Raw genomic sequence first — 53771 nt, 5'->3', positions numbered from 1 at the left:
AGCCCAGTGGTGGCCGTGTTCATCTGGCTGACGTTGACCGCGTCGGTCGCGGCCACGCCGTTTGCCACATTGGTGATGACGTTGCCGCCCATGTTGACCGTGGTGCCCCCAACCACATTCAGGGTGCTCGTGGCGCCGCCGATGGTGGTGTTGCCGCTGAGCACCGTCGGGCCGGTGGCCGTCAGGCCGCCGGTCGTCACGCTGGTGAAGGTCGGCGTCATGCTGGTGGCGATCTGCACATTCGCGCCGGCCTGCGTGATGGCGATGTTGTTCCCCGCCGTGTAGGTGGCTGTGCCGCCCGGTGCAATGTTCTGCGTCGTGGTGCCAGTGACCGTGCCAGTGCCCGTCGCCGCCGTCGTCACGAAGATGCCCTTGTTGGCGGTGACGTTCACCGCATCGATGGCGCTGTTGGTGGCGAACAGCTGGCTGCCGTTGATGGCGTCCGTGCTGGTGCCGCTGATGCGGCCTGCCGCCACGTTGGTGATGGTGCGCTCGGCGCCCACGCTGCCCACGCTCACTGTGCTCGCCGGGTTCGTCCCTTGAAAGACATAGGGCACACCCGCAATGGTCACGCCGGACGTGCCCACGGGCGCTGCCGCCACGGAGCCCGAGCCCAGTGCCACGGCGCCCGCGTTGTTGGCGGTGTCCGCCTTCGTACCGATGGCCAGGCTGTTCAATCCCCAGGCAGTGGCGTCATTTCCGATGGCCGTCGATCCAGCGCTGATCGAATCGCTATCGGTTCCAATCGCGATGCTGTTTGCCCCCGTAGCGATGGAACCCGACCCCATGGCGGTGGAGCTATCGCCATAGGCGTGCGTATTGAATCCGTACGCGGTTGCGCGAAAGTTTTCGGCGGTGGATGAATCGCCGACGGCGGTGCTGACAAAGCCGGAAGCAGTCGAATTCGTGCCGATTGCCACCGCGTTGGGCCCTGAGGACTCGCTCAGCAGGCCCAACGCTACCGAATTGTCGCCGCTAGCGGTGGAGTTGAGGCCGATCGCCACCGCGGCTGGACGTGTCGCCGAGGCCACGGCGCCGATCGCGATCGCTCCGGCTCCTCCGGTCGCGCCGTCATTGTTGTAGTTGGCGCTCGGTGGCGTTCCGGCTGGATCGGTGATGTGGACGTAATGCGTCTTGGACCCGGCCACGGTGTTGTTGAGCTGGGTCAAGTTGACCGCGTCCGTGCCTGCCACGCCCGTCCCCACGTTGGTAATGACGTTGCCGCCCATGTTCACCGTGGTGGCCGGGTTCAGCGTCAGGCTGCCGCCAATGGTGGTGCCGCCAGTCAGCGTGGTGCCGCCGCTCAGCGTGGTCGTGCCGGTGGCAGTCAGGTTGCCCGTCGTCACGCTGGTGAAGGTGGGCGTCATGCTGGTGGCAATCTGCACATTCGCGCCGGCCTGCGTGATGGCGATGTTGTTGCCCGCCGTGTAGGTGGCCGTGCCGCCAGGTGCAATGTTCTGCGTCGTGGTGCCAGTGACCGTGCCCGTGCCCGTCGCCGCCGTCGTCACGAAGATGCCTTTGCTGGCGGTGGCGTTCACCGCATCGATGGCGCTGTTGGTGGCGAACAGTTGGCTGCCGTTGATGGCGTCCGTGCTGGTGCCGCTGATACGGCCTGCCGCCACGTTGGTGATGGTGCGCTCGACACCGCCGGCCCCCACGCTCACCGTGCTGAGCGGGTTCGTCCCTTGAAAGACGTAGGGCGTACCCGCAATGGTCACGCCGGTGGTTTTCGCGGTTGCAGCCGTCACCGAACCCGAGCCCAGCGCTACGTCGCCGGCACTCACGATCGCCGTGGCGCCGTTGCCGATCGCCACATTGCCCGGGATGCCGACGGCACCAGCGGTGGAACCGTTGCCCAGCGCCACGCTGCCTTGGCCGATCGCCGTGTTGGTGCTGCCGATCGCGACAGCGCCCTGCCCGGTTGCCGTATTGACGTTGCCCATGCCCACGGCACCTTGGCCAGTTACCGTGTTCTGGAAGCCGATACCAACCGCGCCCTGCGCTGCCGTGCCAGGCGTGCCGACGGCCTGCCCGCCACCGCCCACCAGGTTGTTGTTGCCCAAGGCGACGGTGCCGTCGCCGGTGGCTGTGTTGTCCAGACCGGTGGCGACGGCGCCGTTGCCGGTTGCGGTGTCGGGGTCGCCGATGGCGACCGCACCTGCGCCGGTGGCGACGTTGCCTACGCCGGTGGTGAAGTTGGCGGCACCGATGGAGACGGCTGAACCCACCCCCGCCACGCCGGTGGCGGTTGCGCCCAAGCCTATCGCCACATCTCCGTCCAGGTTCGCCGTTGCCGAATCACCAATCGCGACAGTACTCACGCCCAAAGCCCTTGAAGAAGGCCCCGCCGCAAACGAGCTATCACCCAAGGCGCGGCTATCAAACCCGAAAGCCGATGAAAGGCTCCCAAGGGCTCTTGAAGAAACACCAACCGCAACTCCGTCGTAGCCCCCGGCGACAGAGCCAGATCCCAAAGCAAGCGAGTTCTCGTTTGTGGCTTTGCCGCCTCCAACTGCAGTCGAGTTGTACCCGCTGGCGTGGGATTCAACACCTATGGCCGTAGCCTGCTCGTTAGTAGCGGTAGAGTTATAGCCGATTGCGTTCGCCTGGCGAGCACTTGCCGAGGTACCTGCCCCGGCGGCCAGAGAAAAGTCCCCTGTCGCACCGTCGTTGTCGTAGTTGCCGAGAGTCGTACCACCATCCTTGACGCTGTAGTAGTGCACCGACGAGGCGGCAACGATCGAACTGATCGCCTGATTCGATGCATCGAGCTGCGAGCCATTGATCGCATCGGTCGAAGACGAGCTGATGCGACCAGCCGCGACATTGGTGATGGTGCGCTCTCCGCCCGCAATGCCGGTGCCGATGCTGACCGTGCTGCCCGGGGTTGTGCCGGCAAACTTGTAGGGGGTGCCGTTGATAGTCGTGCCGGTGGTTGCGACAGCTGCGCCCTCCACCGAGCCCCGGCCGAGCGCAACACCGCCTCCGATGTTGGCCACCGCGCCTTGGCCCAAAGCTATCGAGCCTGCAGAACCGGTTGCCACGGCACCGTCTCCCATCGCAATATTTCCAATGCCGTCCGCGGTAGTAGAGATACCCACGGCAATCGCTCCCTTCTGCTGGGAAACAGCTTTCCACCCGAGAGCGACGGAACCCACACCATGTGAATTCGCCTCAAAACCTACTGCAAGGGCGCTAGTGTTATCCGCGACTGCACCGTTGCCAAAGGCTTGCGCATCTAGAGCATGTGCCCGCGCGTAATTGCCGATCGCCGTTGTGTTATTCGCAGTAGCCTCAGCAATATTTCCCACCGCAGTAGCACCCTGGCCAGTCGCAATTGATGCCGTACCAAGGGCGGTGGATTGATGGCCCCATGCATGGGTATTCTGACCGTATGCAGCGGCATTTACACCGTAGGCTAAAGCCTGCCATCCAACTGCGGTGGCGTTGGCTTCGGTAGCTTGGGCGGTCCATCCTATGGCGACATTGGCGCCTGCACCGGCCGCCCCACCCCCTTGCGCAGCTGCCCCGATCACCACGGAGCCACCGCCATATGAGATAGCGCATTCGCCAGCACTCCCGCCGATCACGATGGTTCCGGTGCTGTTGGCTGTCGCGCAACCGGCCGTAAGGTTGGCATACGCTGGCGACGAGAATGAACCAACCAACGCCATGAGCGCCGCGGTTGCAGTCAGCCCGCCCAACCCGCGGGACGAGATCCCAGCTCGCGCCTGCGAACTCTCGCTCTTCGCCACTTCACCACCGGCAGATTTCTTTCCGCATGCCCGCGCAGTTTCCGGCGCCGCGACGAATGCCCCCAGCGCTGCATTCCAGATCGAACGATATGTCTTGTTCATTCCATGCTCCCCTTGCTTAGTTCTTGCCGTTGATCGAAGCGCCGGCAAAGCCGAAAGTGGCTTGCCTCTGGCGTTGTTGCTGCTGCCCATTCGCCGCAAAGGCACGCGTGGTGCCTTTGCTGCCCAAAACTCGGTGCTCTTCTCTTGTCGTCATGCGGTCCTCTTCCCAATCCGTGCGAATCGATAGCTGAAAGGGCTTGAGGCCCCGTGAGGCAGCATCGGCAGCGGCGGCGGGGAACTTTTGGTGGCCCGAAGTGCTCTGCGTTGCGTGCGAAATGGATCGTGCCGATGGACCCCAGTGGCCGTGAGAATCGCGCGAGGTTTTGTCAGAATTGAGTTCACACGGGTACGGAAAAGCGGACTTAATGCGCACCTTTGGCCTAGTCGCCTTGTGAATCTGGGCGTTTGGATTCGCTGGCGAAAGGCTTCACGCGGGGCTCCAAGAACCTTCTCATTGCGCTCTGCCATCGGAGGCGCGCAACGCACCAGGGCGAGCGCGACCAAGAAGGGGAAGGGTTCGATAGCCCTGTTCGGCAAGGCCCTTGGGCGTAGCTACCCAGGCGCAGCCCTCCTCCGGACGAGTTCAGGCAAGACTGGTCCGCTACCGGTTGGCAATCGTCCAGCGTGGAATTTATTTGTCCAGAATTCCGCTCAATGCCTTCACCGCCTTCACGAGGGTTTCCGCATGCGCGTTCTCCTTCAGCTTGGCGAATTTGTCTGGCAAGGGTGTCATGGCCCACCACAGGCCGGTGCCATCGTTGACTTCAGAGCAAGGTATCCAAGCATTTGGGGCTTGCTGGCGGCGGATCTCGACCTTGTAGATCTCGCCATCAAACTTCAAGCCGCAGCACCTGATGAAGCGGGACGGAGAATTGATGTTGGATGGATCATCGGCAGCGGCATTGATGGAAACCAATGTCAACTCGCCGAACATCCTGGCCTGCTCTCTCACCTCTTCAAAAATCTCTTTGCCCCATTTTTTTCGGTACTTGACCTCTACAAGAAACTTCTGGTCTTGCTCTCGGTTCATTACCGTGAAGTCGGGCAGGTGGCTCATGGCGTCGGGGTAGCCGAGCCTGCCGTATTCAATTGAAGACAGGCAAGACAGCTCGCGTATGACCTTTTCAATGCCGGAATCTATGACCCGGTACCCGGCGTCTTCCAGAATCGCCTTCACGATTCCTTCGGTCATTTCTTTTTTTATTCTGCTGGAGAAGTCCATGCAAATCCGGCGTGGTTGGTCATCGATGCAGCCTGAGTTCAGTACCCGTTTTTCTTGGGACCGAAGGTGTGCTGCGGGCTAGCCTGTAGCCTTGCCCGCGAATGTGAATAAGCCGCCATTCACAGCCGCGAGAGACGCCAAGGTTGAGCTTGTCGCGTAGCCGCGCAATACAGGCGTTGAGCCATCGGCCCGATGGGCTGGGCGCGAGTCCGGCGGACATGGCCAGCAGATACTGGCGTGACAGCACCTTGTCGACGTTGTGGAAGAACTCCAGCGCAAGCTCGAATTCGAGCGGTGAAAGTCGGATCTCTTCTTCGTCCACCATGACGGATTTGGTGGACGGCTTGAAGCGGTAGCCGCCCCACTCGAGGCCGGGGCCGGTGGGGGCCAGTGCGTACCGCGCCATGCAGCCTTCTAGGCCAACGTAAACATCAGAGAACGACGAAGGCGCCGCAACCAGCAGGTCGATTTCGTTGCAACCCAGCGACTGGAGCGGCTTCAAAAGATTTTCACGCGTCAGAAAAAGCAGGGGCACGTCGGGCCCGACGGCGTTTCTTGCGCCGCTGATCCACGTAGCCAGATCGGCACGCTTTCGGGGCAGGCCGATGCACATGGCCGAGCAGCGGAGCGAGGCGGTAGGCAGGAACATCAGTTCCTGCAGGTCTTCGAAAATCAAGGGGGCGTGGCCGAACGCCCGGATGGTGCGGCGCATGTGTTCCCTGGTGCGAAACACGGGGTCGAGCACTCCCACGCGTTGGTGTGGCGGCTGCTTGCTGGCTGACATGGTGTGGACTCCTCTGGGCTGGCACCAAGCTCGCCGGTGGGCTTTTTGCAGCGCCACGCAGCGATGTAAGACTTAGTGCTGAAGATGGTGCCCACCGAGGGCGCGCGGCGTGGACGCCTTGCGAGAGTTGGCGAGAATTGAATTCGCGGACGCAGCGGTTCCGCGAATTTGTTCACGTCTGAGGCCGGCCCCGGGGGCACAGGGGCCAGCCTCAGGCCGCGGTAGCCAGGTCGATCGCAACTTCCAGCGCTTGGGGGACGGCCGCGCGACCCTCATGTACGCAAAGCTCCAGGCGATAGCCCTGGCCATAGACGGTATGCAGCCGAAGCCCGTTCTCAACGTTCAGGCGCAGCTTGGTGCGCAGCCGGTAGATCTGGCTGTCGAGCGCGCGGTTCGATGGCTCGCTGTCGCGCCCCACGCGCTCCAGCAGATGGGCGCGCGATACCGCCCTGCCAAGGTTGCGAAACAGCGCCAGCGCCATATGAAACTCGCTGTTGCTCAGCGACACCCATCGCGCGCGCTCGCCGGCCACGACGTGGAACTGCACGCTCGAGACACTGCGGTCGAACACCCAATCGCCGAATCGCTCCTGCGTGCCCTTGCCCGTGGATTGCGCTGGTGCCACAAGGCGGCGAATGCGCGCGGCCAGTTCGAGCGGGCGAAAAGGTTTGACGATGTAGTCGTCGGCGCCGGCGTCGAGCGCGCACACGGCGTCTCGCTCGGAGTTGCGCGCGCTCAGCATCACGACGGGAATGGTGCTTTCGCGCTGCCTGCGCAGCCAGGCCAGCAGTTGCAGACCATCGAGGTCGGGCACGTTCCAGTCGAGCACCAGCAGATCGAAGCTTTCGGTGCGCAGGGCGCTGCGCAAGGCTTCGCCGCTGTGGAACGGCACGCACGACACGGGCTCGTCGAGGTTGTTGAAGAGGCGGTTCTCGAGCATGTCGACCAGATGGTTCATCTGGGCCGGCTCGTCTTCAAGGACAGCAATGCGCATGATGGTGTGGGCCTGAAAGGGTTGGGGAATTGGCTTTTCTGTTCATTGCGCGCTGCGGGGCACGGCTTGCAGCCACGCCTCGAATTCGCGTTTCCAGAACCTGGCTCGCGCGGTGGTGCCGTGGCCCACGGTGTCGGCACTCGCGGGGATCAAGAGGGCGCTGCCCTTCTTGACGCGCTGGATCTCGCGCTGCAGCACGCCAAGGGCCGGCGGGTTGCGCTCGTCGTCGGCCGAGTTGATGGCCAGGAGCGCGGCTTCGATCTTCTCCAGGCCGGGCGAGGGGTTGTAGTCGCGCGAGGCCTCCCACTGGTAGAGGTGGTCGTTGGCGTCGCCGCGAAACGGCGCCTTCAGTCGCTGGTCGAGCACGGCATCGGCCTTTTCGCGCGAGGGCGCGAGCTTGAACAGGCCCTGGTCGCCTCCGTTGGTGCCAATGGCGAAGAAGACGGAGGCAAAGCGCAGGCTGGGCGGCTGCTCTGTGTACTGGCCGTTCTTCCAGGCGGGATCGCTGCGGATGGAATCGATGACCAGGCGGCGCATCATCCAGTTGCGGCCGGACATCTCGGTGGGCAGCGACGCCATGGGTGTGGCCGCATCCATGAAGCCGGGGTACTTCTGGGCCCAGATCCAGGTCTGCATGCCACCCATGGAGTTGCCCAGCACCAGCCGGAGGTGGCGGATGCCAAGGTGCTCGGTCAGCAGCCGGTACTGGGCCGCGACCATGTCGTTGTAGTTGTAGCGCGGAAAGGCGGTGCGCAGCCCATCGGAGGGCTTGGACGAGGCGCCGGTGCCGATGGCGTCGGGCAGGATGATGAAGTGCTTTGCCGCGTCCAGCGGTTGGCCGGGGCCGAAGAGCTCGCCGGCAAATTCAGGCGTCAGCAGGCTTGCGGCGGAACCGGTGGTGCCGTGCAGGATGAGCACGGGCTCACCGCCCGGATCGCCCACGGTGGTGTAGGCCAGGCGCAGCTCGGGCAGCGTCTCGCCGCTTTCGAAGCGGAAGTCCCGCGCCTCCCATTGGCTCTCTCGGGGCTTGGGAAAATCGGCGGCGTTGGCGCCCGGCGCAAGCAGGCATGGGAGCAGTAGGAGGCAGGCGCAACGCGCGAGCCCGGGCAACCAGGAGGTAATGGTTCTTTTCATGGGGGCGTTCTCCTGCTCGGTCAGCGATTGACCAGATTGGCGGGCGTTCTGAGCACCGCGAAGGCGCCGACTACCAACATGCCGGCCAGCACATACATGCCGGTCTGCGTGCTGTGCGTCGTGTCCTTCAGGTAGCCGATGAGATAGGGACTCACGAAGCCGGCGAGGTTGCCCACGGAGTTGATGGCGGCAATGCCCACCGCGGCGGCGGCGCCGGAGAGGAACGACGTGGGCAGCGACCAGAAGAGCGGCGCGCAGGTCAGCACGCCGGCCGCGGCCAGCGAGAGCGCGGCCACGGAGACGATGGTGTTGTGCGAGTAAGAGGCCGCAACGACGAACCCAGCCGCGCCAAACAGGGCCGGCACGATCAGGTGCCAGCGGCGTTCACGACGCGCGTCCGCGCTGCGGCCGACAAGGTTCATGGCCACGATCGCGCAGCCGAACGGAATTGCGCTGAAGAGCCCGATGTTGAGGTTGCCCGTGACGCCGGTGGACTTGATCAGCGTGGGCATCCAGAACGTGAGCCCGTACTGCCCCATCACAAAGCAGAAGTAGATAAGGCACATGAGCCACACGCGCTTGTCGCCAAAGATGGCGCCGATGGCGTGCTTGCTTTGCGTGCCCTTTTGGTCGGTGGCGATTTCGGATTCGAGCAGCTGCTTTTCGCCTTCGCTCAGCCACTTGGCACTGCGAATGCCGTTGTCCAGAAAGGCCAGCACCACAAGGCCCATCACCAGCGCCGGCACGGCCTCGATGATGAACATCCACTGCCAGCCGTGAAAGCCGCTGGCGCCATGGAAGAGATCCATGATCCAGCCGGACAGCGGATTGCCGAAGATGCCGGCCACGGGAATGGCTGACATGAACAGCGCAATGATCTTTGCGCGGCGCTGCGCCGGATACCAATACGTCAGGTAGAGGATGACGCCGGGGTAAAAGCCCGCCTCGGCAATGCCGAGCAAAAAGCGCATCACATAGAAGGTGGTGGGCGTCTGCACCCAGGCGAAGGCGGCCGACATGACACCCCAGGTGATCATGATCCGCGCGATCCAGACGCGCGCGCCAACGCGGTGCAGCAGCACGTTGCTCGGCACCTCGAACAGAAAGTAGCCAATGAAGAACAGGCCCGCGCCCAGGCCGAACACGGTTTCGCTGAAGCCCAGGTCCTGCGACATCTGCAGCTTGGCGAAGCCGACGTTCACGCGGTCGAGGTAGGCGACCACGTAGCAGAGCATGAGCAGCGGAACGATGCGCCAAAACACTTTTGAGTAAGTGCGGTCGGTTTCGGCGACGAGGCCGTCGCCCTCCCCGGCTGGCGTTGTCAATGAGACTGACGAGGTGTTCATGAGGTCTCCTGGTTATCTGGATCTACTTTGCTTTGTTTACGCTAACATCAACTTGTTTGCGCTAACAATCGCCATCTTCGTAGATTGTTTGCGCAAACAATCTAGGGGAAACCCTGCAAATAGACGTCTTTTGGATTACACGGACCGATGAGCCCACCGCTATGCTTGGCTTGCGCGGAGCCAGAGGCGAAAGAACAAGAAAGCAGCAGACAAATGAACGAGCAACCCGAAACCATGCCCTCCATCACCCTGGAGGAAGTTGCGCGCCTGGCGGGCGTCAGTGGCATGACCGTTTCGCGGGTGCTGCACGACCACGCCAACGTCTCCGACCAGACCCGCGCCAAGGTGCAGGCCGCCATTGCCACCCTGGGATATGTGCCTAACCGGCTGGCGGGCGCGCTGGCGACGGCGAAGAGCCGGCTCATTGCGGTAATCGTCCCGTCGCTGAGCAACATCGTTTTTCCGGAGGTGCTGCGGGGCGCCAACGAGCGCTTTGGAGCGGCGGGCTACCAGGCGGTCATCGGTGTCTCGGACTACGACCTTGCCAAGGAAGAAGAGGTCATTGCGGCCATGCAGTCGTGGCGGCCCTCGGGCTGGATCCTTGCGGGCCTCGAACACACGCCGCGCGCGCGGCAGATCCTGCGCGAGGTGCGCAGTCCGGTGGTGGAACTGATGGACATCGACGGAGAGTCGATCGACATGGCGGTGGGCTTTTCGAACCGGGACGCGGGCCGCGAGACGGGGCGGTACCTTGCCGACATGGGGCGGCAACGAATCGGCTACGTGGGGGGCGACCTCAGCCGCGACTTGCGCGCCGCCAAGCGCAAGGAAGGCTTCGAGCAAGGCCTTGCGGAACGCGGGCTCAAGCTGCAGAGCGAATTCACGGCTCCCCGGTCGTCGTCGCTCCTGCTGGGCCGTGCGGGCCTTGCGCAGCTGCTCCAGTCTCATCCAGACCTGGACGCCGTCTATTTCTCGAACGACGACATGGCCGTGGGTGGGCTGATGCACTGCATGGCCACGGGCATCGACGTTCCCGGCCGACTGGCGCTGGCAGGATTCAACGGACTGGAAATCGGCGAAGCCCTGCCGCTGCGGCTGACGACGGTCAAGTCACCGCGCCATCGCATCGGCGAATTGGCCGCTGAACAAATCCTCGCAAGACTTGCCGGCCAAACGCCGCCGCTCAGGCAGAACGTGGGCTACGAGTTCATTGCCGGGCAGACGACGTGACTTCAAGGGCTTGCCCGCGTGAGAGCGCGCCGCCGCGGCAATGTGAACTAATGCCTATCCGACCAGTCCTTTTTGCATTCAAATCTGACGAACTCTCGCTAGATTCTCTCGCCATTTAAGACTTCCAAGCAGGATCAGAGCTCAAGCCCGGTGGATGCCCACCGGTCCGCTTGATCGACCCATTCTGATCGGAGGTCCTTGATGAGAAACAACGTGTTGAAAGCCTGGTGCGCCGAGTTCGCACAGCTTGGCGCCGTGCTGAGCGCATTGATTCATCGAGCGCTGCTCGCTGAAGACGAGGTGCGGCTGTTCAGTTCGCCGGATCATCTCTGAGAGAGGTAGCGATGCGAATTGCGATACTGGACAACGACGACGACGAGTTTGCCTTGATCGAGAGCATTCTTCGACCTCTGGGGCATGACTGCCGAAGCTTCATCAGGGGCAGCGCGTTGCAACGCGAGTTGCTGCGAGAAACCTTCGATCTCGTGGTGCTGGACTGGCACTTGCCGGACACCACGGGACCGGATGTTGCGCGATGGGCGCGCATGACGTTGAAAGACCGCGTACCGATTCTCCTGAAGGCCCAAGGTCATGAAGAGGAGTACATCGTGGATGGTTTGGCCGCCGGCGCGGACGACATCATCGTGAGCCCGATCCGGGCGGGCGAACTCGCAGCTCGCGTGCGCGCCCTGATACGGCGGGCCTACGCAGAGGAGCCCGATGACCAGACCTGGGGCCGCTATCACTTTCTGCCCGCGCGCCAACTCCTGGAGATGGATGGTGCGCCGGTGGTTCTGACGCAGAAGCAATTCAACCTCGCCCTCCTCCTGTTCCGAAACATGGGGCGCGTGCTCTCGCGGCGGTATTTGCTGGAGTCCGTCTGGGGCATCAGCAGCGCCACGGATACCGAACAGGTGTCGCGCTCCCTGGACACGCACATCTCGCGGGTGCGCACGGCGCTCCGGCTGCGGCCGGAGACGGGCTACCGGCTGGCCGCCATCTACGGCCAGGGCTATTGCTTCGAGGCCGTCAGCGCCGATGCGAGCAGTCTTGCCTGAAGGATGGCGGCCGCACCCTCACCCGAGCCCTCTCCCGCAAGCGGGAGAGGAGTCGAAACCGCGCAGACGTCTAGCGGGCGTCGCTGCGCACGGTGTAGCCGCTCGCCCGCCAGGTGTTGTCCTCATCGAGCCGGAACGAGACCAGCTCTCGCACGGTCTTGGTTCCCCCGACCAACGATTCGAACTCGACGCTGCTGTACATACCTGCCGGAATGGACGCCGTACCTTGCGCTTGCTGGCGCGAGACCGTGACCCAGTAGCGAACACCCGGCGTTCCCAAAGACTGGCGCGAGCGCGCGGTCGCCTCCGTGAAGTCTTTGCGCGAGACGCGCTGCTTGACCGCGGCGGACATGCCATCCCACACCGACGCGGCACGCCCCTCGTCGATTTGCTGGACAGTGGCTTGCGCGGCTTTCACCAGCGCCCCGGGGTCCACGTCTTGAGCGGAAGCCGCGGTGCAGTAGGTGGCAAGCGTCAATAGGCAGGCGGCAATAGGTCTGATTTTCATGAGGGGACTCCTTTGCAGCCAATACTGCCGTCCCCTCCCCTTGCGCGGGAGAGTTTTGCGAGAATTTGTCAGATTTAAGGGCAACCGGTCCCCAAAATTGGGGACTAATGCGCACTTGCGACGCCGTTATTTCTGAATGTCGCCCAGGCAGAGGTACTTGATCTCGACGTAGTCGTCCATGCCGTGGTGCGAACCCTCGCGGCCAAGCCCCGACTGCTTCACGCCGCCGAAGGGCACGTGCTCGGTGGCGATCACGCCGGCATTGATGCCGACCATGCCGTATTCCAGCGCCTCGGCCACGCGAAAGATGCGGCCCACGTCGCGGGTATAGAAATAGCTGGCCAGCCCGAACTCGGTGTTGTTGGCCGCATCGATGGCGTCCTGCTCGGACTTGAAGCGGAACACGGGTGCGAAGGGGCCGAAGGTTTCTTCGCGCGCGCAGAGCATGTCAGGCGTGGCCTCGGCGATCACGGTGGGTTCGAAGAACTGGCCGCCTATCTTGCGCCCACCCGCCAGCACTTTGCCGCCCTTGGCGACGGCGTCGTCGACGTGGCGCTGCACCTTGTCGATGGCCGCGTCCTCGATCAGCGGACCTTGCATCACGCCATCTTCAAAGCCGTTGCCGACCTTGAGCGCCTTGACCTTGGCCGCGAATTTTTCGACGAAGCTGTCGTAGATGCCGTCTTGCACATATAGCCGGTTCGCGCACACGCAGGTCTGGCCGGCGTTGCGGTATTTGCTGGCCATGGCGCCTTCGACCGCCGAATCGACATCGGCATCGTCGAACACCAGGAAGGGCGCGTTGCCGCCGAGTTCGAGCGACAGCTTCTTGACCGTCGGCGCGCACTGGCTCATGAGGATGCGGCCGACTTCGGTGGAGCCCGTGAAGCTCAGGTGGCGCACGACGTCGCTCTCGCACAGTTCCTTGCCGATGGCAATGCTGTTCTGGCTGTCGGCCGTGAGCACGTTGAGCACGCCGGGCGGAATGCCCGCGCGCACCGCCAGTTCGGCCGCGGCCAGCGCGGTGAGCGGCGTGAGTTCTGCCGGCTTGATGACGACCGTGCAGCCCGCAGCCAAGGCCGGCGCGACCTTGCGCGTGATCATTGCCAGCGGAAAATTCCATGGCGTGATGGCCGCGCACACGCCGATGGCCTGCTTCATCACCAGGAGGCGCCGGTTGTTGTCGAACTGCGGCAGCACCTCGCCGTTCACGCGCTTGGCTTCTTCGGCAAACCACTCGATGAAGCTCGCGCCGTAGGCCACCTCGCCCTTGGCCTCGGCAAAGGGCTTGCCCTGCTCGGCGGTCATCAGGCGGCCCAGGTCTTCGGAGTTCGCGATCAGCAAGTCGAACCACTTGCGCAAGACGATGCTGCGCTCCTTGCCGGTCTTGCCGCGCCAGGCCGCGAGCGCCTTGTTGGCGGCGGCAATCGCCAAGGCCGCGTCCGCGCGCGAGAGGTTGGCGACGTCGGCCAGCTTTTGGCCGGTGGCCGGGTCGTTCACGTCGAAGCGGCTCGCGCCCTTGATCCATTCGCCGGCCACCAGTGCATCGGTCTTGAGCAGGGTCGGGTCGTTCAGCAATGCGAGGGGGGATGAGTTCGTATTCATGATGTTCTGTCGTCTCGGGAAAATCAGACTGGCCGCGGGCCAGCCGCTTGCATCAGCGGTAGGGCACGCCGGGCAGCACGCAAAGCATCTCGTAGAGAAGATTGGCGCCCAGCAGCGCGGTGTTCCCGCTGGGGTCGTACGGCGGGCTGACTTCCACCAGGTCGGCGCCCACCACGTTCAAGCCGCGGCAGCCGCGCACGATCTCCAGTGCCTGCGGCACGGTGAGGCCGCCGATCTCGGGCGTGCCCGTGCCGCCGGCAAACGAGGGGTCGATGCCGTCGATGTCGAAGCTGATGTAGACAGGATGCGTCGGGCCGATGCGCTCGCGCACCTGCGCCATGAGCGGGGCCAGCGACTGGTACCAGACCTCGTGGGCCTGCACCACGGTAAAGCCTTGCTCGCGCGGCCAATCGAAATCGTCGGCGGCATAGCCGGTGCCGCGCAGGCCGATCTGCCAGACCTTGTCACAGGCGAGCAGGCCCTCTTCGACGGCGCGGCGGAACGGCGTGCCGTGAGCGATGCGTTCGCCGAACATGTCGTCGTTCACGTCCGCATGCGCGTCGACATGCACCAATGCCACCGGGCCGTGCTTGCGTGCCAGCGCGCGCAGGATGGGCAGCGCGATGGTGTGGTCGCCGCCCAGCGTGAGCGGTGCGCAGCCGGCGGCCAGCACCGTGTCGTAGAAGGCCGAGATGATATCGACCGACTTCTCGAGCGAATAGGTATTGATGGGCACGTCGCCCAGGTCGGCCACGTTGAGCCGATCGAACGGCGCCGCGCCGGTGGCCATGTTGTAGGGCCGCAGCAATGCCGACTCGGCGCGTATCTGGCGCGGCCCGAAACGCGCGCCCGGCCGGTTGGAGGTGCCGATGTCCAGCGGCACACCGATGAAGGCCGCATCCAGCCCCTCGGCAGACGTTGCAACGGGAAGCCGCATCATCGTGCCCGGGCCGGCAAAGCGCGGCATGGAGTTGCCGCCGAGCGGCTGGTTCGGTGTGTTAGGAGGCATGGCGCAGGGGGTTCAGCGACGCCGGCCGCGCAGCCATTCGAGCGCGAGCAGCAGCGCAGTGGTGAAGATGATGAGCAGGGTCGCCACGGCGGCGATGGTCGGTGAGATGTTCTCGCGAATGCCGGTGAACATCTGGCGCGGCAGCGTGACCTGGTCGGGCCCCGCGAGGAACAGCGTAACCACCACTTCGTCGAACGACGTGGCAAAGGCGAACAGCGCACCCGAGATCACGCCCGGCGCAATCACCGGCAGCGTGATGCGCATGAATGTTCTGAAAGGTGTCTCGCCCAGGCTCAGCGATGCGCGCACCAGGTTGTGGTTGAAGCCGGCCAGGGTGGCGAGCACGGTGGTCAGCACAAAAGGTGCGCCCAGCGCGGCATGCACCACGATCAGACCGAAGTAGGTGTCGGCCAGGCCGATGGGTGCGAAGTAGAGGTAAGTGGCTACGCCCACCACCACAATGGGCACCACCATCGGCGAGATCAGTACGCTCATGAGCAAGCCCTTGAACGCGAAGTTCGTGCGCGACAGTCCCACCGCAGCGAGCGTACCCAGCACGGTGGCCAGCACCGTGGCGGCCGGCGCGACGATGAAGCTGTTGCGCGCCGCGCGCGCCCACTCGGGCGACTCGAACAGGTTGCGATACCACTTGAGCGACCAGCCCGGGATCGGATATGCCAGAAACGAACTGTCCGAGAAAGACAGCGGAATGACCACGAGGATCGGCGCCAGCAGAAACGCCAGCACCGCGACGCAGCCGACGCGCACCAGCCACCAGCCGAGCTTGTCGGCAAAGGTGGCATAGGCAGGGAATTGGGGAAGCTTCAGCATGCTTTTCTTTCTTCCTTGCCGCTCAGCCGAGGCTCAGCTCGGCCTTGCCGATGCGGCGGTACACGGCATACAGCAACAGCGTGGCGACCAGCAGCACGGCGCCCAGCGCACAGGCCATGCCCCAGTTGATTTCCACATTGGTGTAGCGCGCGATGTAATAGCTCAGCATCTGGTCGTCCGCACCGCCGAGCAGTGCCGGCGTCACGTAGTAGCCGATGGCCAGGATGAACACCAGCAGCGCACCGGCGCCGATGCCCGGATAGGTCTGCGGCACGTACACGCGGAAGAAGGCCGCCAGCGGCGAGCTGCCGAGCGAGACGGCCGCGCGCAGATAGGTGGGCGGCACGCTCTTCATGACGCTGTAGAGCGGCAGGATCATGAACGGCAGCAGGATGTGCACCATCGCGATGATCACGCCGGTGCGGTTGAATAGCAGCGCCAGCGGATGGTCGATGAGGCCGATGCCCATGAGCCCGCGATTCACCAGGCCTTCGGACTGCAGCAGCACGATCCACGCCGCCACGCGCACCAGGATAGAAGTCCAGAACGGCACCAGCACCAGGATCATCAGCACGTTGGCCTTGCGCGCGGGCAGCGTCGACAGCCACCACGCCAGCGGATAGGCCAGCAGCAGGCAGAAGAAGGTGACCACGGCGCTGATGTTGAAGGTGCGCAGCAAGATGCCGGCAAAGGCACGCTGGTCGGCGGGCATGCGCTCCACCTCGCCCGCCACGTCACGCCGCAGGTCGACCGAGGCGAGCAGATAGTCGGGCGTCCAGCGGGATCCGTTCTTGGCAATGGCCTGCCAGTACGGCACCTCGCCCCAGCGCGGATCGATCTCCAGCATGCGGGTCTTGATCTCTTCCGGCGTGCCGGCAATCGGCAGCGCCCGGAAGGTGCCCATCACGAGCGAGCGGGCGCCCGCGATCTCTGTATTGAGGCGGCGCGCCAAGGCGCCCGCATCGGAACTGTCGGGCAGATGGCCAAGGTCGCCCGCCATCGCGGCATAGGCCGCAGGCGCGGGCGCCTCCTTGCGGTCCCAGCCGTCGAGCGCACGCACGGTGCGCGGCAGCGCATTGGCCACCTCGGGGTTTTCGACCGCGCGCTGCAGCAGCGCCACGATGGGCACCAGCAGCGTCAGCAGCAGGAAGAGCAGCAGCGGCAGCGTGAGCGCAAAGGCGCGCCATTTGCGGCGCGACTCGGCGCGCGCCAGCGCACGCCTAAGCTCGCCGGGTGGCGCCTCTGCCGAGGCCAGGGGGACAGACATTGCCGCGTGCATGGCCTCTTCCTCTTGCGTGCTTACTGCGTGGCCCAGGATGCGAAGCGCTTCTCGAGCGCCTCGCCCTGGTCAGCCCAGAAGGCGACGTTGAACTGCAGCGCATCCTTGGCGTTGGCCGCCGAGGTCGGCAGATCGGCCAGCACCTTGGGGCTGAGCGCAGCCAGGGCCTTGGTGTTGGTCGGGCCGTAGGCGATGTTCTGCGCGTAGACCGTCTGGTTGGCAGGCTGCATTGCAAACTGGATGTACTTCAACGAAGCCTCCTTGTTCGGTGCGCCCTTCGGAATCACGAGGTAGTCGAGGTCATAGATGCCGCCCGGCCAGTAGATCTTGAGGTCGCGGCCTTCGCGGTTGGCCGCGTCGATGCGGCCGTTGTACACGGTGGTCAGCACCACGTCGCCAGCGACCAGGAACTGCGGCGGCTGGGCGCCGGCTTCCCACCACTGGATGTTGGGCTTGAGTTCGGTGAGCTTCTTGAACGCGCGGTCGGCGCCTTCCTTGGTGCCCAGCACCTTGTACACATCGGCCGGCTTCACGCCGTCGGCCATGAGCGCGAACTCGAGGTTGTAGCGCGCGCCCTTGCGCATGCCGCGCTTGCCCGGGATCTTCTTCACGTCCCAGAAGTCGGCCCAGCTGGTGGGTGCGGTCTTGAGCTTCTCGCCGTTGTAGGCCATGACGGTCGACCACACGAACAGGCCGACGCCGCAATCGGTGACCGCGGCCGGCAGGAAGTCGGCCTTGTTGCCGATCTTCGAATAGTCGAGCTTCTCGAACAGGCCTTCGTCGCAGCCGCGCGCCGCGTCGGGCGATTCAACCTCGACCACGTCCCAGGTCACCTTCTTGGTCTCGACCATGGCCTTGATCTTGGCCTGCTCACCGTTGTATTCGACCGGAATGATCTTGGTGCCGGTCTTCTCGTAGGGCTCGTAGTAGGCCTTCTTCTGCGCGTTGGCGTTAGCGCCACCAAAGTTGACCACGGTGAGCTGCTGCTGCGCAAAAGCAGGCAGTGCGAAGCTGGCCGCGACGGTGCAGGCAAGGAGAGTCTTTTTCATGGCGGGTATCTTCCTGGGTGATGAACGGAAACGAGAAACGGGACTGGGTTCAGAGCGCATACATGCGCGCATGCGCAACGGGAAATTCGAGTGCCACCGATTCGCCGGCCTGCGGCGTTGCAATGCCACCCACGCCGGTCAGCGGCAGCTTCACGGTGGCCTCGGCCTGGCCGCCGCCCACGCTGCAGAGCAGCCGCAGGTGATCGCCGAAGTAGATGACGCGTGCCACTATGGCGTCGAGCATGTTGGCGCCCTGCGCATCGGACTTGCGGTGCAGCACCACGCGCTCGGGGCGGATGCAGGCTTCGACGGCCGTGCCCGCGGCGGCGCCGCTGACGTTGAGCCCCTGCAGCACGCGGCCGTCGGGCAGCTTCATCTCGGCCTGCTCGCCGCCGCGGCTCAGCTGGCCCTTGAGCACGGTGTTGTCGCCGACGAAGCCCGCCACGAAACGGTTGGACGGCGTCTCGTAGAGCCGGCCGACCGTGTCCAGCTGCTGGATCACGCCTTCGTTGAACACCGCCACGCGGTCGCTCATGGTGAGCGCCTCGCCCTGGTCGTGCGTCACGTAGACGAAGGTCACGCCCAGTTGGCGGTGCAGGTCCTTGAGCTCGATCTGCATGTGCTCGCGCAGCTGCTTGTCGAGCGCGCCGAGCGGCTCGTCCATCAGCACCAGCTGCGGCTCAAACACCAGTGCGCGCGCCAGCGCCACGCGCTGCTGCTGGCCGCCCGAAAGCTGGCCGGGCAGGCGGTCGGTCATGCCGCGCAGCTGCACCATGTCGAGCGCGCGCTGCACGCGGCGCTGCTGCTCGTCCTTGGACACTTTGCGCACGGTGAGCGGATAGGCCACGTTCTGGCCCACGCTCAGGTGCGGGAACAGCGCGTAGTTCTGGAACACCATGCCGAAGTGGCGCTTGTGCGGCGGCGTGCCGGTGATCGGCTTGCCGTCGAGCAATATCTCGCCGGAGGTTGGCGACTCGAAGCCGGCCAGCATCATCAGCGTAGTGGTCTTGCCCGAGCCCGAAGGGCCGAGCAAGCTCAGGAACTCGCCGCGGTGGATGTCCAGGTCGAGCTGGCGCACCACCAGGTGCTCGCCGTCGTAGGTTTTCTGGACGCGCTGGAAGCGCACCAAGGGTTCTGCTGTCATGGAGGAGCTCAAGAAATTGGACCGATCAGCGCAGCGCGGCGAAGCTGTCCGCGAGAAGCGCCAGGCCTTCGTCCACAAGCAAGTCGGATGCCGTCAGCGGCACCAGCACGCGAATTACATTGCCGTAGGTGCCGCATGACAGCAGGATTAACCCGCGCCGCGCGGCTTCCGCCACCACCTTTTTTGTCAGCGCGGCATCGGGCCGGGCGGTGTCGCCATCTTCGAACAGCTCGATGGCCACCATGGCGCCGAGCCCGCGCACGTCGCCAATGGCGGGATCGGTTGCCGCGATGCGGCGCAGGCCGGCCGTGAGCCGTTCGCCCAGCGCCCGGCTGCGTGCCAGCAATTGCTCGTCGTCGAACACCTTGAGCACCGCCAGCGCCGCGGCGCAGCCGATCGGGCTGCCGGCATAGGTGCCGCCCAGGCCGCCGGGCGCGGGAGCATCCATCACCTCAGCGCGGCCCACCACGCCGGAAATAGGGAAGCCGCCCGCCATCGACTTGGCGGTGGTGATCAGATCGGGCGCCACCGGCCATTGCTCGCTGGCGAACCAGGTGCCGGTGCGGCCGGCGCCGGTCTGCACTTCGTCGGCAATGATGAGGATGCCGTGGCGGTCCGCCAGCGCGCGCAGGCCTTCGACAAAATCGTTGGGCGCGACGTAGAAACCGCCCTCCCCCTGCACCGGCTCCAGGATGAAGGCCGCCACGCGTTCGGGCTCGATATCGTTCTTGAACAAGAGCTCGACCGAAGCCAAGGCGTCGTCCACGCTCACGCCGTGCAGCGCATTCGGGTAGAGCGCATGGAACACCTCGCCCGGGAACGGACCGAAGCCGACCTTGTAGGGTGCGACCTTGCCGGTCAGGCCCAGGGTCATCATCGTGCGGCCGTGGTAACCGCCCGTAAAGGCAATGACGCCCGGCCGGCGCGTGTAAGCGCGGGCAATCTTCACCGCGTTTTCGACCGCCTCGGCGCCGGTGCTCAGGAAGATCGATTTCTTGGCGAATTCGCCTGGCGCCAGCGCATTCAGGCGTTCGGCCAGTTCCACGTAGGGTTCGTAGGCCAGCACCTGGAAGCAGGTGTGCGAGTACAGATCGACTTGCGCCTTGACCGCGGCGCTGATCTCCGGATGGCAGTGGCCGGTGTTGAGCACCGCAATGCCGCCGGCAAAGTCGATGTAGCGGCGCCCTTCGACATCCCAGACCTCGGCATTGGCGGCGCGGCTGACGAAAATTTCATGGGCCTGGCCCACACCGCGTGCCACTGCCGCGCTGCGGCGGGCCATGAGGGCGGCGTTGCTGAGATGGGGTTCGCGCTGCATGGATTCGACCTGTGCCTGAATGAAGAAGCAGGCACTTTAGGTTTCAGGTCCGACTGCAGCCATGTACAAGGGATGCGATGATTTTGAGGACTGTGCTGGTCTTGTATCCTGTACATACTTTCCTCAATATGGTGCAGATCGGCCTGCCGGGATTCTCGCGATGCTCATTCTTCACCCCGAACAGCCGACTCCGCTCGTGAGTCAGATCGTGGAGGGACTGCGCGGGCTGATTGGCGCCCAAAAACTCCGGCCCGACAGCAAACTGCCTTCCATTCGGGCCTTTGCCGCGGCCCATGGCGTCAGCGTCTTCACGGTGGTGGAGGCTTACGACCGGCTGGTGGCGCAGGGCCTTTTGGTGTCGCGGGCCAACGCGGGCTTCTTCGTCAAGCGGCGAAGCGACGACAGCCCCGCCGGCAGCGGGTCCACGGCACCCCAGCCAGACCCGCGCTTCGATGCGCGCTGGTACCTCAGGCAAATCTTCGAGAACCGCAACCTGCCGCTCAAGCCGGGCTGCGGTTGGCTGCCGCATGACTGGCTGTTTGAAGACGGCATGCGCCGCAGCCTCCGCAGCCTTGCCGCGGGCGGCACCGACATCGGCGGCTACGGCCTGCCCTTCGGGCACATGGCGCTGCGCATGGCGGTGGCCGATTCGCTCGTCGAACGGCAGATCGCGGTCGAGGCGGGCCAGGTGTTGCTTACCCAGGGATCGAGCCAGGCGCTCGACCTGGTGGCGCGCCAGTTGCTGAAACCGGGCGACGAGGTGCTGGTGGACGATCCCGGCTACCCCAACCTGATGTTCATGCTGCGCTTTCTCGGCGTGCACATCATTGGTGTGCCGCGCACGCCCACCGGGTACGACCTGCCCGCGCTGGAGGCGCTGCTGGCGCTGCACCGGCCCAAAGCCTTTTTCACGCAGCCCCGGCTGCAAAGCCCCACCTGCTCGCTGGCGTCGATGCCGCAGCTCGTGCGCCTGCTCCAGCTTGCGCAGGAGCACCAATTTGCGCTGGTCGAGAACGACATTTATGCCGACATGGACGCTTCGTCGCGGCCCTCGCTGGCAAGCCTCAGCCAGCTGCGCCAGGTGGTCTACGTAGGAAGCTTCTCCAAGACCATCTCACCGAACCTGCGGGTCGGCTATGTGGTGGCGCAGCCCGAACTGATGGAAGACCTGGCCCAGCTGAAGATGGTGTCGGGGCTTACCTCTTCGGACATCACCGAACGGCTGGTGTTCGGCGCCGTGACCGACGGGCGCTGGCGCAAGCACCTGAAGTCTCTGCGCGAGCGGCTCGCGCAAGCGCATTCGAACGTGGCAAGGCGATTGGAAGCCCAGGGCTTCGAGATTTTTCATGAGCCCGCGGCGGGCCTGTACCTGTGGGCGCGCCATCCGGACATCACCGATGCCGCGGACTTGTCGCGGCTTGCGGCCATGGAGGGCATCATGCTCGGCCCGGGGCAGTTGTTTTTGGTGATCCCGCGCCCCACGGGGTGGCTGCGCTTCAACGTGGCGTTCAGCGAAGACGAGCGCCTTTGGCAGTTCCTTGCACGCAGCATCGAGGAGCGCAAAGGGGAGTGAGTGAGGAGCGAGGCAGGGCTCGAATGCGAGCCCGAAAAGACAAAAGGGTTAGCAGACGTTAATCTGCTAACCCTTGTCGGAACTGGCGGAGTGGACGACAGCACACCTCACATCCACGCACGTCCAAGTCCATCCAGCAAGTACGAGACTCCCAGTACTGGCGCCGCTTTCCAACGCCCACCAATCCACAGTTGTCCACGCGTGTTCATCCCAGTACAATTAAAAATGTGGGTAGGAATGTGGGTAAATGACGCGACGCAGTGTATTAACGGACAGCACAGTTCGGAGCAAAAACAAGCAGCCAGGCTACTACTTGGACGGCAATGGTTTGTACCTCCAGGTGAGCAAAGCCGGCTCTCGCTCCTGGATTTTTAGGTACACACTGCACGGCAAGTCCCGCGAAATGGGATTGGGGTCACTGGACACGTTTGGCCTGGCTCAGGCGCGGGAACGTGCCCAGCGCGCCCGGCAACTCTTGGCCGACGGCATCGATCCCGTCGACAAGCGCGACGAGGAGCGTAAGACGATCGCCGCGCATCGAACTGCAGAACTTGCTCGCCAAAAGACCTTTGCGGACTGCGCCCACGAGTACCACGAAGCGAGCGCGGGCGAGTGGAAGAACGCCAAGCACGCTGCGCAATGGATCAACACGCTCACGCAGTATGCGTTTCCGAAATTCGGCCGAATGCCCGTGGGCGAGGTCGGCAAGGCGCAGATCGTGTCGACCCTCGCACCACTTTGGAAAACCAAGGCGGAAACCGCCAGCCGCCTTTTTCAGCGGATTCGAACTGTCATCAACTTCGCAGCCGCGCGGGACTACACCAGCGGGAAGGACGCCGAGTTTTGGGAGCAGGTCAAGATGGCGCTGGGGCCCAACGAGCGCGCCCGCAAAGTGGAACACCACAACTCCTGCCCCTACCCTCTCGTGGGTTCGGTGCTCAAGGAAGTTGCGGCCGGTCCGTCTTCGGCGATCGTGAAGCTGGCGCTCGAATTCACAGTGCTCACAGCGGCTCGCTCGGGCGAAACACGAGGGGCGTTGTGGTCCGAGATCGATCGGGATGGAAGCTGCTGGAATATCCCCGAGGAGCGGATGAAGGCGGGGCGTCGGCACAGCGTTCCTCTGTCTGCTCGCGCCGCGCAAATCTTGGTTGAAGCGAAACAGCTGCGCGATACGGGAATCGTCACGTCCGAGTTGGGCTTGATCTTCCCCAACACGCGGGGCCTTCCGTTGAGCGACATGGTATTCACGCAGCTCCTGCGTCGCATGAGGCTGGAGTACACCATGCACGGCTTTCGGGCGAGTTTCCGGACCTGGGGCAGCGAGCAGACTCGGTACGAGCACGAGATGCTCGAGTTCGCGTTGGCCCACACGGTGGGAGATCAGACGGTGCGCGCCTATATGCGCACCGACATGCTCGAAAAGCGCCGGCAGTTGATGGAGGATTGGTCCGCGTTTGTGACCCTGAATTCCAGTGGCGTCCTCTCCAGAATTGCTGAAAAAACAGGCGAAACCGGGCCTACCGACCACGAAAATACGCCAGAAACCGGCGAAAACGCACCACAAAGCGCTAGGAAAGCCGCGCTCCTGATGCAAAACTAGAGGCACGCGCCCTCGCAGCAAACGCTCTGTACGCTGCTCGCAGAACCGGTCTGGCCGGTCTCATTCTCCCCACCTTCCTCCATCGCGGCTGATTCTCAGCCGGTGGGCGCGCGCGTGGAATTTCCCCGAAAGGCTCACACACATGTCGAATCATCGGCAGGGCAACGCTCGCCCGAAATTTGCGCTTGGCCGCATCTATGCCACCCCTGGTGCGCTCAAGCTGTTGGAGCGATGGCAGCAAGGCGCTCACCAATTCCTCGCTCGACACGAACGGGGCGACTGGGGTCTTGTGCATCCGGACGACGCTGCGGCCAATGAGTACGCCATCGGCCAAGGGCTGCGGATCATTTCCAGCTATATGGTCGGCGCCCCGGAACCCGGGCGTGAAAAGGACGTGCTCTGGATCATCACAGAAGCCGATCGCTCAGCGACCACTCTGCTGCTGCCGGGGGAATACTGAAATGCCGCGCCACACCTCAGCCGTCAGGCACTATCTCCGCAGCGCCCTGGCTGCCAACACGCTGAAAGCGTATGCCAGGGACCTGGAACGCTTCAAAGCCTCCGGTGGGCAGATTCCCGCCCGCCCCGAACAGGTCGCTCGCTATCTTGCGACGGCTGCCGCTGATCTCAAGCCGAGCACACTGGCCAGGCAAGCGGCCGCGATCTCATACGCCCACGAGCAGCGCGGTCTTGCGTCGCCGACCACCTCCGCCATCGTCCGCCGGACGCTTCAAGGCATACGACGCGCCAAAGGCGTCGCCCAGAAGCAGGCCACGCCACTCACGCCGACGTTGGTCGCGCAGCTCGTCAGGCCTTTGCGGTGTTTGTCGGAGGCGCAAAACCAGCGTGATGCGGCGCTCTTCCTCGTCGCATTTGCGGGTGGGTTTCGGCGCTCCGAGATCGCTTCGCTTTGCGTCAGCGACATCTCGTTCATGCGGCAAGGCGTCCTCATCCGGCTCCGGCGCAGCAAGACCGATCCCTATCAGCGCGGTCGCTCGGTCGCAATTCCTCAGGCGCGCGCCCCGCAGCGATGTCCTGTGCGCGCCCTTCGCAGATGGCTCGCCATGCTCGCCGCGCTTCGGAACCTCGATGTCGATCCGGCGGATGCTGCATCGCCGCTCTTTTGTCGCATCGACAAGCACGGGAACGCAGGCGGGGCGCTCAACGGCGCATCGGTGGGCTGGCTTTTGCGCAAGCGCTTGACCCTTCACGGACTGTCGACAGAGGGGTACACGGCGCATAGCTTTCGGGCTGGTCTGGTCACCAGCGCCGCCAAGGCTGGCGTTCCAGTATGGGCCATTCAGCGCCAGACGGGCCATCGTTCAGAAAGCACGGTGCATCGCTACATCCGTGGTCTGAACGCGTTCGAGTGCAATGCGCTTGCTCCTGTGCTCTGAGAACGGGGTCAGGCATGAACAAGCAGGAAATCTCGCGCCGCAGAGAACATGTTCCGTCAATCGATCCCATGGATCGGATCCTCAACGCGGCCGATCTCAATTGGGCCATTCTCAAAACGCCGGTCGTGTTCAGCCCCGGGTCAGCTGAAGCCGCGCATCCAACAGAAGTTGGCGAGCGGTCCGTGCTCTACCGCAGCGACAACCACCAGAAGCTTGCCATCGTTCCTTCCAGCCATCAACTATGGCAGCCACGTGAGGTTCTCGATTTCTACCTTAGCCTTTCCGCGTTCTACGGCCTGGCCATTGAAAGCGTGGGCCATGTCCAAGGAGGACGCAAATTGTGGGGGCTGCTCAACACCGGCTACGGAGCCGCGCTTTCGGGCACTTGCCGTGCCACGATGTACCTGCTGCTCAGCACGCGCTGCGACAGTCCCTTGGCCGCGCAAGCGAGCGCGGTGTGCCTGCTCGACCCCGGCGGATTTATGGTCCCCGCGGCGCCCGGCAAGTCGATGACGGCCCGCATCGCGCGCTCCTTCGAATTCCTGACACCCTCGGATCTGGCCGAGATCGGCGAGTTGATGCGCGAATGCATCACATTTCCAAGCATCCTTGAGGGGCTCTCCGGGCGCGTGGTATCGGACAACGAGATCAAGAGAGCAACGGCAGCGGCATTCGGCTCGCGACGAGGGGATCCCGAAGTCCCCGGCGCCAAGGCGTTTCGAGCGGTCGTTAACGTGCTGAATCAGCAGCGCTGCGAAACCACCGCCCTCGACCTGCTGTATGCCCTTTCATCGCTGAGCGATGCGAGGGATCGGAAGCGACTGCCTCACGATTTTCGGAACGCCGCATGGTTTGGATCCGGGTTCAAGCGCAAACAGCTCGCGGTCCAGGCGCTCGCCCGGATGCTCGGAGCGGGCTCAAACTAACGATACCTGCGCATGTCGACTATCTCGACGCGTCCGGCATCACGTCGAGAAGGTGATCCGGCGCACCGACCACACACGAAGGCGTGACCACTGCAACGGTGAACGCGGACCCATCGGGGCGGTTCAATGTGTGCTGTCCAGTCTGCTGGCCAACGACACCGATCCGGCCTTTCTCCATGAGAGCTCCTTCGCGGAAAAGCCGAGAACTCTTGTCGATTGCGACCACCGCCAAGTGGTCATCGACGCGGACCAGGAAATGCTGGCCTTTGATCTGCTGGATGACCGCATCGAAGTAGCCAACGCCCTGCGGCGCTCGGTAGGCGACCCTGCTGATTTCAATCGCCTGAAGTTCGTGCCGATCCAGCCCGCGACCGACCATCCACTGCGCACAGTTCTTGGGCTGGATGGTGCCGCTCTTCAAACCCGCAAGCAGTGATTGCCTGCGGGCCTCGTAGTCCTCCGACTCCTGACGGGCCTGCGTCTTCTGCACTCGTTCGGCGTCTACACGTCGAAACTCCCGCGCCTCGGCTGCCTTTACCCGATTTCTCTCATCGTCCTCCAGCACCGCGGTGCACTTGGCGACCATCTCCATCCAGCCACTCCCTTGCATTTTTGCCGGTATCAACGGGTTGGCCGCAGCCTGGCACCACGATTCCGAACCCATGGTGGTGCCGGAGACGCGCTTGCGCTCTCTTGCCTCCTTCACCAACGCCTCCAGGTTTTGCACCGAGTCCAGTCCGCCCGCTGCGCCGATGCCTGCCGCCGCTTGTGCTCCACCACCTTGCTGGCTCTGCATCAGGCGAAACAGCTGGTTCAACCCCTTCTCCAGATCCTGGGACTGCGCCGACACGCCCGCAGCGCACAGCGTCAGCGCTGCGCCAACACAGGCCTGCATCCAAGTTCGCACCGTTCTCCCCACGTCGTTCTCCTCGTCAAATGGCATTCCCAGATATTACAACCTTACAGTTGTTTCATAAACCAATAGGTTTACGGATAGACAACACCGTGGGCCAGACTGTTTGCCGTTATGGTCACGCAAACAAAGGCGGAGAGAGAGGCTTTTGCCGAAAGGCTGAAGGTCGCCCTTTCGCGCGGGCGCAAGCGCATTTCGACGCCTACTGCGCTTGCCGAGGCGTTCAACCTGCGCTGGCACGGTCGATCCGTGACACCGCAAGCGGCGCAGAAGTGGCTCACCGGCGCGGCGATGCCGGAGCCAGGCAAGATCGAGGTGCTGGCGCAGTTAACGAGCGTGCCGCTCACCTGGCTCCGCTACGGGTTGCCGGAGCGCAGGGGGACCGGCGCCCCCGCTCCGGGAGAGCCACACGCAACGCGTTACGCGCAGATCGACAAAGCGTCCGTGACTGCGGAAGAACTTCGGCTGCTGGCCCAGCTTCGTCTCATGCCACCGCCCCGGCGTGAGCTTGTGCGGCAGCTGGCGCAGGAACTGGCGCTCGAATCCGAAATGTGGATCAAGTAGGCGCTCCGCCTGCGTGCTTGTCCGAGCGTGAATCAATGCGGTCTTAGTTAACCGGATTGCTCCTGGCTTCCAACGCTTTGAGGCATGCGTTGGCCGTGCTGTTCGACTTCAGCTCGAAGCAGCGTGCAGCAGCGGCACGTGCGGCCGTTTCCTGAACACGGCGCTCCGCTGCGGTGATGACTTGGTACTCCATGAGCCACTTCATGAGCAGCGCCATCGCGATCAGAAGCCCCACCAGGGCGCCGACCAATGTCGCTCGCCAAGTGCTCCGGCGGCTGACGGGCGATTCTGTCGAGCTTGCACCATCTGCTGCCGTCTCAATTGCAGCTGAATACCGCATCGGTGCTTCGCTGCCGCCGCCATGAATGTGGCCTCGCGGCAGTGCCGGCGCTTCGGTCGCCACTGGCGTGGTGCGAGCAACCGTCGCTGCATGCCCAGGAGGGCCGTTGCCTGGTCTCAAGACGAATGCTCCCGCTTCGTGGCTTTGCGTCGCCTCAGATGTGCCACCCGCTCAAGTTGCTTCTGGCGCTCGGTGATGGCCAATGCCTTGGCCTCGTCCTCGCCATGCGTCTTAACGGAAAAATACTTAGTGACCAGCTTCTTGCCTTCCACCGGGTCCGTGTAGTACGTGAGTGCACCCCAGTACTTCGGAAAGCGATGCACACCGGCGACGCCGCTCTTGTTGGTACGCAGGATGATCTCGGTCTTGCCAACGGGCGCCGGGATATGCGGTGGAATGGCGGTAGCGGGAGCGTTGCGCACCGTGGCTTCCGCCGGGTGAACCGCGCACAGCCCGGTCAATTGTTGCAGTTGCCTCTGCCTCTCGGCGATGGCCAGCAACTTGGCCTGCGCCGCGCCATGGCGGCTGACGCTGAAATACTTGGTCAGTTTCTTCCCTGGCGACAGCGTGGTCCCCGCGATCCACGCCTGCACGTTGCCGTCCTGTCCCAACTGACATGTCACGCCAGGAATACCACTGGTGTTGTTGTTTTTGAGTAGGGTGGCCTTCTGCACGCGGGTCCTCGGCGGGTGCGCTTTGACGATGTCGTCACGCCACGCCTGGGCCCGTATCAGCGCAGCCTCTTCATCGCCGTACATGGAAAAGGGAAACGGCTTGGAAAAACGTTCGCCGTTGCGCGTCAAAAGAACGATCCACCCGGGGCCGTCACGATGACCCATCGCTCTGCTGATGCCGTACATCGCGGCCGATTTGAATTTTTGGCTGATCATGGTCTGAGCGCAGACGGTCCGTCAAATCCGCTGCCGGCATTGCATCGAACGGTTCCAGTCAGGGATCCCTGCTCACAGTTCCCCGAGCTTTGCGGCGTCCACCGGCTTTTGCAGCCACTTGGCGATGTCACCGCCCAGCGCATAGGTCACCACGCCCACCATGCTGCAGGTGCTGCGTGGAATGCCGAAGTACATGAACATCTGGCGCTGCGCCGTGAAGTGGGCTGGCGCGGCGCCGGGGCGGTCCAGCACGCCGTGCAGCTGCACGATCTTCGGGCCGCCATAGAGCCCGCCGGCATTGGCCAGGATGTCCGTGATCTCGATGCGCAGGGTCGGTGCGCCGGTCACGTTGGTCGAAGGCGATGGCACCGCAAACTCGTAGGGCGTCAGCAATTGATCCTGGATGGCCTGGTTCAGCGATGCGGGGACATCGCACGCGTCGTCGGCCTTGGTCAGTTGCGCGCCCTTGGTGGTCTTGCCGTAGCTGATGGCGGGCAGGATCACCGCGTTGCGGGCATTGGCGGTAGGCTCTGGCGGTTCGGCTTCGGCGACCTTGGAGCCACGAGAACCGCAGGCGGTGAGCACTGCGGTGGCCAAGGCGGCGATGACAAGGATGTGTTTGCGGATAGTCATGAGTTCTTGCGGTTGATGGTTGGTGTAGGTGCTGCCCGGGATGTGGACGCGAAAACGTTGATCGCGAATGACGGAATGTCTGCGGATCAAGGGATGGTGGCGGGGCGAGACGCATCGGTTGTTGCACGCACCGCAACGCGCCGCTTCTTCACCGTGACCACCGGCGCGCAAGCAGAAGCCGGAGGTGGGTGGCTCGGCGCGGGGATAGGCCGCGGCCCGTGTGGAGGGTCAGCGACCAAGCGGTCGCCCGAGGGATCGTTCGACGCCCACTGTGACTTCTGGGTCTTGGCCGACCGCTTGCGCAGTGCACCTTCGATTTTTTTGGCATGGAGCATTGCCACGACATCGCCGTTGACTTGTGCGTAGTGGCCATCCGGGGTTCTTGCGAGCGCGCCGATGGCCGCCACACTGTGCTGGACCGTGCCGAGGAATGTCATGTCCTCGCGCGCGTTCGCAAACATGCGCCAGTGATTGCCCAGATGGATGACGAAAGGAGTCTTGCTCATGGCGGGACCCGAAACCGTGTCGACTTCGGAAGCTGATCAGAAGCTCGCGTTGAGATTGAACCCGAAGGTGGTCTTGGCTGTGCGATACCCCTCGGGTTTGCTGATCGGCGCCCCCATGAAGAAGTCATAGCTGAGCTTGCTCCACTGCCCCCGTACCCCGATGACGGCGCCGGCCAGATGCTGCCCGAGCAGTCCGACGGTGCTCTGTCCACCTACCTGCCCATAGTCGGCCCCGACATACAGCTCCGCCCCGCTTGGCCCCAGGGCCCAGCCGATGTCGTTGCGGATCAGCCAGCCGCGCTCGCCCATCAGGCTGGTCTCGCCATCGAAGCCGCGCACCGTGTAGCGCCCGCCGATGGCGAAGCGGTCCTGCGGCGTGAGCGGCGTGCGGTTCCACTGCGCCCGCACCAGGCCCGAGTAGCGCAGTTTCTGTTCGCCCAGCTTGAACGGCACGTTCAGGCTGACTTCGGCCGTGTACAGCCGCATGCGCGAGGTGCCTTCGCCGAACTGTTCCTCCGGCGCCGCGATGGCCCCGAAGCCGCCCGTGCCGTGCTTGTAGGCCAGCGTGCCTTCCAGCGTCGCGTCGCCGATGAACTCCTTGTGGTTCAGCCCGAGCTCCCAGCCCCCCACCACCCGGTGCTGCACCTCGATCTCGGTGTCGTCCACAAAGTTGCGCGACTCCCTGCGGAAGCCCTTCAGCGCCAAGGTCGTCTTGCGGCGCTGGTCGCGGTACAGCAGGCGCGAGAGCTTGACTTCGGCGTTGTTGGTCTTGCCCGCGTAGACATAGTCCTGGTTCAGCCCGGCCACGCGCTGGTGGTACTGGCTGTTGGAGGCGGTGACCCCCAGCATCCAGTAGCCGTAGGGCAGCGAGTAGTGCACCGTCTGGCCTTCGGTGCCCTTGGCCGGGTCGCTGAACACATGGCCGTTGAGATTGTGGTTGGCGCTGACGTAGAACAGGTCGTTCAGGCCCAAGGGGTTGTCGATGGAGACGGTGGCGCCGGCCTGGTAGCGGCCGGTGGCCTCGGTGCCGCTGTCGTCCAGGCTCAGGGTGAGGCGCCACTTCTTGGCTTGGACGTACTTGACGACCAGGTCGCTGTCGCCGGGCCTGGCATTGGGCGCGGTCGAGGGTTCGATCTGGATATCGGCCTCGGCCGTGGGCGCGCGCTTGAGGTTCTCCAGGCCCTGCTCGATGTCGCGCAGGTTCAAGAGATCGCCCGGTCGTGCAGGAATGGCGGAGCCTAGCAAGGCGCCGCTGCCCAGCAGCGTGGCCGAGGAATCGGGCGTGGTGCGGATGGCGGCGATGCGCCCGGGGACCAGCGACAGGGTTAAGGTGCCGGCGGACAGGTCCTGCGGCGCGGCCAGCACGCGGGTGGTGACGAAGCCGCGCGCGATGACGGCCTGCTGGGCGCGGGCCAGGACCACGTTCACGCCTGCCGTGCCCAGGCACCGGCCGATCGGCGAATCGTTGCCTTCAGGACCGGAAAGGTCAGAGACCGCCCACTGGAAGGCCTCAGATTGCTCCCCAACCAAGCGCACGCGGTCGATCCGGAAGCACGGGGCGTCGGAGGCCGGGATGCGCTGGGTGGGTGCGGGCGGGGCCGCCTGCAGGCGCTGGTCGACGGTGCGCTCGTTCTGCTCGCGCAGGGCGCGTTCGCGTTCCTGCTGGCGTTGCTGTTCGACGAAGGGCTGGGGCGTACTCGGAACTTGGGCCGAAGCTAATAGCGGACCACCCAATAGCACGCCGGCCAGCATGGCACGCGAATTCGTTTTCAAGTTCTCTCCCTCGCCGTCTTATTTATTGAATGCGCCACGTTGCGCAAAGGCAAAAAATTAGTAGTAGTTTTCTATCGGAATCGCGTTCCGGCCTGCCAAGCCAGATACCGCAAATCGACAATATCCGCAATGGCTTGATATGTGCTCCAGTCATCTGGCAGGCAATAATCAGACACACCAGATTTTCTTGCCAGGTTTTCATAATCGGAAAGAAAACTGACAGAGCCATTTTTATAATAATTGCAGCAAAACTCCAAGCCATCTGAACTTAAATCAAATTCAGATAACTTCCCCTCCATAGCTCTCCAGACAAAGGCTCCTGGCGTTATTTGTTTGTGGCGAAGCTCTATCAATTCCGCAGAAAAATCATCTTCAACGGTTTTGCTTAGCAAGTTGTTAAATGCGGCCCAAGCGATAAACATACCAATGTGTGTAGCGCCATGTTTGGCAGGAAGATCGGCAGGGAACCCTTTGCCACTTGAATGCCAACTTGCGTCGTCTATGCTCATCTACGGCGCCTTTTTCTGCAATGATGCCAAGGCTTTAGCCAGGAATTTCGTATCCGACGTATCAGAATTTACATCCCGATCGAGACTGCTCAGCCATTTCAAATAGCCCTCACGAAAAACCTTAAGTCCTTCAGGTTTGACGTCTTTCAAGTAAATGACGAAATTGTCGGGGATATTTAAGGGATCGTTGTGAAGTGTGCTGCGCACCAGTTCGTTGTCCTGTAGAAATTTCAGAAACGTTCCAACAATTTCTTTCTGTCGTCGGCGAGAGCGCTCTGTTAATTCCGGGGTTGATTCCAAGGCATATTGACCAGCGCTTACCAATACCCAATCCGGGAATTTCAGCAAAAACTCCGCGTACTCAAGGGGTGCTTTACTTTTTGCCATCACGGCCTCCGTTCAAGTCTAGAAACATTGGGGACCAAAACCAAATTTCCTGTATCGCGATCTCTAACATACAAGCCGCCTGCAGCTCTGGTGTCGGCCTCATGTTGCAGCTGTCTAATTTTATCTGCAGTCAGACTTGTCGTCTCTACTACATCGATAACCTGTCCGTTTTGGATGACGACATGATCTATGCGACGACTCGTATTGGTGATCGGATCAATTACTATATTTCCGTTCTTATCTCTTAGATATTGTTCATTTTGAACGGATGCCAGAGGATATTGATTTCGAAGATCCGTTGTCACATCCTTTTGTCTCTGACTTCCCGCCACCGCGTTGGCTTGTACGCTGGCCATAATGAGGCCGGCCATGCTCTGCTGCTCAGCGGCCGGCAGCGTCGTTGTGAAGTCTCTCGCCCATTGTTGGGCTTGATCGAGCGGCATGCCTTCAAGAACGTTGCCAAGCCACGTCTGCAATGCGCTCGGCGACTCCAAGGGCGGCGGGCCAAATTCCTTACTTGCTTGGCCAGGAACCGGAACGTACGTCGGTCCACCAGGTACAGGTTGCCGACCTGCTCCGTACCCTCCACTACCTGGCTGTGAGTCGATGGGATCGAGCGCATCGCTTCCAGAAAACACTGTCGAATTGATGTCCCCCAGCGTCACCGTAGCCGTCGCAGTGATGCCTAGGAGGAAAGCCATTCCCACCGCATCAACGCACGCTGGCGAAGCGAGGCATAAACGGGCCGCCACGCCTCCCCCTGACTGAATGAGCAATCGCAGGCCTCCAGCGGCCGAGTTGTTGGCGGCTTCGTTGAAAGCACCGGCTGTGCCCGCTGCGCTTCCAGAAGCGGCCCCCAGGCCCAGCGCTCCAAGTTGCACCACTAATGAAGCGAGAGGAGCAGGCATACCTGCTTCAATCAAAGCGGTGTAAACCTCTGGAACCACCTGCGTTGCGACTCCGGCCCCGATGCCGCCAGCAATCCCACCGACTGCCGCACCTAGAAGAATGTGTCCACTCGCGCGGCACGTACCACCGGGTCCCCAGCAGGCCATTCCGGCTTCATCGGCGTTCTTCATCGCTTCTTCGAACTTGGCATCCGCATGCTTGCCCCACGCTGTTGCGGCCTGCGAGCCGAACTGCGCCGTCAGTTGCACCTGCGATCCCACATCCCTCATCGCCCAATCGAAATTCGTTTGGTGCAGCGCATTGGTGCTGTCCACTCCCGTACGAACACCCGCATTGCCGGCGAAGCCCGAGATCCCGCTCTGAGTGATGCTGTTCTGATTCACATGGCTGTTCCCGAAGCCCGCGCTCGGCGTTCCGGAGGAACTGACGCTCACGCTGTATCCACTGCCCCGGAACGTGTCCTGATTCAGCAGATCAGTCATCGTCAAACTTCCAGTGGCAAAGTTGTTCTTGCCTCCATTCACAGCAGCATCCGTGCTGCTGATCACGCCGCCTACAAGGTTGGTGTTGCCTGCTACGGTCACGCCAAAACCGCCATCTCCCGCAAAAATGCCGCTTTGCTGTGTAGCGCTGGCGAAGTTGCCATCGCCGCGCACGTTGTGCGCATTCACGCTGACGCTGCTGTCGCCAACACACCACCAGACGCAAAGAGTAGCGTTGAAGCCTCCGCCGCTGTTCTGGCTGTGATAGGTGCTGGTGTCTTGCAACGTTTCGATGCGTAGATTGCCGCCCACGTCGGCTTCCACGCGCTCACCCGAGACCGTCGCGCCTCGCAGCGTCGTGTCGCCGCCGCTGGCGATGTTGACTCGCCCTCCGGCACTGATGGTGGTGTTGGTCCACGCTTCGTCTGTGCCGTTGTCCCGGCCGCTCTGACTTCCGGCTGCGATCTCGATCGTGAAGCCGTTGCTCTGTCCGAAGCTATAGCCCACTCCGATGCTCGCGTTGCTGCTGTGGCTGGTGGAGCTCTGCTCTTGGGTGTTCGCCGCCGCCTCGAGTGTGACGTTGTTGTCCGCCGCGAGACTCACGTTCTTTCCGCCAGTAATCTCGCTGCCGCGTATGAGGATGTTGGAGTCTCGCCCACCACCGGTGGCGGTGATGGCAACGTTACCGCCAGCCTGCACGCGTGAGCCAGCCGATGTACTACTGCTTTGGGTGCTGGTAGTTTCGCTGGAACTGCTGCCCAACGTCAGGGTGGCGCCCATGCTGACGGCACCGGTCCCCTTGTTTGCGGCTTTCGAGACGTCTTGATATGCTGAATAGCCGCTGAGTCCCATGCTCGCCGCGCCCAACGCCTGCATGCGGTCGTCCTTAGTATTGCCCATGGCCGACGTGGTCTCTTCCAGATTCCGCAGCATGTCAATCAGCGGCGCCTTGATACCCAGCGTGATGCCGCCCTGCGAAAAGCTCTGAGTGCTTTCGCTGCGACTCGTCTCGCGCGCCTCGACGATCTGCACGTCGCGCGCACGGATGTCGATGTCGCCGCCGGGAGCAATCACATCGCTGCCCACTTGGCTGTAGCGATTGCCTGCGGTGATGATGACGTTGCCCGTGATCGCCCCCACGGTGCTGCCTACGGCGGTGCTTTCTTCGCGATTGCGGGTGGTGCGCGTGTCCTCATGGCCCCAGGTCCAACCCGAGTTCGAATCAAACATGCCGCTGTTCGATTCCTCGCGGACATACTGGCTGTCGCGCGTCTGCGTCGCGGCCTCAATGGTGATGTTGTTGCCGGCCCAGAGCTCGGTGCCCTGGTCGCTCACGACGCTCGAACCTCGGACGCGGATGTCGTTGCCTGCATCCAGCACCACAGTCCTGCCGCCCACGCTGCTGCCGATGACGCTGGTCGAGCCGAAGGTGCCCCGCTCCATGCTGCTGTCGCTGCCCCAGAAGCCGCTGTCCTCGGTGCGGCGCCCCGCATTGAGCACTGACGTTGATTGGCCGGCATCGATGGTGATGTTGCGTGTGGCGGTCACCTCCAGCGCGCCCTCCGAGCTGTTGATGGTGCCCGCGCGCACGTTGACATCGCGCTGGGCGTGCAGGCTGATGTCACCGCTGGTTTCGATGCGGGTGCCGATTTCTCGCGTGCTGCTTTCGGCACGGTAGTTGCCGGCGTCCCGAACCGTGGTGTCCTGCCGTGCAGTCGTGACGGTGCCAAGGTTGATGTCACGGCCCGCGCCGACCTCGGTCGTGCCTTCCTTGCCGCTGTTGACGACGAGAGCGCCGATCAGGTTGACGTCGCGCCCCGCCGAAGCCACCAGCACGCCATTGGGGTCGCTCACATACAGACCCGCCACCCGGTCGACGATGGTGGCGCCGCGCAGGCTCACGGCCCCGGGCGTCAGGTCCAGCGCCAACCCACTGGTGCTGGTGGTGGTGCGGACATTGATGTCGCGCCCAGCATCGATTGTGAGTTGACTGGCCGCGTCGATCGTGCCGCCGATGTTGTTCAGATCGGTCCGGGCCTTGAGGTCGACGGCGCCGCCGGAGATGCGGCCGTTCAGGTTCTGGATGTTCTCCGCCGTGATGCTCACGGTCTTGCGCCCGCCGACAGTGCCGCTGTTGACGAAGTCACCATTGAGCTTGATGTTGACCTCCTTGCCGGCCAGCAAGGCGCCCGAGCCGTCGATGTCGCCGTTCTTCACGCGCACATAGACCTGCGGCACCAGCACGCGTTGGGTGCTGCCGTCCGGAAGCGTCACAGTCTGCTCCACCAGCCAAACGATGTCGCTGGTGAGCTGGGCCATCTGCGCATCCGTGAGGGCGATCCCCGGGCGCAGGCCATACTGGCGTGCAAAGGTGACGCCCGCGTCCATCAGCGCGGCGTATTGCTTGTCGTCGCTGTCGTAGCCATCCAGGTAACGGTAGCCCGTCAGCTGCGCCACCTGTTCGCGGATCAGGCGCTGCTCGTAGTAGCCGTCGCCCAGCCGTTTGAGCGTGTTGTTCGGATCCAGCCCCAGGTTGTTCAGCAGGTAATCGCTGCTGAGCCAGTTGCGGTAGTTGGCAAATCTCGGATCGGTCTCGATCAGGTAGTGGCTGGAAGCTTCCGGATGCGTGCGAAACAGGCTGGCGGTGGGCACCGTCAGGCCAGGCAAGGTGGTCCGCACGACCTGCGTGGTCCCGGAACTGGCCGCCAGCTTCACCTCGATGATCGAATGGACGATAGGGCCTGTGGCGCCGCCCGTGCCCGCGCCCGGCGCGTTCACTGGCGTGCCGGTCCCGCCTGACACGCCCGTGGGGCCGCCGGCATTGACGCCGCTCGCGCTGGCGACGCCCTGGTTGGTGCTGCCGGGCGTCAAGGTGCCAATAGCTGTGCCGCTGCCAAACACGGTGACGTTGCCCTCTTGCCGCGCGGCGGCCAGGGTCACGGTGATGGGAACGCTGGTGTTGTAGGGAGATATCTGTTCGCCGTCACCCAGACCGGCCTGAAACAGTTGCACCCCGGTGCGCGTCTGCGTGCCAGAGATCTCGACGTTCTTGTTCGTGATTGTTCCGCCGGTGACAGTGAGCGCACCTCCGGCCAGGATCTGGCTCATGTCGTTGGTGCCGCTGCCTACCGCAATGTCCATCTTGCCGCCGGCGATGATGCGGGCGGGCGACGACGTCTGCAGCACCGGGGTGGTGGTCGATTCGGTATAGACCCAGGCGTAGTAGGAGCGGGCGTAGTTGTCGTAGACGTCCGTGATGAACGCCGCTGTGGCAATGTCCAGGCGTTGGTGGGCTTCAAGATAGGCCGCGCGCTGGGCATCGTCGGCTGGGGTGTCGGTGGCCGGGGGCATCACCCCGAAGGTGGCCCAGATCGGGTCGGTCCGGGAATACCAGGCGCCGGGCTCCGTGAACTCCTCGCTGAAGTCGATGCTGATCTGGCGCGTGCCCGTGAGATCGCTGCTGTTGCGCGGCGGGTTCGCATAGTAGGCGCCGTATCGGGACTTAGGATAGCTGGCGGACGGGACCAGGATGCCCGCGAACGGTCCGGATACGGGTCCAATGCCAGTGTTGACAAAACTGCGCCACAGGACGCCCATGGCCGGTCCCTGCGTGATCACGAAAACCAGCTGGCTCGGATCGTAGCGCGTCGCGCTGCCGGGCAGCGCATATTCGGTGTGCTGCGTGCCATCGGAGACGGTCTGTGTGGTCCAGGTCACGCCGCCGTTGGTGTTGTTCAGGACATTCGTCTTGATGTCGATGTTGCGTGTGGCCTCGATGGTCGCGGCGCGGTTGTTCACCGTGCCGGCCGAGCCGGTGGCCTTGCCGTCAACCAGCGTGCCACCGATGAAGATGTCGCCATCACTGAAGATCAGCGCACCGTTGCGGTTGTTGAGCGTGGTGACGCCGAGGTCCAGGCGCTGACGCGCGGCGATGGTGCCGGCCGAGGCCACGCCGTTGACCGTCTCGGCATCGTTATTGAGCGTACCGACGCCGATCGAGATTTGACCACCGTAGATGCGGCCGGTGCCCAGGTTGTTCAGCGTGGCTGCATTGATGCGCGTGGTGCCGCCGTCAATGACACCGCGGTTGGTGACCGTGCCCGAAGCGTTCAGGGTGGTGGTCTTGCCCTGGATGTCGCCGGTGGCGGTGTTGTCGATGTCCTTGGCCGAGAGCGTGAGGTCGTTGCCGGCGGCCAGCCGGCCGCTGTTGTTAATGTCACCGGTCGTGGAGAGCGTGAGATTGTTGTTCGCAACGGTCTCGCTGCCCGCGGCGAAGGTGATGTCCTGCGTGACCGCCAGGCTCATGTCGCCAAGCGACAGCAGCTTGCCATCCCATGTGACCGAGCCCGCGTCGAGCACGACGTTCTTGCCGCCGACCAGGGTCCCGCCGGTGTTGAGCACCGACAGGGTCTTGGGCGTGCCGGGGTCTCTCACCGTGAGCGTGTCTCCGGCGGAGATCAGACCAAGGGAATTGTCGATCAGCCCGCTGCTGGTGAGGGTGGCGTTGACATCGGCCCGGAGGGCGCCGGCGTTGTTGATCAGGTTGCCGGTGCTGATGACGACGTTCTGGCCTTCGATGCCTTGGTCCGTGCCTTGGGTGTTGGTGTTGACGATAGTGCCGGCGTTCAGCGTTGTCGTTCCAATCGACCGGAGAAGGCCGCCGTTGTTGCTGATGCTGCCGGCGTTGATGCCGAGGTCGCCCACGGCCTGCGTCTGGCCACCGCTGTTGTCGTAGCTCGCGCCGTTGGTGTTGATCGCCAACTTGGACTGGCCCAGCACCAAGCCGCCATTGGCGTTGGTGAATTGGCCAGTGGACGCGCCGAGGTCTCCCGCAGCGCCGATGAATCCGGCGCTGTTGTCCACGGCCCCGGTGGTCAGGCTGAGCGTGCCGCCACTGGTGATGCCGCCCTGGCCGTTGGTGTAGCCGGATGCATTGGTGTTGGTGAGCGCCTGACCGTTCGTGTCGATGGTCATGGCGCCGCCGCTTTGCACCAGGCCGGTGTCGTTCTGGAGCGCGCCCGACTTCAGATTGACGGTGGTCGTTGCCGCCAAGGTGCCCTGGGCGCTGTTGTCCAGGGTATTGCCACGCGTGTCCACCGACACGCTGTTGCCGAAGACCTTGCCGCCGCGGTTGCTCAGCCCGCCGTTGACCAGGGTGGTGGCGCCGCCGGCTTGCAAGGTGCCGCCGTTGTTGACCGTCGCGCCGGTGGTCGTGACGCTCAGGTTCCCCGTGACGGCTGCTGCGGTTCCGCCGCTGTTGTCCAGCGTGCCGGCCACGAGCGTGGTGTTGCCGTTGGCGGCCAGCGTGCCGCCCACGTTGGTGGCAGCGCCGCCAATGGTGGCGGTCAGATCACCGACTGCGGTCACGCTCCCGACGTTGTTGTTCAGGCTGCCGGCCATAATGGTGGTATTGCCGCCCGCGCCGATCACGCCCTGCTTGCTGTTGTCGAGCAGGCCGCCCACGCTCAGGCCGAGGCTGGAGGTTCCGGCGGCACGGATCGAGCCGCCCTGGTTCTCCAAGCTGCCGGCGGCGATGGTCGTGGCGCCGTTGCTGGCGATGGTTCCCCCGCTGTTGGTCAAGGCGCCGCCGACATTGAGAGCGGTGGCGCCGGTGCCCACCTGGACGATGCTGCCGCCCTGGTTGCTCAGCGAGCCGGCCGACACGTCGATTTGCTGCGCGTAGGTCGTTCCACCGTCCTGGTTGAAGGCCGCCGACATGGCTACCGACAACGCGCCGTTGGCGGTGATCTGGCCGTTGCTGCCGCTGTAGCTGCCACCGCCGATGCTCAGGGTGCCGGTACCGGCATGCTCGATCTTGCCGGCCGCATTGGTGATGCTCGCGCCTTGCAGCGTGAGGTCCTGCCCGTTGCTCGCGATGCGCCCGCCGTCGTTACTCAAATTGCCCGCGACGGCAATGGTGGTCGCCCCGGTGCCGGTCTGCACGATCTCGCCGCCGTTGGTGTTGACCAGGTTCGAGACACTGAGCTGCAACTGCCCCGCGTTCAAATGGCCGGCGTCGTTCACGAGCGTCTGCGCCGCATTGCTGTTGGCCGTGACGCTCAAGGTGCCAGGCGTGGTGATCGCGGCCTGGCTGGTGGTCACGTTGCCTTGCGTGGCCGTGAGCGCGAGGTTCGCGGCGCTGGTCTGGCTGGCCGAGAGATCGACGCTCGCGCCTTGCAGCGTGGCATTGCCCGCCGCGAGGTGGGTGCCATGGGCGACCAAGGCGCCGCTGGTCGTCACGACCAAGTCACCCGCCGCAGCCAGCGTGCCGTCGCCCTGGATGCCGGCGCCGAGCACGCCGGTGCTGCTGCCTTGCAGGCTGCCAGCGGTGATCGTCGTGTTCCGCCCGGCCGTGATGCTGCCGTCGTTGGCCAGGGTGCCGCCGACCGCCACGGTCGCATCGTTCGCGCCGCGCAGGCTGCCGCCGTTGATCAGCGAACCGGACTGCACATTCAGGTCGGTAGCCGCGGCAATGCTGCCGCCGCTGCCGTTGAGGAGCTGGTTCGCCACCGCGAGCTGCACACCGGCCTGCGCCGACTGGATGCTGCCCTGTGTATTCGACAGAGCGCCGGTGTGGAGCGTCAGGGCCTGATTGGAGACGAGTGTTCCGGCGTCGTTGACCGTGGTCCCGGCCACGTTGGCGCTCAGGCTGCCCACCGCCGAGATCGTTCCACGTGTGTTCTCGAGCGTCCCGCCCACGGAGAGGTTCGCACCGGTCGCGCTGGTCAGCACGCCGTCGGTGTTCACGAGGTCGCCGCTGGTGGCGATGTTCAGGCTGCCGGCGTTCAGCGTCCCTGCCGAGTTGTCGAAGGTGCCCAGGTTGCCGGTGAACGCACCGGAGACGTTGAGGGTGCCCCCGTGGTTGGAAAAGCTTGGCTGGCTCAGCGCCATGCTGGCGACGCTCAGCGTGCCGCCGTTGTTGATCAAGTTGGCGCTTTGCAGCGTGATCGGGCCACCGGCGTAGATCTTGCCGCCATCGTTCAAGAGCGCCCCTGCGGCGGTGATGATGCCCGGCTCGATGGGGGGCGGTGCGGGGGCCGGCGCGCTTGTGGTGGTGGTTCCGCTGGTCGTGGTTGTGGTGCCGCTGGATGTCGAGTCCGTGCCGGTGGTGCCGCCCGATGTGGTCCCCGTGGTGGTCGTTCCGCCCGTTCCAGCGGTCGGTGCCGGTGCGGGCTCCAGCCCGATCACTCCGCCACTGGTGTTGCTCAGCGTCGGCGCGGCTAAGGTCAGCGCAACGCTGCCGGTCTGCCGGATGACGCCGGCGCGGTTGTCGATGTCGCCCGCCGTGCTCGCGAGCTGCACGCCCTGGCCTTCGAGCGCGCCGCCCGTGCCGTTGAGCGCGTTGGTCAGGTTGCCCTGCGTCGTGACCTTCAGGTTGCTGCCGCTGGAGATGGTGCCGCTGTTGGCGAGGCTCGCGGCCGAGAGGTTCGCGTCGGCCGTGGCCTGGATCGTGCCGATGTTTTGAAGCCAGCCAGATTGGGTGACGATGAGCTGCCCCGCGCCCGCCAATGCGGTGGTGCCCGGCGCGGCCTGGATCGTGCCGGCATTGCGCACGCCCAGACCAGCTTCGGTGCCCACCAAAAAAATCTTCCCGGCAAACATGCCTCCAAGGGCTGCGACATCCAAGGCAAAGGTGGGGGCCGTGCCGGTACCCGCGATCGGGGTGATCTGGCTGTGATCGGCGCTGATCTGATTCGCGCCAGTGATGACCTTGAGCTCGGTCGCCCAGATGCCGGCGTTGGCTTCCACGGCGCGTGCGAGGATGGTCGCGTAGTCGGTCCTGCTGGCATCGAAACCCGCGCCGTTGATCGTGATGGTGCCGCCGCGCACCAGGAAGCTGTCCAGGCCGCCGTACGCGTTGAACTGCGGCGTGCCCGTGGTCACCGTGGCGCGGCTGGCATTGATGAAGCCGCCTCCCTCGATGTTGATGCCGGCCGGGTTCGCGATGACCACCTCGGCGCGCTGCCCGCCGACTTCGATGTAGCCGCGCAGCTGGCTCGGGTTGCCACTGTTCACTTCATTGAGAATGATTCTCGCGGCGCCCGTGGCCAGGTAGGGGTTGCCCTGGACGATGCCGCCGAGCTGCGTGGTGGCTGCGGTCCTGCTGTTGTTCAAGATGGCGCCATTGGTGCCAACGTTGAAATCGCTGTAGACGTTGCGCGACACACCGGCTGCGCTCGGAGTTTGTATGTTGATCAGGGGCGTGCCGTTGGGCGCCACGAGCACGGTGGGGCGCAAGGTGCCGGGGACGTTGGACGCGCCGGCGATCTGGGCATGCGAATAGGGGGCGGCCAGCAGGCCCGCGAGCGCGGCGCCCACGAGCATCGGTGCACGGGCCCCGGCAAGCGCGCTGGTGGTCACTGCCGTTGCCTTGGAAGCGCCTTTGCCCGTCGTGACGGCGGCCTCGGAAACGACGACCCGCATCCCACGCGCGGCACTCCAAATCACCCTAAAAAGATTTTTATTCATCTCGTTCTTCTTCCCTGATCGCTTGAAGGCAACGCACGCCGCGAAACGCAATGTGCCGGGACGCCAATGTCGGCGGCCCCATGCCCGGATTCTGGGATCGAGGAGCGAGAAGAAGTGCCAACGAAACGTCAAGCGCGAGGATTCAGTTCGAAAGCGCCACTTACTTCACACCGCAAGTCGTGGCGCCGCAACGACGCACCCCGGCGAATAACGCTTAGGTTCTATGCGAGCCCAGCTATTCGACATCCGCAGCGCCAGCACCAAAAGCGAAAGCCGGCGTGAAGCCAGGGCGGAACACAGTTGTTCACCAAAGACCGCGCATTTGTTCACGGCCGGTGTTTTGGCGCTCTGGCATAAAGGGACCGTCGCTTTCGAGCGATCTTCCTGAAGACTGTTCGCTCAGTCTTTTTGCCAGCTTCGGTGGGCTTCTTTTTTTGGTCACGCTTTTCGTGCGAAACCTCACGGCAGCCGGCGAGCGCCCTGCTCTGGATGGTGGGCACCCGCGAGATACTGATTTCAGAACAGTTTCAGGGAGCAGCCAAATGGCAGCGCTTGTCGATGGTGCGGGTACGTTCTCTTGGACGATGGAGGTTCCGGTCATGATCGACGCCGCCCGTCGCAAATGCATCCCGATCGTCTGCATGTTTCGAAGCAGCCTCACGGCCAAAGACGTCGATCAATGGGTGATGCATCCGAACGGCACACCGCGCAGTGACCGCGAGTTGGCGGCGGAGGCGCTTGTCGAAATCCGGCGGCCTGCTGGCGCACGTGGACAGACCGGGCTCCGGGCGTTCGATGTGGCCGACATCCTGGAACTCGACTGCGCCGCGGCCATCGTGGTCTCCACATATCTCGCGATACTGCCCCGGGTCACCGGCCGGTATTGGACAAAGGGCCATCTACTCCGAGGCGGGTCGCGTCTTCGGGGCATGAAGGCTTTCGTCGAACGGCCGCGAATTCCACAGCAGTGGCGAGAGGTTTAGGCAAATAAGCGCCCTCGGAAAGCTTTCAGACCGATGACCCGATCCGCACGGGCCCGGCATTGGAACCCTCACCTTCATGTCTTCACGCCCTTCCCGTCTTCATCTAACGCAGCCTCGCAATCTCGCACTGGCTACGGCGGCCCGACATCTGATGTTCCAATCCACCATGAAATTGAGTGACGCTGGCAAAACCCGAGATGCAGATCGCATGGCGACTTCTCGTCGTAGGCGCCGCTGTCTAGCGATCCTCTCTCTGACGACGGCCTTGTTCGCCTGCACTACACAACCGTCAACACCGTATCGCCCGATGCGTGAAGGGCAGGAGCCGTTCGGCTATGCCTCTGAAGCAATTGGCGAACTGCTCTACCGCGTGGAGTTCTGGGGTTCGAATAAGACCCCAGAGAGAACGACAAAAGCGTTCGCGCTCTTTCGTGCAGCCGAGTTGGCCAGAATGCTCAACATGGTGGCCTTCACGATTGAAGACGGCCCATTCGATCGTTCGGTCCTGGAGGGCGACGATGTCTTTTCCAGCAACGACCGCATCGGGCCGACGTTCCCGTCCGGAGCAGACACCATGGGGCCCGTGCGCCGAGTCCGAACCTCGACGATCTGGATCCCGATACCGGTCCCGACTCCCGAAGAGCGCTACGCGCGCACAGCATCGAAACTCGTGATCCTGCGCGTCCGCATGCACCCAAGGCCTGTTGCTTCGGGAAATCCGCGAACTTTCACAACAGAAGAAGTGCTGGATCGTTTAGGGCCACGAATCGTGCGCGGCCAACCGTCATGAACGGAGCGTCATCCGGCGATGCGTCCTTTGTCGCTGCGCCTTGATCTCATTTCTAAAATAAGTCCGGCCGAGCTAGGACCAAGAGAATTTGCACGTTGCTGGCTGCCGTCGCGTTGCCGTCGGGAAAGAGAAGCTGGACTCGGCTCGGGAGCATGAAGGTCTCGAATACATCAAAGTTGCGATCGGAGTGAATCAGATTCCCGCCATGCTGATGCGAGCAGATTTGCGAGTCGCGAGGATTACGACAAAGCCGAATCCCTCTATCGCGAGATGCTCAAGACAACACCCGACGAATCGGTTGCAGCGCACGAACTGGGAACCGTTCTCTTCTTCCAGCGCAGATATGACGAATCGAAAATGGTGTGCGAAGAACTGCTGAGACAAGACCCGCAGTTTGTTAGAGCGCAGAATGGTCTCGGTGCGATCGCCAGAGTGCGGGGACGCTATTTCGATGCCGTCGAGCACTATTCCTTGGTGATCGAGTCGTGTCCGAACTCCGCATTGGCGCACTACGGCCGAGGCGTTTCCTACTTCCACGTAGGAAGTTCAAGGGAGCCGAAGCCGACCTGAGAAAAACCGAGGATCTCCTGCCCAAGGGATCGGAAATGTCGATCGAAGCGGGAGCCTTCATCAAAAAAATCGACGCGAGCAAGGGCGCATACCTAAATTGACGTCACCAAGTGCGGCTTCGGGTTCCGCAGCTCGTTCGTCGCCGCCCGTAAGCTCAGTGCTCGCCGCCTCAGATCAGACCCGGGATTGGAGGCATGCGCAAACTCAAAGCAGTCGGCTGTTGGGCAATGACGTGGCCCAGGGTATTGATTCATCAAATGAATGCTGCCGCACGACCAATATGGCAGGACTACGCCGGCTGTCTCGCCGATCGCCCAAAGGCGGCGAACAACCGTCAGTCCTGCGGAATTTCGTTCGCAAGCTGAAGGAGAAATGGCGGAACTGAACTTGCCCCGAGTACAGCTCTGAACTTCTCAAGATGCACTGGCCTCAACCGCAAACGTCCGCTGGCGAGCGACATCAGAAATTCCGGCAATGCATCACCCTTCCGTTCGCGCCAAGCGTCGACTTCGGCGATCAGTATGTCGAGCACTTCGGCGCTGCAAGCTTCGTCGACGGCATAGTTCAACTCTGCGGGGTGTGCCGCGCGCAAGAAAGCAGCACGCAGAATCGAGTCGTTGTAGTCTCGAAAGTTGGACGGACAAAGCGTCGCGGGCGACACGAGCACTTGCCCATACACCGACTGACTCCAGCGGATGACAGGTGCTTCTTTGTTCGCGACCTTGAATCCCTCGTTTCCGCATCTGGCATTGGCCAGTAGATTCGACACCACGGCATAGATGTCAGCTTGCGACACCGATTCAATGTCTTGCTGGGTATTGAGGTATACGAAATCTGTGGCAATTCGCAAGCTACCGTTTTGCCCCGGCAAGAAAAGGCCGTCGCCTTCACAAGAGGCGCCATTGAGCACTGCCAGGCGATCTCGCAAAGCTGCATCAAGTTGAACGTCGGCATCGAGCCGCAGAAGTAACTCTCGCTCGCGATCCCAAGAAGACGGTTGGTCGCCGCGCCAGGGCAACATCAGATCGACAGCCGCCCGGTATATGAAAGTCTCCGGGCCGTGTTCGCCCCACGAAAGGAAGACTTTGAGGTCGCTCAAATTTCTGCCGGAATCCGCGATGGTCACGGCCGACAGATACGCGACGCAACCGCGTGGCGTTCGCACGCGGAGTTGGGCATTGATTCCTCGCAGTTTCGCGTGGTCAGACAAACATCCGACCATGACCAGAACGTTTCCTCCTTCAACGATCGGGAGTTGGCCGACTTGATCGCCAGTCACCACATGCGCGTTCGCGAATAGAGCCTGAAGTCCAGCCTTCTCAACCAGGTGCTGAAAACATGCCTCGCTCAGATCGACCAAGATGACGTACGTCACGGGCACCGGCGTAAAGCGCACCATTAGCCGAATGAAGGATGCGGTTATGGGGCTGTCACGAGTCAGTATTTTCTCCGCGTCGACGGCTACATCCGTGCGATGGTTGCCCTGCGAATAGAAACGTGCTCGCAAGACGTCTTGGCGAGCTAGCAGATCGAAGGTCTTGCGAGAGCTTTCAGTCTGCGACTCGTTGTTCGACCGCAGTCGCTTGACGCCGCGTTTTTCGAGAAGAAACTGGTCGCCCTCAAGCTCCGCCAACAACCAGCCGCGATTACAGAAGCTGCACTGCTGATGGGATTGATTGGTGATCTGAGGGTATCCAAAAGTCCGGCCCGGCCGGAAAGTTAGATCGCACAACACCGCTCCGTTGGCCGTCATCGTGGGCGTCGACTTCAGGATGTAAAGCGTGAGCACGTTGTTTTCGCGAAAACCCTCCTCGATCAGCCTTCCGGCAAGTCCTCCTGAGGTCGACGCGGAGATGATCGCGAGATCACCATGGCCAATCGACGGAAGTTGCTCCAATCCTCCATATGAACTGAACGAGCGCGCTGGCGGCAGCGACTGCCACAAGTCATGCACGGTTGCGATCCGGTACATAGCAAACACTACCGATAGCAACGGAGCTGTATCCACAAAAATGCGTCGCACTTCGCCTGTTGGCCGCCTCGCAAAAGCCATACTGCCCAGCAGTCCACAAGCGGCCGTGGAAAGTAACACGCTGCTGGTACGCAAGAACTTGTCCGCATGTTTTCCAGAGGCCTTTCCGAAGTGAACCCCTGGCGGAGCATCGACCAAGCCACGATGGCGATCAAAGAGATCAAACAGCCAGCCCTCTTGCATTTCAAGTGGCACGTCGACAGCCGGTGGGGGCGGAACATCCCGCTCGACCTGCTGCCACAGCGCGAGCAACTTCATTCGCTCGCCGTCGCGTCGAAGCGTCAAGACCGCAAGATCGCCATTCGCGCGCCGAACTCCGGTTCCCGCTTGAACGGCTTCCAGTACAGCGCCTTCGGTATGGAATGGTGCAAAGACATAAATGTGTGGCGTGTTCGGTCTGCGATCAAGAACGTCTCTCACATCCTCGCCAATGATCGCGCCCGAGATTGATACTTCGTCATAGACCAGCAGGCACGCATCCCCCTCAAAGGCGCCGTCCCTGAACCGGGTGGTGAGTGCCAATGCCCTCATCTAATTAACTCAGAGGGACCACGACACGAACGGCCGACCCGACGACTGGCTCGTGCCCTGATGGAATCGCGAGATACTTTTTCTCGACGTCGAGCAATTTCGGGCGAGGCCAAGCAATGTGAGCAAAGCGCGTGCTGACCTCTTCCATCTGCGCTTGCAGTTCACCGTCCATGAAAGTGCGATATGCAAACAGCCGGCCGGTGCGCACCTCAATGCGCCCCTTCAGGGCTTGAATTGAGCGCAATACTTCTGCAAGGCCCATGGCTCGATGACCGGAGCGATTGTCTTCAAGCTCAGGGTGGAAATGCCGCTCGAGGCAGTTGTGAAGCACCTTCCACTCCTCCGCCAAGCTCGTGTCCGCTTCCAACGGTCGCCGAGTATAGGAAGGGTAGTAGCCGATGCCTGTGTCGAAAATAAGCACCTCGAGGCAATCAACAGCCTCGGGCGGAGTATTTCTAGGCGCGCCCTTGCGTGGGGGTTTGGCTAGCACGACCCTTTTGAAAGCCAATCCGCGCATCGCATCCGGGGAGAGTGGTCGCCCCATCAGATCAAGGCGCCCGTGCATGTCGGTGTTCTCAAACAGTTCAGCAACGATAACGCCCAGCGCCGTCGCATTCTTGAACGTGTTGGATGTTTGGACCGATGCTCCGACCTGGTGTGCGATCACGTCGAGCACCATTGTCTCGAAGTTCTCACGGGGAGCCACGGATCCGGTCGCGCTGTCATAGAGGTCCCGGGGACGGCTTTGACCACGGTTGTCAGCGCACAAGGCGATCTGACTGAGCGAGAAAAGGTCGCTCGTCAGCCTGTATTTGCTGATCGCCTTTCGCGCAGTCGCGATGAACTTGAGAACCTCGTCGTCCGTCTTGTTTTGAACGCTATGAGATGCACCGCTCAAAGAGAGAACGACGGCCAAGAGCGGGAACAGGGCGGCCGATACGGCGACACGTTCGGCGATGGAACTTCCCCACTGGACTCGAAAACTTGCGCCCGCTCGTGCAAATGTCAACAGGCGCTGAATCGCGAAGACTTCTGACGGCAGCCCTGGCGCACTGATCATGGCCTCGTATTCGTCGGGAACCCTCAAGACAGCTTCTGCACCAGCCGACGCCGCCGCTGCCAGGCCCGGCAAATCCTGGAGCAAATCGAGCGGAAGCTCAATGGGGCGGGTGAAAGTGGTGGGCATTGGAACTTATCAACGTGCCAAAGTGTAAGCCGTGCGGCGTCATACGCGCTCCGTTGCCCGGCTACCGGTCTGAGCGGCCTGTCTTGCGCTGCGGCTCAGCTTTCGTCATTGCCTAGTTGCGCCTCATGAATAAAGCCTTTTCGGACACAAGCCGAGCGCGCGCTAAGCGTCGCAGCTTGCCACATGAGTTCAAGGCTCAACCAAATGACTCGCAGAGTGAGGCCGCAGCCGCCTGCGATGGCGCCACGTCCGATCGTGAACGACCACCTCACTTCGCCTCGCATTTTTCAAGGCGGGGGAAGCTCGTCGAGTTGAGGTGTCAGCTTGGCCATGACCTGCAGCCAGAGCGACCTGTCCAAGGGATGTTTGCTGTGCGTCTGGCCCACTACGTCGTAGCCGCGTCCTGGAAATCCAACCTGGTCATCACCGTCTTTCATGTGGCGACCCAGCGCAGCTTCCATCGCAGCCACCCGGTTGCGAAGAATCTGGTGCTGATCCCAATTGTCCGTCTCGCTGAAGATGGGGCCGACACACGCCAATCGATAAGTCGCCGCCGTCGGGTCCATTTTCTTGCGCCGCATTTGGCGCAAAAGCATGTTAGCCGAGGCACTTTCCCGTATGTCTAAATGCTGTCCGAGTCGATTAAAGGGAGAGGCCGCATTGCATGACGAGCTGTCCCCCGTGCGCCCCACATAGACAATCGCGCTGCCACCGCACTGGACGTGCCAGACATAGAGCCAGAAACCACGCTCGATGAGCGCGCCGGAAAACGTTAGTGAATGGGTTTTCATTCTGCAAGTATGGCCTGCTGCGCCAGCTGTCCTTGAACCAAAACCAGCTGCTACGGCTTGTCAATGGCGCTTGCTTACCAGCGCCTTCTTCGCAATGTTGCTTGGTGCAAGTCGCTCCCTCGGCCAAATCGGTAGAGCCAAACTGTTCGGTCGCCGCGTCGTGGGGCCTGAGCACCAAGCAGAGCGGCACCGTTGATTTACATGCAGAATCGACTTTCCGATAGGGAGAGTACAAAGCATGAACAGCGCGCACGACACGGCTGCGATCCTGGACTATTGGCACGCCATTGAGGTTTTTTCACCGCAGAACATTCCACGCGTCGCGCCGAACGAGCAAAGCGAACCGGTCTTCGCAGCCGGCTCTTCGCAGCCGCTGCCATGGGAGTCAGCCCATGCCCTATTCCACCGCTGGCCGCCAAAGAGCACATCCAGACGCTTTATGGTCTATTGCGGCGTCCTGGCCACTTCTGCGGTACGCACCATCCTCGAAGACAAGCTCGGCAAGGACGACGAGTCGTTCGATGAACGCAGCGACGGCGAAACCTGCTTGTTCGCCTTCTCGGTAACAGACGCCGGCCGGCCGCTGTTCCACACATCGGTGCTCTCCAGCTGTGCGTGGGGCGCCTCTCGCACCCTCGATCCAACGCCGGCGAGCAGTCAATGGCTCGATGGCTTCGATGAAAAGTCCAAACAGATCGTCACCGACTTCGAGCACGGCTACGCAGCGGCAGACGACGACGCAGAGGCCCAACGGCTCCTCGGCATGGGGTTCCGCATCGGACGTCCGCTGAGCTACTCCGATCTGCTGGCCGTCACAGAGCGCGTCGCAACGCAACTCGGCTTGCTGGATCTCTTGCCGGATCGCGGCATCCGCATCCGTTGCGGGCTGGTGGCATCGTCGAAACAGTATTCTGCAGAAGACAGCGATTTTCTGAACAGCTTCTACTTGAAAGACCTCGCTCGAGTGGCCGCCGCGGCGAGGGCTGGCAGCATCGGCAAGGGCTTGAAGGACCTCCTGGCCCATGAGCCGCAGCTTGCAGCCCGCATTGACGTGCGGCAGTCCATGAGCGCGCTGTTCGAGCAGCTGTCGCCAACGTTGTTCCCTCGCGGTCGCTGGCCGAGCAAAGGCCACCATCCACTCGTCTTCAGTCAGCAGTTCGCGATCAACGCCATGACGAAGGACCTTGACGCAAGCCATCGCTCGGACGGCGGCGTGTTCGCGGTCAATGGCCCGCCGGGGACCGGAAAGACGACACTGCTGCGCGACCTGATCGCATCGGTAGTGGTGGAACGTGCCATGCGCTTGTCAGAACTGTCGAGGCCGGACGACGCGTTCAAGGGCGAGGGTCGTTGGAAGGTGGACAAGTACAACCGCGTGATCTCGATCTGGAAAGAGCAGTTCCAAGGTTTCGAGATCGTCATCGCTTCCGCCAACAACGGCGCAGTCGAGAACGTCACGCGGGAGATCCCGGGCATCGATGCCGTTGACGCCGCATGGCTTGATGGCACCGATTATTTTCCGGAGTTTGGAAGCCGGCTGCTGGATGCACCTGCGTGGGCCATGGTCGCGGCACGCCTTGGTAACAAGACCAATCGCAACGAGTTCACGAGTCGCCTTTGGTACGGCAGCAAGGAAGCGCGTGCGCAACATGCAACTGATCCTTCCATCGCCGGCCTGCTGAACTGGCTCAAGAGCGTCGAAGGCCAGCCATTCGACTGGCGCAAAGCCACGACCGAATTCAAGGCCGTAGTGGCGGAAGAGCAAGCACTGCGCCGGACTCGGGTGCAGGCGCACGAAGCCTATGCGCGGCTGGCCGCTCTGCATCACGAAATCCCAGCGGCGGACCAAGCCTTGGACGCGAATGCAATGAAGCTGCAGCTCGCGGCCAACCGAACACCGCTGCTGAAAGCGGAACGCGCCCGAGCCGCACGACAGGTCGAAGAGATGCAGTACATGCGCGAGCAGCATCGCAAGTATCGGCCCGGCTTCGTCGAAATCGTCATGACTCTGGGTCGAGCGTTCAAGGAATGGCGCTCCAAGGACAAGAGCATGGAGGCCGCGACCGACGATGCGAGACAAGCTCTCGAGACAAGCGTTCAGGAACTCACCGAGCACTCAGCCGAGATCCAACGTATTGAAGGTGAGGAGCAAGAGCTCCGCGCTGCTGGTGATGCGCTGCGCCGGGAACAAGCCGCTGCGAACGAACACCTTCGGTCGGCCAAAGATCAACTTGGCGCCGCGTTTCCGATGGTTGCGCAATGGCGCGAAGCGGAAGATGTCCGAGAGCTGTCTTCGCCTTGGGCCGATGCCGCATGGAATGACGCGCGCGCCAAGGTTTTTCTGGCGGCGCTGGCGCTGCACAAGGCGTTTGTGCTCGCCAATCCCTCGACCATGCGCAAGAGCCTCCAAGGCTCGATGGACATCTTGTCCGGCGGCGTGCCGAGTGACGCGGCGCCAGAGGCAGTGCGCGCGGCGTGGACAACGCTCTTCTTTCTTGTGCCGGTGGTATCCACCACATTCGCATCGTTCGACCGCTTGTTCTCTCACTTGGGTCAGGAGTCGTTGGGCTGGCTGTTGATCGACGAGGCTGGACAAGCGGCACCGCAGCTCGCGGCCGGCGCGATCTGGCGGGCAAAACGATCGGTCGTCGTCGGCGATCCGCTTCAACTTGAACCGGTAGTGACGATTCCATTTACCGCGCAACAGGCGTTGCGTCGACATTTCGAGGTCGCCGAGACTTGGCTGCCGGGCCGCACGTCGGTGCAGCAGCTTTCCGATCGGATCAGCCGCTACGGCACGACGCTGAAGACCGATGATGAACCGCTGTGGGTTGGTGCGCCGCTGCGTGTTCACCGTCGCTGCGACCAGCCCATGTTTGCCATCTCGAACGCCATTGCATACGGCGGCTTGATGGTGTTCGGGACTACGCCGCGCGCGGCCATTGATTTGCCTGAAAGCCAATGGATGCACGTCGAAGGCGGCAATGCCGACGGACACTGGATCGAGCACGAGGGTCATGCGGTAGAAGACTTGATCGGCCGGCTTCTGAGGTCCGGCGTCGCGCCACGCGAAATCTTCCTGATCTCACCATTCCGCGCCGTCGTTCGCCGGCTGCGGCAGATCGCGCAGCAAGCCTCAGGCATTCAGGTCGGAACGATTCATACGGCACAAGGCAAGGAGTCCGACGTGGTGATCTTGGTCTTGGGTGGCAATCCGAGCAAGCCGGGTGCGAAACAATGGGCGTCGCAACGCCCCAATCTTTTGAACGTCGCCGCGAGCCGTGCCAAGCGTCGGCTCTACGTCGTGGGCGATCGAAACGAATGGCGCAAGTATCCGTATTTTGGTGACGCGGCAGGATTGTTGGAAGCGCCTGGCGATCTGCGGTCCGATTCACAGGTCATCTAGAGGCCGAGATCCTTGGACGCGACCGCTCAACCCAAGCGCCGCACATGGGTACATTCAGCCGGCGGAGCCACTGGCGTAGAAGCAAGTCTGGAATTCCACACCCTGAGAGAGACGATTGGACAGTCGGCTCATGCGCGATCTTCTGACATCTAACGATCTCTTCTCCAGAAATGCGACTCGACATGACAGAGGCCATCACATGCGCAAGCTGGAGAGGGCAGCGCGGCCGGAGACAAATGCGAAAATCTTCGCGCTCCCATTGGAGCCAGGAGGTTCCGATGCGCGTGTGCGAAACCAGGATCCCGGCGAACTGCTCCGAGATCGAACTGGAAGAGTTTCGAAAGCTGGCAATCTCCGCCGGCAAGATCGCGGCCGATGGGCTCCCCGAGCTGATTGTGCGCGCGCGCCTGCTTGCGTTCTTGCGCGACGGCGGGCGGCTGATCGGCGTGGCCGGGTTGAAGCGCCCGAGAGAGTCCTATCGGAAACGGGTGACTGAGCGTTCTGGCGTGCCGCTGCCCCTTGCGACTTACCCCTTCGAGCTTGGGTGGGTCAGCGTCGAGCCAACGATGGTTGGCGGGAAATCGTGGCTCCTATGCGATCCCCTGATCGCGCAGACGCCAGGCGAGGGGGTGTTCGCCACCACGGGCGTGGACAACGGCCGAATGCAGACCACGCTCGTCAAGCTTGGCTTCATCCGCAAGGACGAAACGTGGACGTCGTCGGAAACTGACGAGACGCTTTGCCTTTTCATCCTCGGCAGATAGGGCTACCCGACTGCGGGCCGCGCGCGGCGATGCCAGGCGTCAACCCGCTCCGGCTTCGGCCGCCGCGAGGCGTCTCTTCGTCTCGTCGCGCGCGTCGCCGAGAGACTTAAATTCGCCGGAGAGCAAGGTGTCGATCGCGCACCAGACGCGCGCGCTGCGTTTGACCGTGTCGTCGGGCGTGGCCGCGCGCAGCTCCCCGGTGGGCCTCATGGCGGGGCCGAGCTTGTAGACGAAGTGGTCGGAGTCGGTGGAGATCCACAGCCGGTTCTTCTTCGACACGTCGGGGAAGATTTCGTAGCTCTCCACGCGATGGACTGACCTGACACGGCCGCGGTAGCGGAACGCAACGTAGTTGGGCGGCTGCGAAGGCCAGCCGCGGCCCACCGGATGGAAGTAGCTACCGTCCTTCTCGATCACATCGATCCAGGTGTGGCTCCCGCCTTCGCGCATCGGCGCGGAGCCAAGCGAGACGACATAGA

General features: G+C 63.0%; 43 protein-coding genes and 1 pseudogene (1 of these 44 only partly in view). 15 read left to right on the top strand and 29 right to left on the bottom strand.

Going from position 1 to position 53771, the window contains the following annotated elements; all coding sequences use genetic code 11:
• The 8 genes and pseudogenes from J2X92_RS29620 to J2X92_RS24290 form a co-directional block, all read right to left on the bottom strand.
• Positions 1-2270 (bottom strand): beta strand repeat-containing protein (locus tag J2X92_RS29620; protein WP_444875720.1); only part of this gene is annotated, 2270 nt, incomplete at its 3' end.
• 15 nt (positions 2271-2285) lie between these two features.
• Positions 2286-3857: pseudogene (locus J2X92_RS29615) on the bottom strand (ESPR-type extended signal peptide-containing protein); the annotation flags it as partial.
• Between the two features lie 16 nt (positions 3858-3873).
• On the bottom strand, positions 3874-4011 hold the full coding sequence (locus tag J2X92_RS29580; RefSeq protein WP_373424876.1) for a hypothetical protein: 138 nt from the start codon (positions 4009-4011) through the stop codon (positions 3874-3876).
• 477 nt (positions 4012-4488) lie between these two features.
• The gene (locus tag J2X92_RS24310) at positions 4489-5079 is read right to left on the bottom strand and encodes a hypothetical protein (RefSeq protein WP_307579542.1); all 591 of its coding nucleotides are present in this window, start codon (positions 5077-5079) and stop codon (positions 4489-4491) included.
• A gap of 19 nt (positions 5080-5098) precedes the next feature.
• Positions 5099-5863 (bottom strand): winged helix-turn-helix domain-containing protein, encoded by a 765-nt coding sequence (locus tag J2X92_RS24305; protein ID WP_307579540.1) that lies wholly within the window; start codon positions 5861-5863, stop codon positions 5099-5101.
• A gap of 211 nt (positions 5864-6074) precedes the next feature.
• Complete coding sequence (locus J2X92_RS24300; protein WP_307579538.1) at positions 6075-6857, bottom strand: response regulator transcription factor; 783 nt, start codon at positions 6855-6857, stop codon at positions 6075-6077.
• Between the two features lie 42 nt (positions 6858-6899).
• Complete coding sequence (locus J2X92_RS24295; protein ID WP_307579536.1) at positions 6900-7991, bottom strand: alpha/beta fold hydrolase; 1092 nt, start codon at positions 7989-7991, stop codon at positions 6900-6902.
• 20 nt (positions 7992-8011) lie between these two features.
• Positions 8012-9337, bottom strand: a complete 1326-nt coding sequence (locus tag J2X92_RS24290) for an MFS transporter (protein ID WP_307579534.1) — start codon at positions 9335-9337, stop codon at positions 8012-8014.
• Positions 9338-9550: 213 nt separating this feature from the next.
• On the opposite strand from J2X92_RS24290, the gene J2X92_RS24285 reads away from it, so the two are divergent.
• From J2X92_RS24285 to J2X92_RS24275, 3 genes are all read left to right on the top strand, one after another.
• Positions 9551-10567, top strand: a complete 1017-nt coding sequence (locus J2X92_RS24285) for a LacI family DNA-binding transcriptional regulator (protein WP_307579532.1) — start codon at positions 9551-9553, stop codon at positions 10565-10567.
• A 201-nt stretch (positions 10568-10768) separates the two neighbouring features.
• On the top strand, positions 10769-10900 hold the full coding sequence (locus J2X92_RS24280; RefSeq protein ID WP_307579530.1) for a hypothetical protein: 132 nt from the start codon (positions 10769-10771) through the stop codon (positions 10898-10900).
• An 11-nt stretch (positions 10901-10911) separates the two neighbouring features.
• Positions 10912-11625 carry a response regulator transcription factor gene (locus J2X92_RS24275; RefSeq protein WP_307579528.1) on the top strand — a complete coding sequence of 238 codons (714 nt, stop codon included), beginning with the start codon at positions 10912-10914 and terminating at the stop codon, positions 11623-11625.
• A 70-nt stretch (positions 11626-11695) separates the two neighbouring features.
• Here the strand turns inward: J2X92_RS24275 and J2X92_RS24270 are convergent, their stop codons facing one another.
• From J2X92_RS24270 to gabT, 8 genes are all read right to left on the bottom strand, one after another.
• Positions 11696-12133, bottom strand: coding sequence for a DUF4019 domain-containing protein (locus J2X92_RS24270; protein WP_307579526.1), 438 nt, complete (start codon positions 12131-12133; stop codon positions 11696-11698).
• A 126-nt stretch (positions 12134-12259) separates the two neighbouring features.
• Entirely contained in the window at positions 12260-13738 is a 1479-nt protein-coding gene (locus J2X92_RS24265) for an NAD-dependent succinate-semialdehyde dehydrogenase (RefSeq protein ID WP_307579524.1), read from the bottom strand.
• 52 nt (positions 13739-13790) lie between these two features.
• Positions 13791-14747: an agmatinase gene (gene speB / locus J2X92_RS24260; protein WP_307579522.1), complete on the bottom strand. Its 957-nt coding sequence runs from the start codon at positions 14745-14747 to the stop codon at positions 13791-13793.
• Between the two features lie 12 nt (positions 14748-14759).
• Positions 14760-15578, bottom strand: a complete 819-nt coding sequence (locus tag J2X92_RS24255) for an ABC transporter permease (RefSeq protein WP_307579520.1) — start codon at positions 15576-15578, stop codon at positions 14760-14762.
• A gap of 22 nt (positions 15579-15600) precedes the next feature.
• The gene (locus tag J2X92_RS24250) at positions 15601-16857 is read right to left on the bottom strand and encodes an ABC transporter permease (protein WP_370878337.1); all 1257 of its coding nucleotides are present in this window, start codon (positions 16855-16857) and stop codon (positions 15601-15603) included.
• A 20-nt stretch (positions 16858-16877) separates the two neighbouring features.
• A complete protein-coding gene (locus tag J2X92_RS24245) occupies positions 16878-17906 on the bottom strand; it encodes an ABC transporter substrate-binding protein (RefSeq protein WP_093015687.1) in 1029 nt (342 codons plus the stop codon).
• A gap of 49 nt (positions 17907-17955) precedes the next feature.
• Positions 17956-19050 carry an ABC transporter ATP-binding protein gene (locus tag J2X92_RS24240; protein ID WP_307579516.1) on the bottom strand — a complete coding sequence of 365 codons (1095 nt, stop codon included), beginning with the start codon at positions 19048-19050 and terminating at the stop codon, positions 17956-17958.
• Between the two features lie 25 nt (positions 19051-19075).
• On the bottom strand, positions 19076-20368 hold the full coding sequence (gene gabT, locus J2X92_RS24235; protein WP_307579514.1) for a 4-aminobutyrate--2-oxoglutarate transaminase: 1293 nt from the start codon (positions 20366-20368) through the stop codon (positions 19076-19078).
• 160 nt (positions 20369-20528) lie between these two features.
• Between gabT and J2X92_RS24230 the strand changes: the two genes are divergently transcribed.
• The 5 genes from J2X92_RS24230 to J2X92_RS24210 all read left to right on the top strand — a co-directional run bounded on the left by J2X92_RS24230 (position 20529) and on the right by J2X92_RS24210 (position 25864).
• A complete protein-coding gene (locus J2X92_RS24230) occupies positions 20529-21941 on the top strand; it encodes an aminotransferase-like domain-containing protein (protein WP_307579512.1) in 1413 nt (470 codons plus the stop codon).
• A gap of 247 nt (positions 21942-22188) precedes the next feature.
• Positions 22189-23541: a tyrosine-type recombinase/integrase gene (locus tag J2X92_RS24225; protein ID WP_307579510.1), complete on the top strand. Its 1353-nt coding sequence runs from the start codon at positions 22189-22191 to the stop codon at positions 23539-23541.
• A 142-nt stretch (positions 23542-23683) separates the two neighbouring features.
• Positions 23684-24001 (top strand): hypothetical protein, encoded by a 318-nt coding sequence (locus J2X92_RS24220; protein WP_307579508.1) that lies wholly within the window; start codon positions 23684-23686, stop codon positions 23999-24001.
• Between the two features lies 1 nt (position 24002).
• Positions 24003-24938, top strand: coding sequence for a tyrosine-type recombinase/integrase (locus J2X92_RS24215; protein WP_307579507.1), 936 nt, complete (start codon positions 24003-24005; stop codon positions 24936-24938).
• Between the two features lie 14 nt (positions 24939-24952).
• Positions 24953-25864, top strand: coding sequence for a DUF932 domain-containing protein (locus J2X92_RS24210; RefSeq protein WP_307579505.1), 912 nt, complete (start codon positions 24953-24955; stop codon positions 25862-25864).
• Positions 25865-25883: 19 nt separating this feature from the next.
• Here the strand turns inward: J2X92_RS24210 and J2X92_RS24205 are convergent, their stop codons facing one another.
• Complete coding sequence (locus tag J2X92_RS24205; protein WP_307579503.1) at positions 25884-26807, bottom strand: hypothetical protein; 924 nt, start codon at positions 26805-26807, stop codon at positions 25884-25886.
• An 84-nt stretch (positions 26808-26891) separates the two neighbouring features.
• Between J2X92_RS24205 and J2X92_RS24200 the strand changes: the two genes are divergently transcribed.
• Entirely contained in the window at positions 26892-27341 is a 450-nt protein-coding gene (locus J2X92_RS24200; protein ID WP_307579501.1) for a transcriptional regulator, read from the top strand.
• Between the two features lie 43 nt (positions 27342-27384).
• Here J2X92_RS24200 and J2X92_RS24195 read toward each other — a convergent pair whose 3' ends face one another.
• Positions 27385-27546, bottom strand: coding sequence for a hypothetical protein (locus J2X92_RS24195; RefSeq protein WP_307579499.1), 162 nt, complete (start codon positions 27544-27546; stop codon positions 27385-27387).
• On the opposite strand from J2X92_RS24195, the gene J2X92_RS24190 reads away from it, so the two are divergent.
• Positions 27545-27706, top strand: coding sequence for a hypothetical protein (locus tag J2X92_RS24190; protein WP_307579497.1), 162 nt, complete (start codon positions 27545-27547; stop codon positions 27704-27706). The genes J2X92_RS24195 and J2X92_RS24190 overlap by 2 nt on opposite strands.
• A gap of 91 nt (positions 27707-27797) precedes the next feature.
• On the opposite strand, the gene J2X92_RS24185 is transcribed toward J2X92_RS24190, so the two are convergent.
• The 7 genes from J2X92_RS24185 to J2X92_RS24155 all read right to left on the bottom strand — a co-directional run bounded on the left by J2X92_RS24185 (position 27798) and on the right by J2X92_RS24155 (position 42239).
• On the bottom strand, positions 27798-28571 hold the full coding sequence (locus J2X92_RS24185) for an AP2/ERF family transcription factor (protein WP_307579495.1): 774 nt from the start codon (positions 28569-28571) through the stop codon (positions 27798-27800).
• 72 nt (positions 28572-28643) lie between these two features.
• Positions 28644-29204, bottom strand: coding sequence for a hypothetical protein (locus J2X92_RS24180; protein WP_307579493.1), 561 nt, complete (start codon positions 29202-29204; stop codon positions 28644-28646).
• 86 nt (positions 29205-29290) lie between these two features.
• Positions 29291-29710 carry a hypothetical protein gene (locus J2X92_RS24175; RefSeq protein ID WP_307579492.1) on the bottom strand — a complete coding sequence of 140 codons (420 nt, stop codon included), beginning with the start codon at positions 29708-29710 and terminating at the stop codon, positions 29291-29293.
• A gap of 36 nt (positions 29711-29746) precedes the next feature.
• Entirely contained in the window at positions 29747-31462 is a 1716-nt protein-coding gene (locus J2X92_RS24170) for a ShlB/FhaC/HecB family hemolysin secretion/activation protein (protein WP_307579548.1), read from the bottom strand.
• A gap of 92 nt (positions 31463-31554) precedes the next feature.
• Positions 31555-31992 carry a DUF7832 domain-containing protein gene (locus tag J2X92_RS24165; protein WP_307579489.1) on the bottom strand — a complete coding sequence of 146 codons (438 nt, stop codon included), beginning with the start codon at positions 31990-31992 and terminating at the stop codon, positions 31555-31557.
• Positions 31993-32379 (bottom strand): hypothetical protein, encoded by a 387-nt coding sequence (locus tag J2X92_RS24160; RefSeq protein ID WP_157634330.1) that lies wholly within the window; start codon positions 32377-32379, stop codon positions 31993-31995. It abuts the gene before it with no gap.
• A complete protein-coding gene (locus J2X92_RS24155; protein ID WP_307579487.1) occupies positions 32379-42239 on the bottom strand; it encodes a hemagglutinin repeat-containing protein in 9861 nt (3286 codons plus the stop codon). Before J2X92_RS24155 ends, J2X92_RS24160 begins: the two co-directional genes overlap by 1 nt.
• Positions 42240-42838: 599 nt before the next feature.
• Here J2X92_RS24155 and J2X92_RS24150 point away from each other — a divergent pair.
• The 3 genes from J2X92_RS24150 to J2X92_RS24140 all read left to right on the top strand — a co-directional run bounded on the left by J2X92_RS24150 (position 42839) and on the right by J2X92_RS24140 (position 44582).
• On the top strand, positions 42839-43222 hold the full coding sequence (locus J2X92_RS24150) for a hypothetical protein (RefSeq protein ID WP_307579486.1): 384 nt from the start codon (positions 42839-42841) through the stop codon (positions 43220-43222).
• A 76-nt stretch (positions 43223-43298) separates the two neighbouring features.
• A complete protein-coding gene (locus J2X92_RS24145; protein WP_444875719.1) occupies positions 43299-44012 on the top strand; it encodes a CC0125/CC1285 family lipoprotein in 714 nt (237 codons plus the stop codon).
• 165 nt (positions 44013-44177) lie between these two features.
• Positions 44178-44582, top strand: coding sequence for a tetratricopeptide repeat protein (locus J2X92_RS24140; RefSeq protein ID WP_373424878.1), 405 nt, complete (start codon positions 44178-44180; stop codon positions 44580-44582).
• 334 nt (positions 44583-44916) lie between these two features.
• Here J2X92_RS24140 and J2X92_RS24135 read toward each other — a convergent pair whose 3' ends face one another.
• From J2X92_RS24135 to J2X92_RS24125, 3 genes are all read right to left on the bottom strand, one after another.
• Complete coding sequence (locus tag J2X92_RS24135) at positions 44917-47136, bottom strand: hypothetical protein (RefSeq protein ID WP_307579480.1); 2220 nt, start codon at positions 47134-47136, stop codon at positions 44917-44919.
• A 13-nt stretch (positions 47137-47149) separates the two neighbouring features.
• The gene (locus J2X92_RS24130; protein ID WP_307579477.1) at positions 47150-48331 is read right to left on the bottom strand and encodes a hypothetical protein; all 1182 of its coding nucleotides are present in this window, start codon (positions 48329-48331) and stop codon (positions 47150-47152) included.
• A gap of 287 nt (positions 48332-48618) precedes the next feature.
• Positions 48619-49122, bottom strand: a complete 504-nt coding sequence (locus tag J2X92_RS24125) for a hypothetical protein (RefSeq protein WP_307579475.1) — start codon at positions 49120-49122, stop codon at positions 48619-48621.
• Positions 49123-49360: 238 nt separating this feature from the next.
• Here J2X92_RS24125 and J2X92_RS24120 point away from each other — a divergent pair, with 238 nt between their 5' ends.
• Positions 49361-52528, top strand: a complete 3168-nt coding sequence (locus J2X92_RS24120; protein ID WP_307579473.1) for a DEAD/DEAH box helicase — start codon at positions 49361-49363, stop codon at positions 52526-52528.
• A 278-nt stretch (positions 52529-52806) separates the two neighbouring features.
• Positions 52807-53292 carry a hypothetical protein gene (locus J2X92_RS24115; RefSeq protein ID WP_307579471.1) on the top strand — a complete coding sequence of 162 codons (486 nt, stop codon included), beginning with the start codon at positions 52807-52809 and terminating at the stop codon, positions 53290-53292.
• A 39-nt stretch (positions 53293-53331) separates the two neighbouring features.
• Here J2X92_RS24115 and J2X92_RS24110 read toward each other — a convergent pair whose 3' ends face one another.
• Positions 53332-53771 carry the final stretch of a hypothetical protein gene (locus tag J2X92_RS24110; protein ID WP_307579469.1) on the bottom strand. It continues 568 nt past the right edge of the window, so only the last 440 of its 1008 coding nucleotides appear in the window; its start codon lies off the right edge, out of view; the stop codon is at positions 53332-53334.

Source organism: Variovorax paradoxus (genome assembly GCF_030811855.1).
Lineage (GTDB): Bacteria > Pseudomonadota > Gammaproteobacteria > Burkholderiales > Burkholderiaceae_C > Variovorax > Variovorax paradoxus_L.
The sequence above is the reverse complement of the archived record's forward strand: the minus strand, read 5'-3'. Positions and strand labels throughout refer to the sequence as shown.

Bases quoted from the DNA above. Each gene is read 5' to 3' on its own strand.
- J2X92_RS29580 (WP_373424876.1), bottom strand. From the start codon at position 4,011: ATGACGACAAGAGAAGAGCACCGAGTTTTGGGCAGCAAAGGCACCACG.
- J2X92_RS24310 (WP_307579542.1), bottom strand. From the start codon at position 5,079: ATGGACTTCTCCAGCAGAATAAAAAAAGAAATGACCGAAGGAATCGTG.
- J2X92_RS24305 (WP_307579540.1), bottom strand. From the start codon at position 5,863: ATGTCAGCCAGCAAGCAGCCGCCACACCAACGCGTGGGAGTGCTCGAC.
- J2X92_RS24300 (WP_307579538.1), bottom strand. From the start codon at position 6,857: ATGCGCATTGCTGTCCTTGAAGACGAGCCGGCCCAGATGAACCATCTG.
- J2X92_RS24295 (WP_307579536.1), bottom strand. From the start codon at position 7,991: ATGAAAAGAACCATTACCTCCTGGTTGCCCGGGCTCGCGCGTTGCGCC.
- J2X92_RS24290 (WP_307579534.1), bottom strand. From the start codon at position 9,337: ATGAACACCTCGTCAGTCTCATTGACAACGCCAGCCGGGGAGGGCGAC.
- J2X92_RS24285 (WP_307579532.1), top strand. From the start codon at position 9,551: ATGAACGAGCAACCCGAAACCATGCCCTCCATCACCCTGGAGGAAGTT.
- J2X92_RS24280 (WP_307579530.1), top strand. From the start codon at position 10,769: ATGAGAAACAACGTGTTGAAAGCCTGGTGCGCCGAGTTCGCACAGCTT.
- J2X92_RS24275 (WP_307579528.1), top strand. From the start codon at position 10,912: ATGCGAATTGCGATACTGGACAACGACGACGACGAGTTTGCCTTGATC.
- J2X92_RS24270 (WP_307579526.1), bottom strand. From the start codon at position 12,133: ATGAAAATCAGACCTATTGCCGCCTGCCTATTGACGCTTGCCACCTAC.
- J2X92_RS24265 (WP_307579524.1), bottom strand. From the start codon at position 13,738: ATGAATACGAACTCATCCCCCCTCGCATTGCTGAACGACCCGACCCTG.
- speB (WP_307579522.1), bottom strand. From the start codon at position 14,747: ATGCCTCCTAACACACCGAACCAGCCGCTCGGCGGCAACTCCATGCCG.
- J2X92_RS24255 (WP_307579520.1), bottom strand. From the start codon at position 15,578: ATGCTGAAGCTTCCCCAATTCCCTGCCTATGCCACCTTTGCCGACAAG.
- J2X92_RS24250 (WP_370878337.1), bottom strand. From the start codon at position 16,857: ATGCACGCGGCAATGTCTGTCCCCCTGGCCTCGGCAGAGGCGCCACCC.
- J2X92_RS24245 (WP_093015687.1), bottom strand. From the start codon at position 17,906: ATGAAAAAGACTCTCCTTGCCTGCACCGTCGCGGCCAGCTTCGCACTG.
- J2X92_RS24240 (WP_307579516.1), bottom strand. From the start codon at position 19,050: ATGACAGCAGAACCCTTGGTGCGCTTCCAGCGCGTCCAGAAAACCTAC.
- gabT (WP_307579514.1), bottom strand. From the start codon at position 20,368: ATGCAGCGCGAACCCCATCTCAGCAACGCCGCCCTCATGGCCCGCCGC.
- J2X92_RS24230 (WP_307579512.1), top strand. From the start codon at position 20,529: ATGCTCATTCTTCACCCCGAACAGCCGACTCCGCTCGTGAGTCAGATC.
- J2X92_RS24225 (WP_307579510.1), top strand. From the start codon at position 22,189: ATGACGCGACGCAGTGTATTAACGGACAGCACAGTTCGGAGCAAAAAC.
- J2X92_RS24220 (WP_307579508.1), top strand. From the start codon at position 23,684: ATGTCGAATCATCGGCAGGGCAACGCTCGCCCGAAATTTGCGCTTGGC.
- J2X92_RS24215 (WP_307579507.1), top strand. From the start codon at position 24,003: ATGCCGCGCCACACCTCAGCCGTCAGGCACTATCTCCGCAGCGCCCTG.
- J2X92_RS24210 (WP_307579505.1), top strand. From the start codon at position 24,953: ATGAACAAGCAGGAAATCTCGCGCCGCAGAGAACATGTTCCGTCAATC.
- J2X92_RS24205 (WP_307579503.1), bottom strand. From the start codon at position 26,807: ATGCCATTTGACGAGGAGAACGACGTGGGGAGAACGGTGCGAACTTGG.
- J2X92_RS24200 (WP_307579501.1), top strand. From the start codon at position 26,892: ATGGTCACGCAAACAAAGGCGGAGAGAGAGGCTTTTGCCGAAAGGCTG.
- J2X92_RS24190 (WP_307579497.1), top strand. From the start codon at position 27,545: ATGAGCAGCGCCATCGCGATCAGAAGCCCCACCAGGGCGCCGACCAAT.
- J2X92_RS24195 (WP_307579499.1), bottom strand. From the start codon at position 27,546: ATGAAGTGGCTCATGGAGTACCAAGTCATCACCGCAGCGGAGCGCCGT.
- J2X92_RS24185 (WP_307579495.1), bottom strand. From the start codon at position 28,571: ATGATCAGCCAAAAATTCAAATCGGCCGCGATGTACGGCATCAGCAGA.
- J2X92_RS24180 (WP_307579493.1), bottom strand. From the start codon at position 29,204: ATGACTATCCGCAAACACATCCTTGTCATCGCCGCCTTGGCCACCGCA.
- J2X92_RS24175 (WP_307579492.1), bottom strand. From the start codon at position 29,710: ATGAGCAAGACTCCTTTCGTCATCCATCTGGGCAATCACTGGCGCATG.
- J2X92_RS24170 (WP_307579548.1), bottom strand. From the start codon at position 31,462: ATGCTGGCCGGCGTGCTATTGGGTGGTCCGCTATTAGCTTCGGCCCAA.
- J2X92_RS24165 (WP_307579489.1), bottom strand. From the start codon at position 31,992: ATGAGCATAGACGACGCAAGTTGGCATTCAAGTGGCAAAGGGTTCCCT.
- J2X92_RS24160 (WP_157634330.1), bottom strand. From the start codon at position 32,379: ATGGCAAAAAGTAAAGCACCCCTTGAGTACGCGGAGTTTTTGCTGAAA.
- J2X92_RS24155 (WP_307579487.1), bottom strand. From the start codon at position 42,239: ATGAATAAAAATCTTTTTAGGGTGATTTGGAGTGCCGCGCGTGGGATG.
- J2X92_RS24150 (WP_307579486.1), top strand. From the start codon at position 42,839: ATGATCGACGCCGCCCGTCGCAAATGCATCCCGATCGTCTGCATGTTT.
- J2X92_RS24145 (WP_444875719.1), top strand. From the start codon at position 43,299: ATGTCTTCACGCCCTTCCCGTCTTCATCTAACGCAGCCTCGCAATCTC.
- J2X92_RS24130 (WP_307579477.1), bottom strand. From the start codon at position 48,331: ATGCCCACCACTTTCACCCGCCCCATTGAGCTTCCGCTCGATTTGCTC.
- J2X92_RS24125 (WP_307579475.1), bottom strand. From the start codon at position 49,122: ATGAAAACCCATTCACTAACGTTTTCCGGCGCGCTCATCGAGCGTGGT.
- J2X92_RS24120 (WP_307579473.1), top strand. From the start codon at position 49,361: ATGAACAGCGCGCACGACACGGCTGCGATCCTGGACTATTGGCACGCC.
- J2X92_RS24115 (WP_307579471.1), top strand. From the start codon at position 52,807: ATGCGCGTGTGCGAAACCAGGATCCCGGCGAACTGCTCCGAGATCGAA.